General features: G+C 72.7%; 48 protein-coding genes (1 of these 48 only partly in view). 20 read left to right on the top strand and 28 right to left on the bottom strand.

Translation table 11 applies throughout. The annotated features are described in order from the left end of the window. Positions 1-2,624: the 5' portion of a hydrogen gas-evolving membrane-bound hydrogenase subunit E gene (mbhE, locus tag ACFHWY_RS10510; RefSeq protein WP_416579924.1), read on the bottom strand. It extends 121 nt beyond the left edge of the window; 2,624 of the gene's 2,745 nt are visible here — the first part of the coding sequence; its start codon is at positions 2,622-2,624; its stop codon lies off the left edge, out of view. A gap of 376 nt (positions 2,625-3,000) precedes the next feature. Between mbhE and ACFHWY_RS10505 the strand changes: the two genes are divergently transcribed. The 3 genes from ACFHWY_RS10505 to ACFHWY_RS10495 are packed head-to-tail and all read left to right on the top strand — an operon-like array spanning position 3,001 to position 7,838. Beyond that, positions 3,001-4,050 (top strand): AAA family ATPase, encoded by a 1,050-nt coding sequence (locus tag ACFHWY_RS10505; protein WP_416579923.1) that lies wholly within the window; start codon positions 3,001-3,003, stop codon positions 4,048-4,050. Between the two features lies 1 nt (position 4,051). Further along, on the top strand, positions 4,052-5,350 hold the full coding sequence (locus tag ACFHWY_RS10500) for a DUF58 domain-containing protein (protein WP_416579922.1): 1,299 nt from the start codon (positions 4,052-4,054) through the stop codon (positions 5,348-5,350). A 16-nt stretch (positions 5,351-5,366) separates the two neighbouring features. Beyond that, positions 5,367-7,838: a transglutaminase TgpA family protein gene (locus ACFHWY_RS10495; RefSeq protein WP_416579921.1), complete on the top strand. Its 2,472-nt coding sequence runs from the start codon at positions 5,367-5,369 to the stop codon at positions 7,836-7,838. Between the two features lie 224 nt (positions 7,839-8,062). On the opposite strand, the gene ACFHWY_RS10490 is transcribed toward ACFHWY_RS10495, so the two are convergent. From ACFHWY_RS10490 to ACFHWY_RS10455, 8 genes are all read right to left on the bottom strand, one after another. Beyond that, positions 8,063-8,458 carry a DUF3040 domain-containing protein gene (locus ACFHWY_RS10490; protein WP_092382364.1) on the bottom strand — a complete coding sequence of 132 codons (396 nt, stop codon included), beginning with the start codon at positions 8,456-8,458 and terminating at the stop codon, positions 8,063-8,065. A gap of 115 nt (positions 8,459-8,573) precedes the next feature. Then, positions 8,574-9,833 (bottom strand): DNA polymerase IV, encoded by a 1,260-nt coding sequence (gene dinB, locus ACFHWY_RS10485; RefSeq protein ID WP_416579920.1) that lies wholly within the window; start codon positions 9,831-9,833, stop codon positions 8,574-8,576. Between the two features lie 38 nt (positions 9,834-9,871). Continuing rightward, a complete protein-coding gene (locus ACFHWY_RS10480; RefSeq protein ID WP_416579919.1) occupies positions 9,872-11,032 on the bottom strand; it encodes an alkaline phosphatase family protein in 1,161 nt (386 codons plus the stop codon). Further along, a complete protein-coding gene (locus ACFHWY_RS10475) occupies positions 11,029-11,793 on the bottom strand; it encodes a methyltransferase domain-containing protein (RefSeq protein ID WP_416579954.1) in 765 nt (254 codons plus the stop codon). The genes ACFHWY_RS10480 and ACFHWY_RS10475 overlap by 4 nt, the downstream gene beginning before the upstream one ends. A 46-nt stretch (positions 11,794-11,839) precedes the next feature. After that, positions 11,840-15,235, bottom strand: coding sequence for an error-prone DNA polymerase (locus tag ACFHWY_RS10470; RefSeq protein WP_416579918.1), 3,396 nt, complete (start codon positions 15,233-15,235; stop codon positions 11,840-11,842). 27 nt (positions 15,236-15,262) lie between these two features. Beyond that, positions 15,263-17,014 (bottom strand): DNA polymerase Y family protein, encoded by a 1,752-nt coding sequence (locus tag ACFHWY_RS10465; RefSeq protein WP_416579917.1) that lies wholly within the window; start codon positions 17,012-17,014, stop codon positions 15,263-15,265. Beyond that, entirely contained in the window at positions 17,011-17,730 is a 720-nt protein-coding gene (locus tag ACFHWY_RS10460; protein ID WP_416579916.1) for a hypothetical protein, read from the bottom strand. Before ACFHWY_RS10460 ends, ACFHWY_RS10465 begins: the two co-directional genes overlap by 4 nt. A 132-nt stretch (positions 17,731-17,862) precedes the next feature. Then, positions 17,863-18,312: an SAV_6107 family HEPN domain-containing protein gene (locus tag ACFHWY_RS10455; RefSeq protein ID WP_416579953.1), complete on the bottom strand. Its 450-nt coding sequence runs from the start codon at positions 18,310-18,312 to the stop codon at positions 17,863-17,865. Positions 18,313-18,899: 587 nt separating this feature from the next. On the opposite strand from ACFHWY_RS10455, the gene ACFHWY_RS10450 reads away from it, so the two are divergent. The 6 genes from ACFHWY_RS10450 to ACFHWY_RS10425 are packed head-to-tail and all read left to right on the top strand — an operon-like array spanning position 18,900 to position 24,184. After that, a complete protein-coding gene (locus ACFHWY_RS10450) occupies positions 18,900-19,388 on the top strand; it encodes a YbaK/EbsC family protein (RefSeq protein WP_416579952.1) in 489 nt (162 codons plus the stop codon). Continuing rightward, positions 19,385-20,128 (top strand): monooxygenase, encoded by a 744-nt coding sequence (locus ACFHWY_RS10445; protein WP_416579915.1) that lies wholly within the window; start codon positions 19,385-19,387, stop codon positions 20,126-20,128. The genes ACFHWY_RS10450 and ACFHWY_RS10445 overlap by 4 nt, the downstream gene beginning before the upstream one ends. Then, positions 20,125-20,697 (top strand): GNAT family N-acetyltransferase, encoded by a 573-nt coding sequence (locus ACFHWY_RS10440; RefSeq protein WP_416579914.1) that lies wholly within the window; start codon positions 20,125-20,127, stop codon positions 20,695-20,697. Before ACFHWY_RS10445 ends, ACFHWY_RS10440 begins: the two co-directional genes overlap by 4 nt. Next, a complete protein-coding gene (locus ACFHWY_RS10435) occupies positions 20,694-21,554 on the top strand; it encodes a carotenoid biosynthesis protein (RefSeq protein WP_416579913.1) in 861 nt (286 codons plus the stop codon). Before ACFHWY_RS10440 ends, ACFHWY_RS10435 begins: the two co-directional genes overlap by 4 nt. Then, positions 21,551-22,678 (top strand): glycosyltransferase, encoded by a 1,128-nt coding sequence (locus ACFHWY_RS10430; RefSeq protein WP_416579912.1) that lies wholly within the window; start codon positions 21,551-21,553, stop codon positions 22,676-22,678. Before ACFHWY_RS10435 ends, ACFHWY_RS10430 begins: the two co-directional genes overlap by 4 nt. Positions 22,679-22,696: 18 nt before the next feature. Next, positions 22,697-24,184 carry a phytoene desaturase family protein gene (locus tag ACFHWY_RS10425; protein WP_416579911.1) on the top strand — a complete coding sequence of 496 codons (1,488 nt, stop codon included), beginning with the start codon at positions 22,697-22,699 and terminating at the stop codon, positions 24,182-24,184. A gap of 72 nt (positions 24,185-24,256) precedes the next feature. Here the strand turns inward: ACFHWY_RS10425 and ACFHWY_RS10420 are convergent, their stop codons facing one another. Both ACFHWY_RS10420 and metF read right to left on the bottom strand, forming a co-directional pair. After that, positions 24,257-24,946, bottom strand: a complete 690-nt coding sequence (locus ACFHWY_RS10420; protein ID WP_416579910.1) for a CDP-alcohol phosphatidyltransferase family protein — start codon at positions 24,944-24,946, stop codon at positions 24,257-24,259. Between the two features lie 43 nt (positions 24,947-24,989). After that, entirely contained in the window at positions 24,990-25,907 is a 918-nt protein-coding gene (gene metF / locus ACFHWY_RS10415; RefSeq protein WP_416579909.1) for a methylenetetrahydrofolate reductase [NAD(P)H], read from the bottom strand. A 272-nt stretch (positions 25,908-26,179) separates the two neighbouring features. On the opposite strand from metF, the gene ACFHWY_RS10410 reads away from it, so the two are divergent. Then, positions 26,180-26,554 (top strand): helix-turn-helix domain-containing protein, encoded by a 375-nt coding sequence (locus tag ACFHWY_RS10410; RefSeq protein ID WP_416579908.1) that lies wholly within the window; start codon positions 26,180-26,182, stop codon positions 26,552-26,554. Between the two features lie 9 nt (positions 26,555-26,563). Beyond that, complete coding sequence (locus ACFHWY_RS10405; RefSeq protein WP_416579907.1) at positions 26,564-27,646, top strand: polyprenyl synthetase family protein; 1,083 nt, start codon at positions 26,564-26,566, stop codon at positions 27,644-27,646. 33 nt (positions 27,647-27,679) lie between these two features. Here ACFHWY_RS10405 and ACFHWY_RS10400 read toward each other — a convergent pair whose 3' ends face one another. After that, entirely contained in the window at positions 27,680-28,060 is a 381-nt protein-coding gene (locus ACFHWY_RS10400; protein ID WP_416579906.1) for an Rv2175c family DNA-binding protein, read from the bottom strand. A gap of 164 nt (positions 28,061-28,224) precedes the next feature. On the opposite strand from ACFHWY_RS10400, the gene pknB reads away from it, so the two are divergent. Together pknB and ACFHWY_RS10390 are read left to right on the top strand one after the other, a co-directional pair. Then, a complete protein-coding gene (gene pknB, locus ACFHWY_RS10395) occupies positions 28,225-30,213 on the top strand; it encodes a Stk1 family PASTA domain-containing Ser/Thr kinase (protein WP_416579905.1) in 1,989 nt (662 codons plus the stop codon). Positions 30,214-30,215: 2 nt separating this feature from the next. Then, positions 30,216-31,082, top strand: coding sequence for a deoxyribonuclease IV (locus tag ACFHWY_RS10390; RefSeq protein ID WP_416579904.1), 867 nt, complete (start codon positions 30,216-30,218; stop codon positions 31,080-31,082). 58 nt (positions 31,083-31,140) lie between these two features. Here the strand turns inward: ACFHWY_RS10390 and ACFHWY_RS10385 are convergent, their stop codons facing one another. From ACFHWY_RS10385 to ACFHWY_RS10370, 4 genes are all read right to left on the bottom strand, one after another. Beyond that, positions 31,141-32,172 (bottom strand): threonine aldolase family protein, encoded by a 1,032-nt coding sequence (locus ACFHWY_RS10385; protein WP_416579951.1) that lies wholly within the window; start codon positions 32,170-32,172, stop codon positions 31,141-31,143. Positions 32,173-32,289: 117 nt separating this feature from the next. After that, positions 32,290-33,696: a class II 3-deoxy-7-phosphoheptulonate synthase gene (locus tag ACFHWY_RS10380; RefSeq protein WP_416579903.1), complete on the bottom strand. Its 1,407-nt coding sequence runs from the start codon at positions 33,694-33,696 to the stop codon at positions 32,290-32,292. A gap of 87 nt (positions 33,697-33,783) precedes the next feature. After that, a complete protein-coding gene (locus ACFHWY_RS10375) occupies positions 33,784-34,266 on the bottom strand; it encodes a hypothetical protein (RefSeq protein ID WP_416579902.1) in 483 nt (160 codons plus the stop codon). Positions 34,267-34,457: 191 nt separating this feature from the next. Then, positions 34,458-36,068 (bottom strand): glycosyl hydrolase family 18 protein, encoded by a 1,611-nt coding sequence (locus ACFHWY_RS10370; protein WP_416579901.1) that lies wholly within the window; start codon positions 36,066-36,068, stop codon positions 34,458-34,460. Between the two features lie 872 nt (positions 36,069-36,940). Here ACFHWY_RS10370 and ACFHWY_RS10365 point away from each other — a divergent pair. From ACFHWY_RS10365 to ACFHWY_RS10355, 3 genes are all read left to right on the top strand, one after another. Beyond that, entirely contained in the window at positions 36,941-38,350 is a 1,410-nt protein-coding gene (locus ACFHWY_RS10365) for a quaternary amine ABC transporter ATP-binding protein (protein ID WP_416579900.1), read from the top strand. Then, on the top strand, positions 38,347-39,234 hold the full coding sequence (locus tag ACFHWY_RS10360; RefSeq protein ID WP_416579899.1) for an ABC transporter permease: 888 nt from the start codon (positions 38,347-38,349) through the stop codon (positions 39,232-39,234). Before ACFHWY_RS10365 ends, ACFHWY_RS10360 begins: the two co-directional genes overlap by 4 nt. Positions 39,235-39,334: 100 nt before the next feature. Continuing rightward, entirely contained in the window at positions 39,335-40,243 is a 909-nt protein-coding gene (locus tag ACFHWY_RS10355) for a glycine betaine ABC transporter substrate-binding protein (protein WP_416579898.1), read from the top strand. A gap of 70 nt (positions 40,244-40,313) precedes the next feature. Here the strand turns inward: ACFHWY_RS10355 and ACFHWY_RS10350 are convergent, their stop codons facing one another. The 5 genes from ACFHWY_RS10350 to ACFHWY_RS10330 form a co-directional block, all read right to left on the bottom strand. After that, the gene (locus ACFHWY_RS10350; protein ID WP_416579897.1) at positions 40,314-40,904 is read right to left on the bottom strand and encodes a GNAT family N-acetyltransferase; all 591 of its coding nucleotides are present in this window, start codon (positions 40,902-40,904) and stop codon (positions 40,314-40,316) included. Between the two features lie 398 nt (positions 40,905-41,302). Then, positions 41,303-41,653, bottom strand: coding sequence for a DUF2203 domain-containing protein (locus tag ACFHWY_RS10345; RefSeq protein ID WP_416579896.1), 351 nt, complete (start codon positions 41,651-41,653; stop codon positions 41,303-41,305). A gap of 43 nt (positions 41,654-41,696) precedes the next feature. After that, positions 41,697-42,503 (bottom strand): pyrroline-5-carboxylate reductase, encoded by an 807-nt coding sequence (gene proC / locus ACFHWY_RS10340; RefSeq protein ID WP_416579895.1) that lies wholly within the window; start codon positions 42,501-42,503, stop codon positions 41,697-41,699. A gap of 171 nt (positions 42,504-42,674) precedes the next feature. Continuing rightward, positions 42,675-43,703: a 6-phosphofructokinase gene (locus ACFHWY_RS10335; protein WP_416579894.1), complete on the bottom strand. Its 1,029-nt coding sequence runs from the start codon at positions 43,701-43,703 to the stop codon at positions 42,675-42,677. 529 nt (positions 43,704-44,232) lie between these two features. Next, positions 44,233-44,730, bottom strand: a complete 498-nt coding sequence (locus tag ACFHWY_RS10330; protein WP_416579893.1) for a polyadenylate-specific 3'-exoribonuclease AS — start codon at positions 44,728-44,730, stop codon at positions 44,233-44,235. Positions 44,731-44,992: 262 nt separating this feature from the next. Here ACFHWY_RS10330 and ACFHWY_RS10325 point away from each other — a divergent pair, with 262 nt between their 5' ends. Continuing rightward, the gene (locus ACFHWY_RS10325) at positions 44,993-45,685 is read left to right on the top strand and encodes a Crp/Fnr family transcriptional regulator (RefSeq protein WP_092382331.1); all 693 of its coding nucleotides are present in this window, start codon (positions 44,993-44,995) and stop codon (positions 45,683-45,685) included. Between the two features lie 52 nt (positions 45,686-45,737). Here the strand turns inward: ACFHWY_RS10325 and ACFHWY_RS10320 are convergent, their stop codons facing one another. Next, on the bottom strand, positions 45,738-45,959 hold the full coding sequence (locus ACFHWY_RS10320) for a hypothetical protein (RefSeq protein WP_416579892.1): 222 nt from the start codon (positions 45,957-45,959) through the stop codon (positions 45,738-45,740). Positions 45,960-46,137: 178 nt separating this feature from the next. Here ACFHWY_RS10320 and ACFHWY_RS10315 point away from each other — a divergent pair, with 178 nt between their 5' ends. From ACFHWY_RS10315 to ACFHWY_RS10305, 3 genes are all read left to right on the top strand, one after another. Further along, positions 46,138-49,707 (top strand): ATP-binding protein, encoded by a 3,570-nt coding sequence (locus tag ACFHWY_RS10315; protein ID WP_416579891.1) that lies wholly within the window; start codon positions 46,138-46,140, stop codon positions 49,705-49,707. A 207-nt stretch (positions 49,708-49,914) separates the two neighbouring features. After that, positions 49,915-50,778, top strand: a complete 864-nt coding sequence (locus tag ACFHWY_RS10310) for a DUF308 domain-containing protein (RefSeq protein ID WP_416579890.1) — start codon at positions 49,915-49,917, stop codon at positions 50,776-50,778. Positions 50,779-50,951: 173 nt separating this feature from the next. Then, positions 50,952-52,370: an alpha,alpha-trehalose-phosphate synthase (UDP-forming) gene (locus ACFHWY_RS10305; RefSeq protein ID WP_416579950.1), complete on the top strand. Its 1,419-nt coding sequence runs from the start codon at positions 50,952-50,954 to the stop codon at positions 52,368-52,370. Here the strand turns inward: ACFHWY_RS10305 and ACFHWY_RS10300 are convergent. The 6 genes from ACFHWY_RS10300 to ACFHWY_RS10275 all read right to left on the bottom strand — a co-directional run bounded on the left by ACFHWY_RS10300 (position 52,345) and on the right by ACFHWY_RS10275 (position 57,567). Continuing rightward, positions 52,345-53,142 (bottom strand): alpha/beta hydrolase, encoded by a 798-nt coding sequence (locus ACFHWY_RS10300; RefSeq protein ID WP_416579949.1) that lies wholly within the window; start codon positions 53,140-53,142, stop codon positions 52,345-52,347. The genes ACFHWY_RS10305 and ACFHWY_RS10300 overlap by 26 nt on opposite strands. Before the next feature lie 17 nt (positions 53,143-53,159). Beyond that, complete coding sequence (locus ACFHWY_RS10295) at positions 53,160-54,566, bottom strand: flavin-containing monooxygenase (RefSeq protein ID WP_416579889.1); 1,407 nt, start codon at positions 54,564-54,566, stop codon at positions 53,160-53,162. Between the two features lie 92 nt (positions 54,567-54,658). After that, positions 54,659-55,348 carry an endonuclease/exonuclease/phosphatase family protein gene (locus ACFHWY_RS10290; protein WP_416579888.1) on the bottom strand — a complete coding sequence of 230 codons (690 nt, stop codon included), beginning with the start codon at positions 55,346-55,348 and terminating at the stop codon, positions 54,659-54,661. A 15-nt stretch (positions 55,349-55,363) separates the two neighbouring features. Then, complete coding sequence (locus tag ACFHWY_RS10285) at positions 55,364-56,311, bottom strand: ROK family glucokinase (protein WP_416579887.1); 948 nt, start codon at positions 56,309-56,311, stop codon at positions 55,364-55,366. A gap of 70 nt (positions 56,312-56,381) precedes the next feature. Beyond that, positions 56,382-57,071, bottom strand: a complete 690-nt coding sequence (locus tag ACFHWY_RS10280; RefSeq protein WP_416579886.1) for a hypothetical protein — start codon at positions 57,069-57,071, stop codon at positions 56,382-56,384. A gap of 40 nt (positions 57,072-57,111) precedes the next feature. After that, complete coding sequence (locus ACFHWY_RS10275; protein ID WP_416579885.1) at positions 57,112-57,567, bottom strand: SRPBCC family protein; 456 nt, start codon at positions 57,565-57,567, stop codon at positions 57,112-57,114. Positions 57,568-57,671 lie beyond the last annotated feature (104 nt).

Below are 57,671 nucleotides of genomic sequence, written 5' to 3'. Positions count from 1 at the left end.
GTGGACAGCGACGGCACCGGGCCGGGCGTGCCGAGGGCGAGCGGCGCGAACGGGGCCCGGCCGGCGGCAACCGGCACCAGGCCGGCGGCCATGGCGGCCAGCAGCCCGACGGCGGCCAGCGGCGCCGCCCGGAGCCGGCGCAGCAGCGGCGGCCCGCCGGGGTGGGCCAACTGCCCGAGCCCGACGGCGGTACCCGCGAGCAGCGCCCCGATGAAGCCGCCGCCGATCTCCTCGTGGCCCCGCAGGAACAGCACCGCCGAGGCGACCAGCATCACCGGAGCGAGCATCCGGTAGGCGAAGCCGAGCACGACGTCATCACCGGTCGGCTTTTTGCCGGCAGGTTCGACCTGGCGACCGGCGAGCCGGACCAGCCCGAGCGCCACCACCGCGAGCACCACCGCCTCGCCGACGGTGTCAAGCGCCCGGAAGTCCACCAGGATGGTGTTGACGACATTGGCGCCCCCGGTCGACTCCTCGGCCTGGTCGAGGTACCACCGGCCGGGCCCGGACAGCTGCGCGCGCCCGGTGAGCACGGCGGCGCCCGCCGCGGCGGCGGCCCCCGTCGCCACCGCCAGCAGCGCCGCACCGGCGACCGGCCAGCGGCGCCCGACGGTGGTGAGCCGGCTCGGCTGCTGCCGCAGCGCCAACATGACGACCACCGCGGTGAGCACCTCCACCAGCATCAGGGTCAACGCCACGTCCGGCGCTCCGATGGTCAGGAACCAGGCCGACAACAGCAGCCCCACCACTCCGGTCAGCCCGATCGCGGCCAGCGCGGAACGCGCCACCAGCATCCCGGTGAGGGCCGGCACGAGCAGACACAGCAGCAGCCAGTCGCCCGGTCGGCCCAGGTCGCCGCCGAGCGGGGCGGCGACGCCGGGCGCTGCCGCGGCGGCCACCGCGAGCACCACCACGGCCAGCAGCGGCCGGGCCAGGTAGGGGGCCGGACCCGGGGCGTGCGCGGGCCGGGCGACGACCGCTCCGGCACCCAGCAGCCCCTGCCGGCCGCGCTCCAGCAGCTCGGCAAAGGGTGGTGTGGTGGGTAGCGCCCGCAGCCACCGGTCCACCCGGACCCGGCTGAGGAACATCAACGTGCCGAGCAGCACGGTGAGGACGCTCAACCCCAGCGCAGGGGTGAGGCCATGCCAGAACGCCAGGTATGGCGGCGTGCCCTGCGGGCGGGCGTCGTCGGCCGCCCGTTGCACGAGCGGATTCAGCACGGCCACCGTCGGACCGAGCGCGGTCGCCGTCACCGCGGCGACCGCGGCCGGCGCGAGGAACGCCCAGGACGGCTCGTGCAGCTGACGTTGTCGGGTCGGTCCCTCCATCATCCCGTGCACGAGCCGGGCCGCGTACGCGAAGGTCAGCACCGAGGCGAGCACGCCGAGCCCGGCCGCCAACCAGCCCAGCCACCACACCCCGCGCGCCTCGCCGAGGGACTCGAAGATCGCCTCCTTGCCGACGAAGCCGATGGTGGGCGGCAGGCCCGCCAACGACATCGCGGCCAACGCGGTGAGCCAGACCGTCACCGGCATCACCCGGTGCAGTCCGGAGAGCTGGCGCATGTCCCGGCTGCCCGCCTGATGGTCGATGATGCCGACCAGCATGAACAGCGTCGCCTTGAACAGCGCGTGGGCGAGGGTGTAGAGGATCGCTGCCGCGTCGGCGGCCGGGGTGCCGACGCCGATCACCCCGACCAGCAGGCCGAGCTGGCTGACCGTGGAGTACGCCAGCAGCGCCTTGAGGTCGTACTGCCGCAGCGCCAGCAGCGCGCCGAGGATCGCGGTGAGCAGGCCGACGGCCATCAGCGTGACGTCCCACGCCCACGCCCCGGCGAACACGGCCGAGAAACGCATCAGCAGGTAGATGCCGGCCTTGACCATCGTCGCCGCGTGCAGGTACGCGCTCACCGGCGTGATCGCCACCATCGCGCCGGGCAGCCAGAAGTGGAATGGCAGCTGCGCGGACTTGGTGAACGCGGCAATGATGACCAGCGTCCCGACCGCCAAGGCCGGTCCGCCGGTGAGCCGCTCCGGCTCGGCCACGATGGTGTCCAGGCTGGTGGTGCCGAGGTACACCGCCAGCAGCACGAAGGCGGCCAGCAGGGCCAACCCGCCGGCGACGGTCACCAGCAGCGCCTGTACGGCGGAACGGGTGGCCGCCGGCCGGCCGCCCTGCCCGATCAGGACGAAGGATCCGATCGAGGTCAGCTCCCAGAAGACGAGGAGCACCAGCAGGTCGCCCGCGAGCACCAGGCCCAGCATCGCGGCTGCGAAGAGGGTCATGGTGACGTACACCCGCTCGTGCTCGGCCGAGTCGCCACTGAGGTACCGGGGGCAGTAGGCCATGATGAGCGCACCGACACCGAGCGCCAGCAATGCGAAGGTCAGCCCGAGCGCGTCCATCCGCAGCGCGGCGGTGACTTCCAGCGCGGGCAGCCACCGCCAGGCCACGGCGACTTCCCGGTCGTCCAGGATCACCGGCAGGCTGGTGAGCAGCAGCCCCGCCGCGATCAGATAGCCGGCGGCCAGCGGGTAGCCGGCGTCGCGGCCGAAGCGTCGGGTCAGCAGCGGCACGCCGGCGGCCAGACCGACCTGCCAGGCCAGTACGGCTGCGAGGATCACACCGCCTCCCGACACGCCTGGTCTATCGGGCGTGCCTCTGCCGCCGCCACCTCAGCGCCCGACGTCGCAACGGCCGGCGGGGAGACCGGGGCCCGACTCCGGCAGGCAGAAGGGCGCGTCGGTGCGGTCGGGCATGTCGCTCCTCATCAGGTGCCTTCCGGCCGCTTACCCCGCACAACCACTGACATGCGCTCCGTGATGACAAATCACTGCCTAACCACTCAAACACCTGCGACGGTCGGCGTAGACCAGAAACATGGTTAGCCTGAGAGGCCAGTGAGATTGCTGCGGCAGACGAGGCTCGCACGTCGCGAACCTAACGGCGGGTCCAGGTGCTCTATTCAGAGCTGCCGTGACGGCGACGAGGAGGAGGCCCGTGACACAACAGACCTGGGACGAAGTTGGCGGTCTGCTGCCGCACGACGAGTTCCGCGCCGCGAGTGACGTGATCGTGGCCAACATCGAACAGGTCATCGAGGGCAAGACCGCTACCGTGCGGCTTGCCCTGGCCGTCCTGCTCGCCGAAGGTCACCTGCTCATCGAGGACGTGCCCGGCGTCGGCAAGACCAAGCTGGCCAAGGCCCTCGCGCGGTCGATCGACTGTTCGGTCCGCCGCATCCAGTTCACGCCCGACCTGCTGCCCAGCGACGTCACCGGGGTCAGCGTCTACAACCAGGAGACACACGACTTCGAGTTCCGCCCCGGCGCCGTCTTCGCCAACCTGGTCGTCGGCGACGAGATCAACCGCGCCTCCCCGAAGACCCAGTCGGCACTGCTGGAGTGCATGGAGGAGCGGCAGGTCACCGTCGACGGGGTGACCTACCAGCTGCAGACCCCGTTCATGGTGATCGCCACCCAGAACCCGATCGAGATGGAGGGCACGTACCCCCTGCCGGAGGCCCAGCGCGACCGGTTCACCGCCCGCATCGCGATGGGGTACCCGGATCCGACCGCCGAGCTGGCCATGCTCGACGGTCACGGCGCGGTCGATCCGCTCTCCGCGCTGCGGCCGGTCTCCGACGCCGAGACCGTGCGTCGGCTGATCGGCCACGTCCGGCAGGTGCACGTCGCCGACGTGGTCAAGCAGTACGCCATCGACCTGGTGACCGCCACCCGCGAGTCGCCCGACCTGCGCCTGGGTGCGTCCCCCCGATGCACCCTGCAGATGCTGCGCACCGCCCGCGCGGTGGCCGCCCTCGACGGGCGCGACTACGTTCTCCCCGACGACCTTCAGGTGCTCGCCGTGCCGGTGCTCGCGCACCGGATCATCCCCACCGCCGACGCCCAGCTCGCCCGACGCACCACCGACGCGATCGTCGCCGACCTGGTGCACCGCCTGCCACTGCCACACGACCGCAAGCGTTCGCCGTACGACCCGCCGCCGACCGGTGGCGTCCGGCCCCCGTTCGAGCCGCGGAGGCCGTGACGTGCGTGACGGGCTGCGCGGGCTGACCACCCGCGGCCGTTCCTTCCTGGCCGCGGCGGTGGCGGCAGCTGCCTCCGCCGGCATCCTCGGCGAGAAGGATCTGCTGCGGGTGGCGGTGCTGCTGGCCGTCCTGCCGCTGCTCGCCGCGCTCTACGTCGGTCGCAGCCGCTACAAGCTCGCCTGCCACCGGTCGCTTGAACCGCACCGGGTGCCGGTCGGGGCCAGCGCCCGGGTGGTGTTGCGGTTGCAGAACATGTCCCGGCTACCCACCGGCACCCTGCTGCTGGAGGACCGGCTCCCGTACGCCCTCGGCAGCCGACCCCGGGTGGTGCTGGAGCGCCTCGGCGCGCACCAGGCCAGCTCGGTGGCGTACACCGTGCGCGCCGACGTGCGCGGCCGGTACGAGGTGGGGCCGCTGGTGGTCCGGATGACCGATCCGTTCGGTCTCTGCGAACTCAGTCGCGCCTTCCCCGGCACCGAGCGCCTCACGGTCGTCCCCCAGGTGGCCCCGCTGCCGTCGGTGCGGCTGCCCGGCGAGTACGCCGGCAGCGGCGACAGCCGGGCCCGCTCGGTGGCGGTGCACGGCGAGGACGACGCGGCGACCCGCGAGTACCGGCGCGGCGACGACCTGCGCCGGGTGCACTGGAAGTCGACAGCGCGCACCGGCGAGCTGATGGTGCGGCGGGAGGAACAGCCGTGGGAGAGCCGGGCCACTGTCCTCCTGGACACCCGCGTCTACGGTCACCAGGGCGACGGCCCGACGGCCAGCTTCGAGTGGGCGGTCTCGGCCGCCGCCAGCATCGCCGTGCACCTGCGGCAGGCCGGCTACAAGCTGCGGCTGGTCACCGGCGCGGGCGCGGACGTCGATGCGAACGAAGGCGCCGGCGACGGTCTGCTGCTCGACCAGCTCGCCGAGGTTCGGCTGGACCAGCGGGTCGAGATCACCACGCTGGTGCAGCACGTCCGGCAACGGGCCGACGGTGGCCTGATCATCGGCCTGTTCGGTGCGTTGAGCACCGCCGAGGCGGAGCTGCTGGCGGGGCTTCGGGCCAACGGCGCCACCTGCGTGTGCTTTCTGTTGGACAGCTCCGCCTGGCTGAACCTGCCCGCGTCCGCCCGGGCCGAGGCAGACCAGGCCCACGACACCGCCGCGCTGGCGCTACTCCAGTCCGGCTGGCGGGTGATCGGCGTCGACCACGGCGGCCGGCTGCCGGCGCTCTGGCCACAAGCCGGTCGCGGATCCCAGGGGTTCGCCCTTCGTGCGGCGATGGCCGAGACGGTGGCGGGCGGCGTGCGATGAACGGAAGGTCCCCCTCATGATCGCCCATCGGAACCTGGGCCTGGTGGCCGCCGCCGCGACGCTGCTGGCCGCGGCTCCACTCTCGGCCATCTTCGAGAGCTGGACCTGGCTGGTCCAGGCGGTCATCGCGGTGGCCGCGGTGGCCGCCGCGGCGGCACTCGCCCGTCTCGGCCGGGCACCGCTGTGGCTCCAGATCCTGGCCATGGTGGGCAGCCTCACGGTCGCCCTGACCTGGCTGTTCCCCAGCGGCGGCGAGCTGCTGGCGGTGCTGCCCACCCCGGCCACCTTCGGGCACTTCGCCGAACTGTTGGGCAACTCCGTCGGGGACATGCGCTCACACGGCGTGAAGGTGCCGGACACCGATCCGCTGCTGTTCATCACGGTGCTCGGTGTCGGCGGAGTGGCGGTGCTGGTGGACGTGCTCTGCGTCGGGCTGCACCGGCCCGCCCTTGCCGGGCTGCCGATGCTGGCCATCTACTCGGTGCCGGTGGCGGTCTACGTGGACAGCGTCCCGCCGGTGCCGTTCGCGATCGGCGCCGCCGGCTTCCTGTGGCTGCTGGTCACCGACAACGTGGACCGGGTCCGCCGCTTCGGCCGGCGGTTCACCGGCGACGGTCGCGACGTGGACGTCTTTGAGGCGTCTCCGCTGGCCGCCGCTGGCCGGCGGCTGGCGGTGGTGGGCCTCGCCCTGGCCGTGCTGGTGCCGTTGGCCGTCCCAGGCATGACCGCCGGGCTGATCACCAGCCTGAACGCCGGCGCTGGCGCCGGAATCGGGCCTGGGCTGGGTGGCTCCCCCGGCCGGGTCGACCTGTTCGCCGCGCTCAGCGGGCAGCTCAACCAGTCGCAGGTGACCGACCTGGTGAAGGTCACCACCACCGAGGAGGAGCCGTTCTACCTACGCTTCGGCGTGGCCGACGACCTGCGCACCGACGGCTTCCGGATCCGCGGCCCCAACGGCGGGCGGGTCACCGGCGAGCTGCCCGATCCGTCGGCGCGGTCGCTGCCAGGCGTCGAGCGGACCCAGCACCGGGCCACCGTGGAGGTGAGCCGGGACCTGAACATGCCGTTCGTGCCGGTCTACGCCGAGCCGGTCCGATTCGGCGAACTCGGCAACAACTGGTTCTACGACCCGAACCTCCAAGTCGTCTTCTCGAACCGGGAGAGCTCCCGGGGCCGGCAGTACGAGTTCGACTACGTGCGTTCGTCGTACAGCCCGCAGGCGCTGCGCCGGGCCCAGCCGTTGCCGGCGGACGTGCCGCTGCGCCGGCAGCAGACCGTGACACCCGACGTGCCCGAGGTGCGGGCCCTGGTCGAGGATCTGATCCGCGGCGCACGCACCGAGTACGACAAGGTGCGCGCCCTCTACGACTACTTCTCCGAGGACAACGGCTTCAGTTACCGGCTTAGCACTGAAGAGGGCACCAGCGGTCAGGCGATCCTCGACTTTCTCGACAACAAGGTCGGCTACTGCCAGCAGTACGCGGCGGCGCTGGCGTGGATGGTCCGCGAAGCGGGCATCCCGGCCCGGGTCGCCTTCGGGTTCACCAACGGCAGCCGGCGCAGCGATGACACCCTCACGCTGACCAACCGCAACCTGCACGCCTGGACCGAGGTCTACTTCGACCAGATCGGTTGGGTTTCCTTCGACGCCACGCCGGCCTACGGCGTGCCGGGCTCGACCCGCTCGGCGTGGGCACCGGACACCGACGCCCCCGAGCAGAGCACTCCGGCGCCCGGCGCGTCGGGCGCACCTGACGCTGCCGACCCGTCGAACGCACCGGACCAGGGGCCGGACCAGTTCGAGGAAGGCGTCGACCCGGGCGCCGTCGTGGGCGACGGCGCGCCGGGCCAGCAGACGCCGCTCTGGCCCTGGCTGCTCACCATCGGGGTGCTGGCGCTGCTCGTCCTGCTGGCCGTGCCCGCACTGCGCCGGCTCACCTTGCGCCGCCGCCGTGCACGGCCGGCGCCGGTGGCCCGGGCGGTCGACGTCCCGGGCTCGGACAGCCCGGCCGCCGGCCAACCGGTCGTGCTGGTCGGCGGCGACCATGACCGGGCCCGAGCCGACGCGCACGCCGCCTGGGACGAACTGGTCGACACGCTGGTCGACTACCGGGTCCGGGTGGAACGGACGGAGACCCCGAGGGCGACCGCCGACCGGCTGGCCCGGGAGGCGCTCACCACCGACACCGGGGCCTCCTCGGCGGTCCGCCTGCTCGGTCGGGCGGAGGAGCGGGCCCGCTACGCCCGGGACCCGTTGGCCGGTGAACCCCTGTCGGCGGCCCTGCGGGCGGTGCGCGGCGCGCTTGTCGGGCAGGCGGACCGCCGCACGCGGCTGGTGGCGACAGTGTTGCCGCCGTCGGTGCTGCACCGATGGCGTACCAGCATCGCCGACACCTCGTCACGGCTGGTCGCCTCCGGTGGGCAGCTACGTCACCGGTTGCTGCGCTTCAGTCCGCGCCGGCTGATCGCCACTCGCCCGAGCCGCTGACCCCGCCGCCTTACCCACCGGCTCGTCGATCATGCAGCTGTGGTTGCTTGTCTGCGCCTCTGACGGCTTTCGTGGCCACAACTGCATGACCGACACGCGGTTGCAGGGTGAGGGTGCTGGGGACAGCGAAGGGCGCTCGAACGGCGCTGGGCCGGTCGAGCGCTGACCACCCCGCGGTCAAGCCGGGGTGGCACGTACTCCGCCTCAGGGACGGCGGAACAGCTTCAGCGGTGCCCCTCCGGGCGCTGCCGCCACCGATCCTCCATCCGGTCAAGGAAACCCGGCCGCCTACCGGCACGGCTTCGGGACCGGCGACGACTCGCCGTGCCACCGACGACGTGCAGGTCGGGTGACTGCGCCCGACGGTGCGACTGCACCGCGAACGCGGCCGAGGCCAGCATGACGACGAATCCCGCCACCGCCAGCGGCGGAGTTGCAATCACCGCGCCATAGACCAACAACGCCAGGCCGGCGATGATCACGCCGGCGGCGACGAGCAGGCGACGCCGCGCATGGAAGCGCGGATCGCTGGCGCGCACGGCCGAGGCGAACTTGGGGTCCTCGGCAAGCGACCGCTCGATCTGCTCGAACAGCCGCTGCTCGTGCTCCGAGAGCGGCACGGCACTCCTCCCCGGTCACGTTGGTCGGTCCGGTCGGACCGACAGACCGTGGCAGCCAACCGGCTGCTTACCCGCAAGTCTACGAGGGCCCCCGCGCGTCGGAAAGCGGGACGACCTACGGTCGGGTCGGATTTTCGTTCCGTCGAGGATCGCGCCCGCCGAGCAGACTAGCCGGTCCTATGACGGACCGCCCGAAACGGGCAGCCGCAGCGTCGGCCACGACCTCCGCCTCCCGCCAGCCATGCTCCCGATCCCCCAGGGCGAGTTGCCGCGGCGTCTCGACCGCCACCGTCAGACCCTCCGCCCGGACGCCGAGCAGCCGGACCCGCTCACCCAACTCCAGAACGGTGTAGAGCGCCCACACGATGTCGAACATCTCCCTGGCCACATCGGTGGGCACGTCGAGGGTGCGTGCCCGGGTGACAGTGCGAAAATCGGCGGTACGCACCTTGAGCGACACCGTCCGCCCGACCTGCCCGGCGCCCCGCAACCGGGCACCGACCTTCTCGGCCAGGGCGAGTAGCGTGCGGCGGACCGCGACCGGATCGTCGACGTCCACGTCGAAGGTGACCTCCGCGCCGATGGACTTCTCCGACTGCTCCGGACTGACCCGGCGCGGGTCACGCCCGGCGGCCAACTCGTGCAGGTGCCCGGCGGCAGCCTCGCCGAGCGCGGCACGCAGCATGCCGACCGGCGCCTGCGAGACATCACCGACGGTACGCAGGCCGAGCCGGTGCAGAGCCTGCTCGGCGCGCTCTCCCACCCCCCAGAGCCCGGCGACCGGCAGTGGGTGGAGAAAGTCGAGCACCTGGCCGGCCGGGACGACGAGCAGACCGTCGGGTTTGGCCCGGGTCGAACCGAGCTTCGCCACGAACTTGCTCGGCGCGACCCCCACCGAACAGGTCAGCCCCTGCTCTGCGGCAACCCGCTCACGGATGCGGCGGGCGATCGCCGCCGGCGAGCCGAACAGCCGGCGGGCACCGGCGACGTCCAGGAATGCCTCGTCCAGCGACAGCGGCTCGACCAGCGGAGTGACGTCACGGAAGATCTGCATGATCGACCGCGAGGCGGCCGTGTAACGGGCGGAGTCCGGGGCGAGGAAGACCGCGTGCGGGCAGAGGGCGCGGGCCCGCATGGTGGGCATGGCGCTGCGGACGCCGTACCGCCGGGCCTCATAGCTGGCCGAGCTGACCACCCCTCGCGGGCCGACCCCGCCGACCACGACGGCCCGACCCCGCAGCTCTGGCCGGTGACGCACCTCCACCGCGGCGTAGAAGGCGTCCATGTCGACATGCAGGATCGGGCAGCCGGCGTCATCGGCGTCGGACCCGAACCGGGGGTCGCCACCCCGGGGTATCGACTGACTGCGGCCCACCCGCGAAGGTTAGCCGCCAGATGTGACATCGCCGCCGGTCAGCCCCGCACGACGAGCAGCGGAACGGTCATCTCCGTCGCCGTGTCCGCGCCGTGGAACGCCACCAGCCGGGACACCGCCGGCGGATCCGACCGACCGGCCATCACCGCGTACGTGTCGTTGCAGACCACCACCACGTCGCCGATCCGACCCAGGTGTTCGGGGGTCACCGGCCCATACCAGCCGGCGGCCACCATCTCCGCCCTGGTCCACACCCGCGCGGCAGCGCCGAGCACACCCGACCAGGTGGCCACCACGTCGACGGCGGCACCCGGGGCGACGTGCAGGTAGCGCACCCGGGGTTCACCCGCGACCACCCGCACCCCGTCGATCAGGCGAGGGTCGCCGTCCAGGTCGAACCGGTGCCCGTCGGGTACGTCGAGCTGCCCGTGGTCGGCCGTGACCAGCAGCGCCGAGTCCGGCGGCAAGCCGTCCACCAGCCGTGCCAGCAGCCCGTCCACCTCGGTCACCGCCACCCGCCAGGGCAGCGAGTCCACGCCGCTGAGGTGGCCGTGACGGTCGACGTCCGGGTGGTAGCCGGAAACCAGGGTCGGGCCGGACCCGGCGGCCAGCGCGGTCAGCATGGCCACGGCCAGTGCGTCGACGCCGGCCGCGCCTCGGTAGTCGCCACCCCGGTTCGCGGCCAAGGTCAGGCCGGTGCCACCGAACTCCGGTCGGCTCACCACGGTCACCGCGACACCCGCGGCCCGGGCCCGCTCCAACGCCGTGGCGACCGGCTGCCAGCGCAGCGGTGACGGGTCGTCGGCCCATTCGGTGTGGTTGAGCACCCGATCGGTGTCCGGAACCCGCAGGGTGAAACCGAGCACCCCGTGCGCGCCGGGCGGCACACCGGTGCCCAGGGTGACCAGGCTGGTCGGGGTCGTGGACGGAAAACCGCAGGTGAGCGGCCGGCCGGCCGCGGCGGCCAGCCCCGTCAGGGTCGGCGCGTACGGTGCGGCGGTCGGGATCTGGTACCAGCCGAGACCGTCGACCAGCAGCACCGCGATCCGGCGCACCCCGGCCAGTTCGGCGGTGAGTCCGAGCAGGTCCGAGGCGCCGGGCACACCGAGCACGGCCAGCGCGCTGGGCAGCACGTCGGCGAGGCTGCCGCCGCCGTAGCCGGGCGCGACGACCTCCAACGGCCTGGCTCGGCCAGTCATGCCGGGCGGCGGGCGAACAGATGCAGCTGAGCGGCGACATCCCGCCACGGTGAACGCGCGGCCAGCGTCCGCTCCAACTCGACCAGGGCACCGAGTTGGCCGTCCGCCACCGCCGCCGGAAGCAGGTCGGCGAGGACGCGTACGCCGTGGACCTCCTCGACGGCGAGCCCGGCGGTGGCCAGCAGCGCGGCGGCGGCCTCGGCGTCGAAACGCCGGCGCAGCGTGTCCCGGGGACCGGCGCTACCCGCGGCATCGGCGGCCAGCGCAGCGGCCACGTCGAGGTGGCCGTTCATCGCCCGGCCGAGGACCGCCGCCGCCCGCCCGGCGACCAGCACACTGGCCGCACCACCGGGTCGCAGCGCGCCGGCCAGCGCCGACACCACCGGCACCGGATCATCGACGACCTCCAGTACGGCGTGGCACAGCACCAGGTCGACGCTTGCCGGCTCGACCAACCCGGCGAGCGCGTCCCCGTCACCCTGCACCGCACGGACCCGCTCGGGCACCCCGGCCTCGGCCGCCCGGCGGCTGAGCGCGGCGAGCGCGTCGGGGCTGGCGTCGACCACGGTGACCCGGTGCCCGGCCAAAGCCAGCGGCACCGCGAAGCCACCGGTGCCCCCGCCCACGTCCAGCACGGTCAGCTCGGCGGCGGCCCGGCGGTCCAGCTCGGCGCGCAGCACCGACCAGACCACAGCGGTACGGGGGGTGAGCGGCGGCCCGGCCGGGCCTGAGGTCTGTTCCACCCGGTCGAGCCTAGTCAGACTGACCCAGATCGCTAGGGCAGGTGGCCGCCCGACCGGTCGCCGGTCAGCGAAAGTCGCGGGAGGCGGGGCTGACCGGAAGCTCGATCGCCTCCAACCGGTCGGCCACCAGGTTGACCACCCCCTCGTGCCGCTGCAACCGCCCCCGCACCACCAGCGCCGCGCTGGTGCGGGCCACCCGCCGGTGCCGCTGCCACAGCCCCGGTGAGCAGGTGACGTTGAGCATGCCGGTCTCGTCCTCCAGGTTGAGGAAGGTCACCCCGCCCGCGGTCGCCGGCCGCTGCCGGTGGGTGACGATCCCGCCGACCCGGATCCGCCGACCCGGCTCCACCCGACCCAACCGGTCGATCGGCACCGCGCCCACGGCGTCCAACTGTGGGCGGATGAACCGGGCCGGGTGGCTCTCCGGCGACAACCCGGTGGCCCACACGTCGGCGACCAGCCGGTCCACCGCCTCCATTCCGGGCAGGGTGGGCGCGGCCGTGCCGGTCACCGTGCCAGGCAGCCGGCCGGGCCGTTCCTGGGCGGCCGCGCCGGCCGCCCAGAGCGCCTGCCGCCGGGTCAGTCCGAAACAGGCGAAGGCGTCCGCCGTGGCCAGCGCCTCCAACTGCGCGGCGGTCAGACCCACCCGCCGGGCCAGGTCCGGCAGGGCGCGGTACGGACCGTCCGCCGCCCGCTCGGCCTCGATCCGCTCGGCCACACCGTCGCCGAGGGTACGCACGCTGGCCAGCCCGAGCCGAACGGCCGGCCCGCCCAGCCCCCAGGCGTGCGGCGGCTCCCCCGGCTGACTGCCCCAGCGGCTCTGCGGGGTGGACTCCAGCACCGGCTTCGCGCCGCTGGCGTTGACGTCCGGGCGGCGTACCTCCACCCCGTGCCGGCGGGCGTCGTCCACCAGGGTCTGCGGCGAGTAGAAGCCCATCGGCTGGGCGCTCAGCAGCGCGGCCAGGAACGGCCCCGGGTGGTAGCGCTTGAGCCAGGAACTGGCGTAGACCAGGTAGGCGAAGCTCATCGCGTGGCTCTCCGGGAAGCCGTAGCTGGCGAACGCGGTCAGCTTGCGGTAGACGTCGTCGGCCAGCTCGCCGCTGATACCCCGCTGCGCCATGCCGGCGTAGAGCCGGTCGGCGATCCGGGCCATCCGTTCCACGGACCGCTTGGCTCCCATCGCCCGGCGCAGCTGGTCGGCCTCGGCCGCGTCGAAGCCGGCCAGGTCGATGGCGAGCTGCATCAACTGCTCCTGGAACAGCGGCACACCGAGAGTCTTCTCCAGCGCGTTGCGCATCAGCGGGTGCGGGTAGGCCACCGGCTCCTGGCCGTTCTTGCGCCGGATGTACGGATGCACCGAGCCGCCCTGGATCGGGCCGGGCCGGATCAGCGCCACCTCGACCACCAGGTCGTAGAACTCGCGGGGCCGCAGGCGGGGCAGGGTGGCCATCTGGGCCCGGCTCTCCACCTGGAACACCCCGACCGAGTCGGCCCGGCAGAGCATGTCGTAGACCTCGGGGTCGTCCAGTGCCATGTCGCCCAGGTCCAGGCTCATCCCGATCATGTCGTAGCCGTAGTGCAGCGCCGAGAGCATGCCCAGACCGAGCAGGTCGAACTTGACCAGGCCGACGGCGGCGCAGTCGTCCTTGTCCCACTGGAGCACGCTGCGCCCGGGCATCCGCCCCCACTCCACCGGGCAGACCTCGATCACCGGCCGGTCGCAGATCACCATCCCGCCGGAATGGATGCCCAGGTGCCGGGGAAAAGTCTGCAACTCGTTGGCGTACGCGATCACCTGCTCGGGGATCTCCGGCACGTCGACCGTGGCCACGTCGCCCCACCGGTCGATCTGTTTGCTCCACGCGTCCTGCTGGCCGGGCGAGAAACCGAACGCCTTGGCCACGTCCCGCACCGCCGAGCGGGGCCGGTAGGAGATCACGTTGGCCACCTGGGCGGTGTGCTCCCGGCCGTAGCGGGCGTAGACGTGCTGGATGACCTCCTCCCGGCGGTCGGACTCGATGTCCACATCGATGTCGGGCGGGCCGTCGCGTTCGGGGGCCAGGAAGCGCTCGAACAGCAGCCGGTGCCGGACCGCGTCCACGTTGGTGATCCGCAGCGCGTAGCAGACCGCCGAGTTCGCCGCCGAACCCCGGCCCTGGCAGTAGATGTTCTCCCGCCGGCAGAAGTCGACGATGTCGTAGACGACCAGGAAGTAGCCGGGGAAGTCCAACTCCTCGATCATGTTCAGCTCGTGGTCGAGCTGCGCGTACGCCTGAGGGTGCGCCTCGCGCGGGCCGTAGCGTTCCCGCGCGCCCCGCTCGGTGAGCTGCCGCAGCCAGCTCATCTCGCAGTGTCCCGGCGGCACCGGGTACGCGGGCAGCTGCGGCGCGACGAGCTGAAGGTCGAAGGCGAGCTCCGCGCCGAACTCGGCGGCCCGGGCCACCGCACCCGGGTAGGCGGCGAACCGGGCCGCCATCTCCGCGCCGTCGCGCAGGTGGGCGGTGCCCGCGGCGGGCAGCCAACCGTCGATCTCGTCGAGGCTGCGCCGGGCCCGGACGGCGGCCAGCGTGGTGGCCAGCCGACGCCGCCCCGGGGTGGCGTAGTGCACGTTGTTGGTGGCCACTGTGGGCAGCCCGGCACCGGCCGCCAACTCGGCCAGGGCGTCGTTGCGGTCGCCGTCGACCGGATGCCCGTGGTCGGTCAGCTCCACCGCCACCGTCTCCGCGCCGAACAGCGCGGTGAGCCGGTCCAGCTCGCGGGCTGCCGCGTCGACCCCCTCGGTGAGCAGGGCGGCCGGCACGTGCCCCTTGCGGCAGCCGGTGAGCACCAGAACGTGGTCGCGCAGGTCGGCGGCGATCTCCTCCAGCTCGCCGTAGACCGGGCGGCCCTTCTCGCCGCCCCGCAACTGGGCGCGGGCGATGGTCGCGGCCAGCCGGGCGTACCCCTCGTGGCCGTGGGCCAGGACCAGCAGGTGGCTGCCGTGCGGGTCGGGTACGCCGTTCTGCGGGCCGGGCATGCCGAGGGACAGCTCCGCCCCGAAGATCGTCGGCAGGCCCAGCGTGCGGGCCGCCTCGGCGAACCGCACCACCCCGTAGAGGCCGTCGTGGTCGGTGACGGCGAGTGCGGTGAGCCCCAGCCGCACGGCCTCCTCGGCCAGTTCCTCGGGGTGACTGGCGCCGTCGAGGAAGCTGAAGTTGGTGTGCGCGTGCAGTTCGGCGTACGGCACCACGCCGTCGGGGCGGGTCAGCTCCGGCGGCTGGTAGTGCTCCCGACGCCGACTCCAGGCGGGCGAGTCTCCCCCGTCGGCGTCGACCGTGAGGGGATCCACCACATGCAGGTGCCGCCCCCCACCGTCACCTCCGTCCCCCCACCCCCCGCCGCGCTCGCCCTTGCCACCCGGCTTCCCGGAGAGCACCCGCTCCAGCTCCGACCAGGGCAACTGCGGATTGTGGAAACTCATCGGCCCCAACCATGATCCAGAGTCGCCTCAGTCATAGATCGCCTCCACCAGCCAGCGGCCGGACTCGACGGCGAGCAGCAGTGCGCCGCCGTCGGCCAGGCGGACCTGGAATCGGGCCCGCCGACGCGCCTCGGCCGGGGCCCACCACCGCTCGTCGAGCGGCCACGGGCCGACCCAGCCGACGATCTCGGCCGCCGCGGCCGTGCCACCAGGCACCGCGGTGCCCGAAGCGGCGAAGGTGGAAACAGCGGGAACCGGGGCGTAAGTGGAGCCGCCGGACTGCGTCGTCGTACCGATGCTCAGCCGGGCCGGCGGGGCGCTCACCGCCAGCCGTGCGCTCACCACGACCGGCTCGCCGTTGGCGTCGAGCACACTCGCGGCGAGCGGGACGGGCAGCACCACGGCCGGCGAGGGCGGCGGCAGCCGACCCGGCCAGGTCGGCACGGCGTGCCCCGGGCCCGGCCGCCGGCGGCCGAGCCGAGCCGAGCCGCCGGAGCCGGCACCCGTCGACGCACCCCCGGGGGGACGCCCCACGGGCTCGCCCGGCGCGGCGCCGGAACGGGCCGGGAGCCGTTCGTCGCCCCAGGGCACCAGCCGCGCCTGGTCGTCCGGCGACCGTCCGCCGCCAAGCACCGCGGTGACCACCGCCTCGGGGCCGAGCAGACCCTGCACCCGGCTCAACGCGCGGTGCGCCCGCTCCCGTTCCGCGCCGGTCTCCCCCCACAGCCCCGGTTGCAGGCCGGCCTGGGCGAGCACCCCGTCCGGCACCAGCCGCAACCGGACTATTCCGGCGGTGGGGCGGGCCGGCCGGCCACCGCCGCGACCGCCGCCGGAGAGCCAACCGTCCAGTTGCCAGCGGACCCGTTCGGCGATGGCCGCCGCGCTGAGCAGGCCGTCGTGTCGCCAGACCCGGTGCAGTTCCTGGCCGTGCGCGGTGACCGCCTCGATGCCGAGCCGGGTGCAGGCCAGCCCGTGCCCGGCGAGCCGTTCGTGTAGCCGCTCGGCCAGCGTCCGGGCCGCGAACGCCGCCACGTCGACCCGGTCGATCGGCTCGTCGAGGTCGGCGGTGACCGTCAGGTCGGCGGGCGGGCGCCGTACCGCGAGCGGCCGGTCGTCCCGACCGGCGGCCAGCCGGTGGGCCAGCACCCCGTCGAATCCGAACCGGGCCAGCACGTCGCCGGCGGGCAGCGCGGCGAAGTCGCCGAGCGTACTCATCCCGAGCCGGCGCAGCAGGTCGGCCAGGGCTGGTCGGCCGAGCGCCGCGACCGGCTGACCGGCCAGGAACTCCGGCGTACCCCCGGGCGGCACGATCCGACCCCGCCGGGCGGCCAGCCCGGCGGCGAAGACGCCGGCGGCGATGCCGACCTGGCTCTCCACCGCACAGCTGTGGGCGACGTGCTCGATGATCCGCTCGGCGGCCGCTTCCTCGCCACCCAGATAGCGGCTCGGCCCACGGGCGGCCAGCGCGCAGGCCCCCGGCCGGATCACCTCGACCCCGACCGCCACCTCCTCGACCGCGGCCACCACCGGCTCGAACGCCCGGGCGTCCCGGCCGGGATCATGGTCGACGACGGTGAGCTGGGGGCAGCGTCCCTGCGCTTCCCGCCGACGCAGCCCGCGACGTACGCCCTCGGCGCGGGCCCGCTCGGAGCAGGCCACCACCCGGTTGGCGTGCAGTACCGCGACCGGGTCGGTGGCCGGCACCCCGTCGGCGATCTCGACGGCCAGCACCGGCCAGTCCGGGCACCACAGCAGCAGGGTCCGAACCGGTTCACTCACGATGCCACCACTCGTAGCCGCCCGATGCCCGGTCGGCCGGCGGCGGGCGGACCGGGGATGACCCGGGTCGGTTCGTCACCGGGCAGCCAGACCTTGACCTCCCTGGGGCGGGCGGCGGCACCGCGTCCGCGAGCCGAGATGGTCACCTCCCGGCGGCGTAGGCGCCCCCGTCCAGACCCGAGCCCGTCCCAGACCCCACGGACCACCTGGAGCGTCACGTCCGCGCCGTCCCACCGGCCGTACGGCACGAGTACGCTGCCGCGTTGCCGGACCCGCGCGGCCAACCGGTCGGCGACGGAGGCGGTGACGCCGGACGGCACAGCGGCGACCACCACGTCCACCCCGTCGATGAGCGCGGCGACGACGGTGGGCCATTCCGGCCCGGGCTGCGGCACCAGGGCCAGCCGATCCAGGACGATCCCGGCCTCGGCCGCCGCCCCGGCACCGAAGGTCGGCACCCCGACCACGGCGCACCACGAGCCGGCGCGCGAGGCCTCGGCCAGCAGCGCCAGGAGCAGCGACGCGGTGCCGCTGTGCCGGGCCTGCCCGACACCGACCGCGATGGTGCTGCCGCGCCGCAGCCCCCGGCCGGGCAGCAGCCCGGTCAGTTCCGGCCGCACCGGCAGCACCCGATGCCCACCCGCCGGGTCGGGTGCGCTGGCCGGGCGCACCAACCCGGCCAGCGCGGCGGAACCGACCACCATCCGGCCCGCCATCGGACCTACCCCCCGTCGTGTCACCACAGGCCGTCGGCCCGTGGATGGTGCTGTCATGAGTCAGTGAGGACGTACGGCGGGGCGGCGTCCGGCCCACCCTGGGTCCCGCCGGTGGCGGCCGGGCGCCGCGGCTCAGGCGACCAGACCCTCGATCGCCGGCTGGTGCGCCAGACCGAGCGTCAACTCCACCACCGTCACGAACTCCTCGGCGGCGCGATGCAGGTCGTCGGCCTCCCGGGCGGTGACCACCCGGGGTATGCCGGCCTCGGCGGCGGCCCGCTTGCCGGCGCCGAGGGCGAAGTAGTTGGCCCACTCGTCGAGTTCGGGGGCGACACCGGCGAGCAGGACCCAGACACTGGTGATCCGATGGCGTCGGGTGGGTGCGGGACGGGCCCGGGCGGCGAGCACCGCGGCGGCGGCACGCAGGGCCGCGAGGTGGGCGGCGGCGTACCGGAGGCCGTCGGGGCCGGTCCGGGCGGCCTCGGCGAGCCCGTGCCGGGCCACCGCGATCAACTGGACGGGAGTGCGGTGCGGCAGCACGTGCGCGGGCACCGTCGGCGCCTGAGCCGGACTGTTCGGCATGGTCTCCTCCAGGTGGACCGGGGCGGGCAGGCCACGCGACGGAGTCAGCTCCGTCGGCGCGGGACGCCCGCGACGGGCGGTGCGGAGGAAGACGCACCAGGTGGGTGGCCGGCCGGGTGCGGAGCTTCCCCACACCACACCCGGCCGGCTGTACCGGCGGGTCCGTCGTCCGCCGCCCGGGGGTCGTGGGCGGCGGACGACGGTCCTGCCTGATGGGTCCGGACTCGCGACTGCCCGGAGCCCGGTGCGGTCCGCGGCACCGCACCTGTCGGGAGCCGATGCCGCGAAACACCGCCCCCGAGGGGTTGGAACGAACGTTCGAGTGAATCGAACACTCGTTCTAACTGCTGCTGACAGTACACCCTCCCCCCGACAAAAACGCAACGTGTGGCATGCCGGGCTGTCTGCACGTCGCGCCGCCGCCGGAGTGTCCGTGATCTCCCGGCACACCCACGGTGACCGGCATGACCGTCCGATCCGACGAGATGCTCGACCTGCCGCGTCAGGCCCACGAGGCCCGCGGCCTGGCCGCCCCAGGGGGCGTGGTCGGCTGCGCCGGTCGTCCCCGTACCGGCAAGAATGGCGGCATGCAGTCACACCCGAACGTCCGAGCGGTGCAGGATGCCCTCGACGCCGCCCAGGCACGCGACGGCTCCGGCACGCCCGCCACGGTCCGCCTGCTGCCCGACGCCGTGCACACCGCTGTGGCCGCCGCCGAGGCGCTCGGTGTCGATGCCGGCGCCATCGCCAACTCGCTCGTCTTCGACGCCGACGGGACGCCGCTGCTGGTGCTCACCTCCGGCGCGCACCGGGTGGACACCGCCGGCCTGGCCACCCGGCTGACCGTCACCCGGCTGCGCCGGGCCACCCCGCAGTTCGTCAAGGAGCACACCGGGCAGGTGATCGGCGGTGTCGCCCCGGTGGGTCACCCGCGGCCGCTGCGCACACTGGTCGACACCGCCCTCGACAAGTACGACGAGATCTGGGCCGCCGGCGGCGTACCGCAGGCGGTCTTCCCCACCACGTACGCCGAGCTGCTGCGGGTCACCGGCGGTGTCCCGACCATCGTGGCGTGAGCACCCCGGAGACCGTCCCGGAACTGGTCACCCTGCACGTGTGGCGGGTACCCCGGAGCACCCTGCCCCGGGCACTGACCCGGATGGCGCTCGACCCGCGCCGGCTACGCGCCCTGCCCGGCGTACGGTTCGGCAAGCTGCTCGGCACCGGGACCGGCACCGGCTTCGGGCCGGGCGACGCCGACCTGACCCGCTGGGCGGCGTTGACGGTGTGGGACTCCGCCGCCGCGGCCACCCGGTTCGCCGACTCAACCGTGGGGCGGGCCTGGTCCGGCATCGCCCGGGCGGATGTCCGCCTCGACCTGCGCCCGCTGACCAGCCGGGGCGCATGGTCCGGCCGGCGGCCGTTCGGCGACCCCAGCGGCGGTCGGGTCGCCGGTCCGGTGCTGGCCCTGACCCGGGCCCGGCTGCGCCCGGCACGGGCGCTCACCTTCTGGCGGGCGGTTCCACCGGTCGCCGCCGCCCTGCGCACTGCCCCCGGGCTGCTGGCCCGCTTCGGCGTCGGTGAGGCGCCACTGGGCTGGCAGGGCACGGTGAGCGTGTGGCGTGATCCGGCGGATCTCGTGGCGTTCGCGTACCGTCACCCGGAGCACCGGGCCGCGATCACCCGCACACCCACCGAACGGTGGTACGCGGAGGAACTCTTCTCACGGTTCGAGGTGCGCGACGTGGTCGGTGACCGGACGGTACTGGGGTGGGTCACCGACGGCGGTGCCCCGGCGAAGGGTGGACGGGCATGAGGTTGGTTCGGTGGACACCGGACGATCTCCTCCGGCGGCTGGGCGACGTGGTGGACGTGTACGGCGAGGCGATGGGCTACCGTGCCGACCTGCTGGAGGCCCGTCGCGGCTACATCGCCACCCACGTACGACGGCCCGGCTTTCGCGCCGTCGCCAGCCTCACCGACGAGGGCCACCTGGCCGGCTTCGGCTACGGCTACGTCGGCGGCTCCGGCCAATGGTGGCACGACCAGGTCTGGCGGGCGCTGGATCCGGCCACCCGGCGGCGTTGGCTCGCCGACTGCTTCGAGGTGGTCGAGCTGCACGTCCGGCCACTGGCCCAGGGGCACGGCCTGGGCGCCGGGCAACTGCGGGCCCTGCTGAGCCTGGCCGAGGGCGCGACCACGCTGCTGTCCACCCCGGAGGCCGACGAGCACACCTCGCGTGCCTGGCGGCTGTACCGGCGGTTCGGCTTCGTCGACGTGCTACGCGACTTCCGTTTTCCCGGCGACGAGCGTCCGTTCGGGGTGCTCGGCCGGGACCTTCCCCTGCCGGCGCCGAGGCCGACCCGGCCATCCGTCCGGCCATGAACGGACGGTCACCGCTCCGGCTGGCCCACAGCTACGGGTGGACGCTGCTGGCCCTGCTGGTGCTGGCGCAGATCTGCTACCCGCTGACCGGCGGGACGACCCGGGCCCGGCTGACCGTGGCCACCGTCGTGCTCGGCTACCTGTTGTCGGTCGGTCACGCGCTGGCCAGCCGGGGGCCGCGGGCGGCGGTGACGCTGGTGGTGGTGGCCACCGGGGGCGGTTTCGCCATCGAGGCGCTCGGCGTGGCCACCGGCTTCCCGTTCGGCAGCTACGACTACTCCGGTCAACTTGGCCCGAGGCTGGCCGGGGTGCCGCTGATCATTCCGCTGGCCTGGACCTGGATGGCCTGGCCGGCCTGGCTGGTGGCGACCCGGCTCACCGCCGGACCGGCAGGTCACACGGCGGGCCGGTGGCGGTGGCCGGGGCGGGTCGCGCTGGCCACGGTCGGGCTGGCCGCCTGGGACCTCTTCCTCGACCCGCAGATGGTGGCCGAAGGTCACTGGGTGTGGCGGGATCCCACCCCGGCGCTGCCCGGCCTGCCCGCCATCCCGGTCAGCAACTACCTCGGTTGGCTACTGTTCGCGGTGCTGATGATGACCGCGCTGCGCCCGCTCGCCGGACCCGCCGTGGCCACCACCGACGCCCGCGACCACCCGATGTACGCGCTCTACCTCTGGACGTACGGCTCCAGCGTGCTGGCCCACGCCGTCTTCCTCGACCTGCCCGCCTCGGCGCTGTGGGGTGCGGCCGGCATGGCGGTGGTCGCGGTGCCGCTGGCGGTCACGCTGCTACGGACCCGCCGGGCCCACCACCGCGACGCCGGTTCGCCGCGATCCCCGGTCGACGTCGCGGCATGACCGCCGCGCTCGTCCTGCTGCTCGGCGTCGCCGCGCTGACCGCGCACACCGTGGTCAACGCCGGCCGGTGGCTGCGCCGCCCGACCGACCGGCCGGTGGCGGTCACCGAGGCGGTGACGGTGCTGTTGCCACTGCGCGACGAGGCCACCCGGGTCACCCCGTGCCTGCGCGCCCTGCTCGACCAGCGGGGCGTGCCCGGCCTACGGGTCGTGGTGCTCGACGACGGCTCGGGCGACGGCACCGCGGACGTGGTCCGTGCGGTGGCCGCCGACGACCCCCGGGTCACCCTGCTCACCGGTGCCGCCCCGCCGCCGGGCTGGCTGGGCAAGCCACACGCCTGCTGGCAGCTGGCCACCCGCGCCGAGGCGTCGGCCACCGCACTGGTCTTCGTGGACGCCGACGTGGTGCTCGGCCGGTACGCCGTGGCGGCGGCGGTCACAGAGTTGCGCGCCGCCGGTGCGACGCTACTGTCGCCGTACCCTCGGATCGTGGTACGGACGGCCGCCGACCGGCTGGTGCAGCCGCTGCTGCAGTGGCTGTGGCTGACCTTCCTGCCGCTGCGGGCGATGGAGCGCTCGCAGCGGCCGTCGCTGGCCGCGGCCGGCGGGCAGTTCCTTGCCGTGGACCGGGCCGGCTACCTGCGGGCCGGTGGGCACGCGGCCGTCGCCGACCGGGTGCTGGAGGACATCGAACTGGCCCGGGCGGTGAAGCGTGCCGGCGGCCGGATCGCCCTCGCCGACGGCTCGCGGCTGGCCACCTGCCGGATGTACGAGGACTGGCCGCAGTTGCGTGACGGCTACACCAAGTCGCTCTGGGCCTCGTTCGGGCACCCGGTCGCCGCCGCCGTGGTGCTGACCCTGCTGCTGCTGCTCTACACCGCGCCGCCGGTGGTCGCCGCCGGCGCGCTGCTCGCCGGCGCGCCGGCGGTCGCCGGGGTCGCCCTGCTGGCGTACCTGACGGGGGTGGCCGGGCGGATGGTCAGCGCCCGGGCCACCGGAGGGCGGGCGTGGCCCGACGCGCTGGGCCACCCCGTTTCGGTCGCGGTCCTCGGCTGGCTGACCCTGCGGTCGTACCATCTGCGCAAGCGGCGGCGCCTGTCCTGGCGCGGCCGTCCGGTCGGTTAGAGCCTGGGAGGGCGCGGCATGGCGCGGATCGTGGTCCTCGGCGCCGGCGTGGGTGGGCTGGCCGCCGCCGCCCGGTTGGCCGTCACCGGACACCAGGTGACCATCCTGGAACGCGCCGAGGTTGTCGGCGGCAAGCTGGGGCGGCACACCCGGGACTCCCCGGCGGGCACGTTCCACTTCGACACCGGCCCCAGCCTGCTCACGCTGCCCGAGATCTGCCACGATCTGTTCGAGGCGACCGGCGCCAAGCTCGACGAGTATCTCGACCTGGTACCGCTGGACCCGATCGTGCGGCACGTCCTGGCCGGCGGCGGCCCGGTGCTCGACTCCTGCGCCGACCCCGCCGAGTTCACCACCCGCGTCGGCGTGGCCCTCGGTGACCGGGCCGCCGCCGACTGGCAGCGACTGTGGCGGCGCGCCGCCCGGGTGTGGCGGGCCTCCGAACGCGACATCCTGCGCCGCCGCGTCGACTCCCCCCGAGACCTGGCCCGGCTGGCCTGGCGGCTGGGCGACCTGGCCGCGATCCGGCCCGGGCAGAGCCTCCGTGGGCTGGGTCGCACCCTGATCTCCGACCCGCGACTGCGGATGCTGCTGGAGCGGTACGCCACCTACACCGGCGCCGACCCGCGCCGCGCGCCGGCCGCGTTGGTCGCGGTCCCCTACGCCGAGATGACCTTCGGTGGCTGGTACCTGCGCGGTGGGCTGGGCACCCTCGCCGACGCGTTGCTGTCACGCTGCCTGGACCTCGGCGTGCTCGTGCGTACCGGCGCCGAGGCCACCCGGATCGACGCGGTGGGCGGCCGGGTGCACGGGGTACGTGTCGCCGGGCAGCACGCGCCCGTGCCGGCCGACGTGGTGGTGGCCAACGTGGACGCGCTCACCGTCTACCGGGACCTGCTACCCGACCCGCGCCGGCTGGCCGGGCTGACCGACCGCAGCCTGGCCGGCTTCGTGCTGCTGCTCGGCGTACGCGGCGACTCCGGGCTGGCCCACCACAACGTCTTCTTCCCGCGCGACAACGACCCCGAGTTCGACGCGGTCTTCGGCGATCCCGGGCGGGGGGTACGGGCCCGCCCGGCCACCGACCCGACGGTCTTCGTCACCGTCGCGGACGACCCGGCGGTCCGCCCGGCCGGGCACGAGGCGTGGTTCGTGCTGGTCAACGCCGCCCGGCAGGGCACCGCGCCGGGGGCGGTCGACTGGAGCCGACCAGGTTTGGCGCAGGCGTACGCCGACCGGATCCTGGACGTGCTGGCCGAACGCGGCGTGGACGTACGGGACCGGCTGGTGTTCCGCGACGTCCGTACCCCGGCCGACCTGGCCGCCGCGACCGGCGCGCCGGGCGGCAGCATCTACGGCACCGCCGGTGGCCTGCTCCGCCCGGCCAACCGTAGCCCGGCCCACGGCCTGTGGCTGGTCGGCGGGTCCAGCCACCCGGGTGGCGGCCTGCCGATGGTGACCCTGTCCGCGCAGATCGTCGCCGACGCGATCGGTCCCGCCTGGTAGGTGTAAGGAGGGGCCCTTGCCGACGCCTGCGGTATGGGAGGGCCCCCTGTTGACGCGCTGTGGGCGGGCGGTTCAGCCGGCGTCGATCAGTGCCCGGCGCACCGCGGAGATCAGCTGCCCCAGCCCGAAGGCGGCGAGCAGCACCCAGACCGCGGTCGCCATGGTGATGGTGCCGGCGGCCAGGTCCACCTGGATCAGGCCGGTCAGGCCGGCCAGCAGCAGCCCGGCCACGGCCACGCAGACCCGGGTGGGACGCTCCCCCACGGTGACCGCACCGATCTCCCGCATGCCGGCGGCGACCGCGCGGGCCCGGACGTACTCGTGCAGCCAGGACAGCGCACCACCCGCCACCACCAGCGCACCCGGCGCACCGACCAGCCAGAACGCCACCAGCCAGGCGACCTCGCCGAGCCGGTCGGCCAGCGAGTCGTAGACGTAGCCGAGCCGGGTGGTACGGCCGGTGGTCACCGCCACCGCACCGTCGACGCTGTCGGCGACCGAGGCGAGCAGCACGAACAACGCGCCCAGGAACGGGCCGTCGCCCGGCCGGACCGCGAGCAGCGGTACGCACAGGCAGAGCAGCACCCCGGCCACGGTCACCGCGGTCGGACCAACCCGCAGCCGGCCCAGCAGGAACCCGACGTGGTAGGAGAAGCGCAGCCAACCGCGGACCACCGGGGTGGCTGCCCGGGGGTCGAACCCGCCGTGCAGCCGCGCCCACGCGGTGGCGTACTCGTGCCAGTTCAGCTGTCTGCCCACCACGGTTCAACCGTCACGACGGCGCTGAGGTGTCGCGCGCCGACTGTCACGTCGCGACGTTGACCCGCAGGTTCTGCCAGATCTCCCGGGTCGCGGTGGACCGGTTGAAGGTGATGAAGTGGATTCCGGGGACACCTTCGTCGAGCAGTCGCCGGCACATTTCGCTGGTCTGCTCGATGCCGAGCCGGCGGACCGCCTCCGGATCGTCGGCGACCCGGTCGAAGCGCGCGGCCAGCGCCGCCGGAAAGGGGGCGCCGGACAGCTGCACCGACCGCTCGATGGTGCCGAGCCTGGTCACCGGCATCACCCCGGCCAGGATCGGGGTGTCACAACCGGCGGCGGCCACCCGGTCACGCAGGCGGAGGTACTCGTCGGCGTCGAAGAACATCTGGGTGACCGCGAAATCCGCGCCGGCCCGGCACTTACGGATGAAGTACTCGGTGTCGGTGGCGACGTCCGGCGAGCGCGGATGCCGGTACGGGAAGGCGGCGACGCCGACACTGAAGTCACCGGAGCGGCGGACCAGGCGGACGAGATCCTCGGCGTAGTGCACGCCATCGGGGTGCGGGATCCACTCCCCGGTGGGGTCGCCCGGCGGGTCACCGCGTACCACGAGGACGTTGCGCACTCCGACGCCGGCGAGCCGGCCGACAACGTGCCGCAGCTCGGCTACGGAGTGGTTGACGGCGGTCAGGTGGGCCATCGGCAGCAGGGTGGTCTCGGTGGCGATCCGCTCGGTGACCGCGACCGTGGTGTCCCGGGTCGAGCCACCGGCACCGTAGGTGATCGAGACGAACGAGGGCCGCAACGGCTCCAACTCGCGGATGGCCTGCCAGAGCTGCCGCTCACCCTGCTCGGTCTTGGGCGGCATGAACTCGAAGGAGAAGGTCGGCTGGCAGTCGCGCACCAGATCCCCGATCGCCGGTTGCGAATTCGGGAGTATCGAGGGAAGACCGAGCGCCACACGTGGACTCTAGCGGGCCGAGCCGAAGACCCCTACCGGCTTCCCATCGGTGGGGACGGCAGGCGGCACGGCGAAACCGTCGTACCTCTGGGGTAGTTCTGTGTTCAGCGTGGGTGCGGCCGACGTCGCACCGGGGCCGCGCGGGGGTCAGTTGTCCGACCAGTTGTCCGACCAGTTGTCCGACCGGTGGCGCACCGGCACCGTCCCGGGTGGGCGCTCCGTCCCCCGGGGGGACGTGCCGGGCCACCCCCACCGACCCGCCCGGAGGACCCATGTCTCCTTGTCCGCCCGAGGCAATGCTGACCGGATCGATGGTGGCCCGGCTCCGGCTCGCCCGGGGCTGGAGCCAGTCCCGGCTCGCCGCCGAACTCTGCGCCGCGGCCGGTGTGAGCACGCTGAGTAGGCACGAGATCTCCCGATGGGAGCGCCAGGTACGCGCGCCCGGCCGCTTCTGGCGCGACTGGCTCACTGAGGTTCTCGCGGTCAGCAGTGATCGGCGACCACACACCACACCCGGCGGCTCCGGCCGGCGCGTCGCCCGGCCGACCCGACCGGGCACCGTCGGCACGCCGACCCGACCCATGAGCAGCCGTGCCGCGACGCGCCGGGAGCCGGGTGCGTCGGCGCGTCGCGGCCCGACCCACTAGCGTCGGGACGTGACCCACGCTGCTCCTGTCTCCCCCGTCGACCGTGCCAGCCTGCGCCAGCGGGTCGACCGGTCACTGTCGGACTTCCTAGCCCGCCGTCGAGCCTGGATGACCGACGTCGACGACGCCCTGGTGCCCGTCGCCGAGGCGATCGAGGCGTTCGTGCTGGGCGGCGGCAAGCGACTACGGCCGGCGTTCGCCTACTGGGGGTATCGGGGAGCTGGTGGGGTGGACACCGACCCCGTGGTCACCGCTCTCGCCGCGCTGGAGTTCGTCCAGGCCAGCGCCCTGATCCACGACGACCTGATGGATCGATCGGACACTCGCCGGGGCGAACCGGCCGTCCACCGTCAGTTCGCCGCCCGACACCGGTCCGCCGGCTGGGGTGGCAACCCGGACGGCTTCGGCGACGCCGCAGCGATCCTGTTGGGCGACCTTTGCCTCGTCTGGTCCGACGAGCTGCTGCACTCCGCCGGGCTCGACCCGCGGTCGGTGGCCCGCGTCCGGCCCGACTTCGACGAGATGCGCACCGAGGTCACCGTCGGGCAGTACCTCGACGTGTTGACCCAGGCCACCGGCGACACCTCGGTGGAGCGGGCCAGCAAGGTCGCCCGGTACAAGTCGGCGAAGTACACCGTGGAACGGCCGCTGCTGGTCGGCGCGGCGCTGGCCGACGCGCCAGCCGACGTCCGCATCGCCTACTCGGCGTACGGGCTGCCGCTGGGTGAGGCGTTCCAGCTGCGCGACGACGTGCTCGGTGTGTTCGGCGACCCGGCCCAGACCGGCAAGCCGGCCGGCGACGACCTGCGCGAGGGCAAGCGGACGTACCTGGTGGCCGCCGCGCTGGAAGCGACCGACGAGGCCGCTCGTGCGCTACTGCTTGGCGGGCTCGGCGATGCGGAACTGGACGCCGCCGGGGTGGCCCGGCTACGCGAGCTGATCGTCGCCACCGGCGCGTTGGCCCGTACCGAGCAACGCATCGTCACACTGACCGACGCGGCGCTCGCCGCGCTGACCGCCGTCGATCTGGAGACCGAGGCCCGCCAGGCCCTGGTCGACCTGGCCATCGCCGCCACCCGCCGCGCCGACTGACAGCCGGGCGAGCGGGCGGACCGACGGCGGGGGCTAGAACCCGAGGGCCTGGGCTCGTCGTTTGACCTCCCGGGCGTGGTCGCCGGCGAGGGCCGCGGCGGGGGTACCGCCGGACAGCGTGTCGTCGGGCTCGTAGAGCCAGCGCAGCACCGCCTCGTCGTCGTAGCCGGCATCGGCCAGCAGGTTGAGCACGCCGGGCAGATGCTTGAGCACGGTGCTGTTGGCCACCAGGTCGGCCGGGATCCGGCGGACACCGTCGCGGCGTACCGCGATCAGCTCCCGATCCCGGATCAGCTGATGGACCTTGCTGATCGGCAGATCGAGCCGCTCGGCGACGTCCGGCAGGGTCAGCCAGCCGGACGCGGCAGGGCCAGGGCCGGGCACGGCGGTATCGGCGGGTACGGAGTCGGTCACGCGCAACACCCTGCCACGCCGCCCCCACCCGCGGCCAATGACCTCCCAACACCCGTGTTGAGCAGGGCAGATCGTCCCACTGTCCGCGCGGCGGACCCACGAATCTCCGTCCAGCTGTAGCATCCTGTTCAACCTTCATCCCCCGACACATAGACTGCCTGCCGATGGACACACAGGTCGCCGACACGTTGCTTGGCTCGCTGATCGACGGGCGCTACCGCATTCGCGGTCGCGTGGCCCGTGGCGGCATGGCGACCGTGTACACCGCCATGGACGAGCGGCTCGAGCGCCCCGTGGCGCTCAAGATCATTCACTCGACCCAGGGTCCGCCGGGCCGGGCCGGCGCGGGGAACTTCGTCGACCGGTTCACCGACGAGGCCAAGACGATCGCCCGGCTGACCCACCCGAACGTCGTCGCGGTCTACGACCAGGGCACCCACGCCGGGCGGCCCTACCTGGTGATGGAGTTCGTCCGCGGGCGCACCCTGCGCGAGCTGCTGACCGAACGGCGTCGACTCAACCCAGACGAGGCGTTGGCGATCGCCGAGCAGATGCTCGCCGCGATCGCCGCCGCCCACCGTGCCGGGCTGGTGCACCGCGACATCAAACCAGAGAACGTGCTGGTGGCCGAGGCGCCCAGCGGCGGTCCCGCCAACCTCGTCGACAGCGTGGTCAAGGTCACCGACTTCGGGCTGGCCCGAGCGGTCGAGGCCAGCACCGACCACGACAGCGGCAACCAGCTGATGGCCACCGTGGCGTACGTCGCCCCCGAGCTGGTCACCGACGGCCGGGCCGACGCGCGCACGGACGTCTATTCGACGGGGATCGTGCTGTTCGAGATGCTCACCGGTCGCGTGCCGTACGAGGGCGACCGGCCGATCGACATCGCCTGGCAGCACGTCGACCGGGACGTTCCCGCACCGTCGACACTGGTGCCCGGCCTGCCGAGGTTGCTCGACGACCTGGTCGCCCGGGCCACCCGACGCGACCCGACGGCACGCCCCGCCGACGCCGGCACGCTGCTGGCCGAGGTACAGGTGGCCCGGGACGGTCTCGGCACCGCGAACAGCCAGACCACCATGCTGCCGCCGGTGACCGGCGACCCCGCGGTGTCCCAGCCCACGATGATGGTGGCGGCGGTCCGCCCGCCCGAGCGGCCGACCTGGGCGCGGCTGCCGGAGGGCGGCGAGCCGACCCGCGGCAGGCGCCGGGCCGCCCCGAGCGCAGCGGGCGACCTGCGATCCTGGCTGCCCGCGCTGGGTAGCCGACTGACCGGCGAGGGGAGCGGACGCCTCGGCGTCGCCGCCGTCGTGGTGGTGCTCGGTCTGGTCGCCGCACTCGGCGGCTGGTGGTTCGGGGTGGGCCGCTACACCACCACGCCGGAGCTGGTGAGTATGAGCAAGGCCGAGGCGGCGGCACAGGCATCCCAGTCGGGCTTCACGCTGCGCTACGCAGACCCGCGCCACGACGACCAGGTCCCGCGCGACGGTGTGGTGGGGCAGGAGCCCGCCTCGTCCGCCCGGATCCTCAAGGGCGGCACCATCACCCTCACCCTGTCGCTGGGCCCCGAACGCTTCGAACTGCCGGACGTGGTCGGCAAGGACTTCGACCTGGCCGAGGCGGACCTGGTGAACGCCCAACTGAAGGTCGTCAAGGGCACCGCCCGCTACGACGACGGCCTGCCGGAGGGCGTGGTGGTGGCCACCAACCCGGAGGCGGGCAAGGAGGTCGGGCCGGGCGACGAGATCACCCTGGTCCTCAGCAAGGGCCGCGCCCCGATCACGGTGCCCAACCTGGTCGGAAAGAAGCTCAACGAGGCCCGCACCGAGATCGCCCGGCTCGGCCTGGTGCTGGTGGAGCCGACCTACAAGGAGTCCGACAAACCGCGCGACGAGGTGATCGGGCAGAGCCCGGCCAACGGCAGCGGCGTGGAGAAGGACGCCCAGGTCCGGCTGGAGGTCAGCGAAGGGCCGCCGCAGGTGACCGTGCCCCGGGTGATCGACCTGCCCTGTCAGCAGGCGAAGCAGGTGCTGGAGAGCCAGGGCTTCCAGGTGGCGGTGCAGTTCAACCCGAACGCCGTGACCCGGTTCCAGAACCCGAACGAGAACGCCCAGGTCCCCCCGGGTACCCGGATCACCATCGGCTGTTTCTGACCGTGAATCCTGATCCTGGCCGCCGGCCGATCGGCTCGCACACGCCCACCTCGGGCGGGCTGGCGAAGGCGGCGCTGCCGTACATCGACGCCGCCGGTTCCGAGGTGGCGCAGGTCTACGTCGGCAACTCCCGGGGATGGGCGATGCCGGCCGGAGACCGAACACAGGACACGCTGTTCCACGACGGCTGCGCCGAACGGGGCGTCGCGACCTACATTCACGCCTCGCTGCTGGTCAACCTGGGTTCGCCGACCGAGGCCACGGTCGAGCGGTCGAGCCTGACCCTGGCCCACGCGCTGCACCGGGGCTCGGCCATCGGGGCCCGCGCGGTGATCTTCCACGCCGGCAGCGCGGTGGACGCCGGGCACACCGAGACCGCCATGCGGCAGGTACGCGAGTCGTTGCTGCCACTGCTGGACTCCGCCGCGGAGACCGGCGGCCCCATGCTCCTGGTCGAGCCGAGCGCCGGCGGCGGCCGGTCGCTGGCCTGCCGGGTCGAGCACCTCGGGCCGTACCTCGACGCGGTGGACCGACACCCGTGGCTCGGCGTCTGCTTCGACACCTGCCACGCCTGGGCCGCCGGGCACGACCTGGCCGCCCAGGGCGGGATGACCGCGACGCTGGACAGCCTGGTCGACGCCGTCGGAGCGGAGCGACTGCGGCTGGTGCACGCCAACGACTCGAAGGACCTGTGCGGCTCCACCCGCGACCGGCACGAGAACATCGGCAAGGGCACGATCGGCGAGCCCGCCTTCGCGGAGTTGATGCGACACCCCGCCACCGCTGGCGTACCGATCCTGGTCGAGACCCCCAGCGAGGGCCACGCCGTCGACATCGGCACCCTGCGCCGCCTCGCACCGACAGTTTGATCAGAAAGTTCGCGTCACCCGGGCGCCGAATCCTGACGCAAACCACTCGATCGGCGGGTCAGCGGCGGAGGATCCGGGTGAGGACGACGGCGGCATGGTCCACGGCGGCATCGGTGAGATCCATGTGAGTGACCAGGCGGGCCGTCTTCGGCCCGAGCACCGAGATCAGTACGCCCTCGGCGCGCGCGGCGGCGGCAAGCCCGAGGGCGTCCAGCGGCGACTTGGACAGGTCCAGCGGCACCAGGTTGCTCCGCACCGCGGTGGCCAACACCCCAAACGGGGCGATCGACTCGGCCAGCCTCGCGGCCTTCGCGTGGTCGGCGGCGAGCCGGTCGACGTGGTGGGCCAGCGCATACCGACCGGCGGCGGCCAGGATGCCCGCCTGACGCAACCCGCCGCCCATCCGCTTACGGATCACCCGGGCCCGCTCGATCCGATCCGCGGCACCGACGACCAACGACCCGACCGGCGCGCCGAGCCCCTTGGACAGGCAGACCGACAGGGTGTCGAACAGCCCGCCGTAGGTGGCCAGCGGCACCCCGTCGGCGACGGAGGCGTGCCAGATCCGGGCACCGTCGCAGTGCAGCGCCACCTGCGCGGCGTCGGCGACCCGGCGTAGCTCACGCAGCGTGGCCAGCGGGATCACCCCACCACCGCCACGGTTGTGGGTCTGCTCCACGGCGATCGCCCTGGTCGGCACCGCCCAGAAACCGTCGGGACGGATCAAGCCGGCGACCACATCGAGGTCGATCTGCGCGCCCACGGCAGGCCAGGTCCGCGAGGTGATTCCGCCGTACGCGGCAGCGGCCCCCATCTCGTACGTCACCACGTGCGCGTCGGCGTCGCAGAGCAGCTCAGCGCCCGGCGGCACCAGCAGTTGCAGGGCGATCTGGTTGGCCATCGACCCACTCGGGCAGAACAACGCCGCCTCATGCCCGAACAACGCGGCGACCTCGGCCTCCAGGGCGTTGACCGTCGGGTCCTCACCGTAGACGTCGTCACCGACCTCGGCGGTGGCCATCGCCTCCCGCATCCCCGGGGTGGGCCGGGTCACCGTGTCCGAGCGCAGATCGATCGGCGCGTCATGCAGGTCAGCCACGGTCACTCCTTTCGGCTGCGACTGCGGGGCTCGCAAGCTCACTCCTCGCATCAGCCACAGTCATCCCTCCCGGCTGCGACTGCGGGGCTCGCAAGCTCACTCCTCGCATCAGCCACGGAGCATCTCCGCCACCAGGAAGGCCAACTCCAGTGACTGCTGGGTGTTCAGCCGTGGGTCACAGGCGGTCTCGTACCGGTCGGGCAGGTCGAGGTCGGCGATTCCCTGGGCGCCGCCGAGACACTCGGTGACGTCCTCACCGGTCAGCTCCACGTGCAGCCCGCCCGGGTGGGTGTCCAGGCCCCGGTGGACCTCGAAGTAGCCCAGCACCTCGTCGACGATCCGGTCGAAGTGCCGCGTCTTGTAGCCGTTGGACGACTCGTGGGTGTTGCCGTGCATCGGGTCGCACTGCCACACCACCTTGGCGCCTGCGGCGGTCACCTTGGCCACGATCGGCGGCAGCGCGTCACGGACCTTGTGGTTGCCCATCCGGCTGATCAGCGTGAGCCGGCCGGGAACGTTGTCCGGGTTCAGCTTCTCGCACAGCTCGATCGCCTCGTCCGGCGTGGTGGTCGGGCCGAGCTTCACGCCGATCGGGTTGGCGATACGGGAGATGAAATCGACGTGCGCGCCGTCGATCTGCCGGGTGCGCTCGCCGATCCACAGGAAATGGCCGGAGAGCCCGTACGGCCGGCGGCCGGAGACCCGGGTCAGCGCCCGGTCGTACTCCAGGGCCAGGGCCTCGTGCGAGCAGTAGAGGGTGACGGTGCGCAGCGCCTCGTCGTCGGTCATCCCGCAGGCGCGGATGAAGGCCAACGCCCGGTCGATCTCCCGGGCGATGGCCTCGTACCGCTCGCCGGCCGGCGAGTTGCGCACGAAGCCCTTGTTCCAGTCGTGCACGGCGTGCAGGTCGGCCAGCCCACCGGCGAGGTAGGCGCGGAGCATGTTCATCGCCGCCGCCGAGTTCGCGTACGCCCGGATCATGCGCTGGGGGTCGGCGATCCGTGCCTCCGGCGCGGCCTCCAGCGAGTTGATCAGGTCGCCCCGGTAGGCCGGCAGCCCCCGGGCATCCGTCGGCAGCGACCGCGGCTTGGTGTACTGCCCGGCGACCCGGGCCACCTTGACCACCGGCAGCGACGCGCCGTAGGTGAGCACGATCGCCATCTGCAGCAGCGTGCGGGCGTTGGCCAGCAGATGGCTCTCGGTGTTGTCGGCGAACGTCTCCGCGCAGTCACCGCCCTGCAGCAGGAACGCCTTGCCCTCACAGACCAGCGCGAGGCGCTGGCGCAACTGATCGACCTCGTACGGAGCGACCACTGACGGCACCGTGTCGAGCACCTTGCAGACCTCGGCGACCTGCTCCTGGTCCGGCCAGGGCGGGGTCTGGGCACGCGGCAGAGCCCGCCAGCGGTCCAGGCCGAGGGCCTCGTCCTCGGCGGAGTCGACGGTCGGGCGGCTGGTCTGCAGCACCCGGCTGCCCACCGCCGGATGGCTCAGCTGATGCCACTCATGGCGCATGACATGCAGCGTACGGCGACCGGCGGACGGACCGTCCGGCGAGGGTGCGGGTTCCGGTAGATGGACGACCGTTGCTGGTGGCGCAGGTCAGGGCGTCGGTGCCGGGTCGGGGCTGTTGGCGCCGGGCCGCTCGTCGGAGATGCACCAGTCGAGCCCGTCGCGGGTGACCGTGAACAGCAGTGGGCGGGTGGCCTTGCGGCTGCCGACGGTCACCGTGACCGAGGTACTGACCTCCTGCCCGGCCGGGCCCGGCCGGATGTCGGCAATCTCGGCCCGGGACACTTTGAAGTGGTCCCCGAAGTCACCGTTGGCTTCCGTCGCGGCGGCGTCGAACGCCTCGTGCAGCACCGCGCAGAGCTGGCTGCGGCCCGCCGCCACGTCCTTGGCCGTCATCGCGTCGAGGTACGCCTGGACCCGCTCGCGGGATTTCAGCAGCGCCTCCTCGGCGGGCGCCCGTCCCGGCTTCTCCGCCTCGTCCTCACCACCGACGAGCCCGCAACCGAACAGCGCGAACGGCACCGCCGCGAGCAGCACGGCGGCTGCGGCCGATCGCCGGTACGTGACCAGCATCGCTACCTCCCGACGGCGGACAACGAGACACAGTCGAGCGGCGAGTCTGTCACACCCACCGCCGACGCAAGGAGGGGGCCCTTGCTCTTACCGGAGGCGTCAACAAGGGGCCCCTCCTTGCGGGCAAGCCGGACGGGGAGGGGCCGGTGCGGGCCCCTCCCCGTCGTGTGGGTGGTGCGTCGGCCGTCGGCTCAGCCGAGGCCACCCTTGATGGCGCCGATCAGCTCACCGTTGCTGGTGTCACCGGAGAGCTCCCAGAAGAACGCGCCACCGAGGCCCTGGTTCTTCGCGTACGTCATCTTTCCGCCGATGGTCGACGGGGTGTCGTAGCTCCACCAGTTGCTGCCGCACTTGGCGTACGCGGTGCCGCCCACGGTGCCGGTGGCCGGGCAGGTGTTCTTGAGGACCTTGTAGTCCTCGATGCCCTGCTCGTAGGTGCCCGGGGCGGGGCCGGTCGCGGCGCCGCCGGCGGCGGTCTGGGTGACCCCGGTCCAGCCGCGGCCGTAGAAGCCGACGCCGAGCAGCAGCTTGTTGGCCGGGATGCCCTTGCTCTTGAGCTTCTGGATGGCCGCATCCGACCAGAAGCCCTGCTGCGGGATACCCGAGTAGGAGGTGAGCGGCGAGTGCGGGGCGGTGGGGCCCTGCGGGGCGAAGGCGCCGAAGTAGTCGTACGTCATCGGCATGATCCAGTTGAGGTGCGTGGCAGCACCGGCGTAGTCCGTCGCGTCGATCTTGCCGCCGTTGCTGCCGTCCGCGGTGATCGCGGCGGTGACCAGCGCCGACGAGCCGAACCGGGAACGCAACGCGCTGGACACGTTCCGGAACGCATTCGGGCCGCTGGCGTCACAGGTCAGTCCGCAGGCGTTCGGGTACTCCCAGTCGACGTCGATCCCGTCGAAGACGTCCGCCCAGCGCGGGTCCTCGACCAGGTTGTGGCAGCTCTCGGCGAAGGCGGCCGGGTTCTGCGCGGCCTGGGTGAAGCCGCCGGACCAGGTCCAGCCACCGAACGACCAGATCACCTTGAGGTGCGGGTACATCTTCTTGAGCTTGCGCAGTTGGTTGAAGCTGCCACGCAGCGGCTGGTCCCAGGTGTCGGCCACGCCGTCGACGCTCTCCGCCGCGGTGTACGCCTTCTCGTAGTCGGCGTAGCTGTCGCCGATGGCGCACCGGCCGCCAGTGGTGTTTCCGAAGGCGTACAGGATGTGGGTCAGCTTCGAGGCCGAGCCGCTGGTGTGGATGTTCTTGACGTGGTAGTTGCGGGCGTAGACGCCCCACTGGGCGAAGTATCCGACCACCTTCTGCGCGCCCGGGTTCGGGGGCGTGGTGGTCGGGGGCGTGGTGGTGGGCGGAGTGGTGGTGGGCGGAGTCGTCGTCGGCGGGGCGGTGGTCGGCGGTGGGGTCCCGCCGCCGCAGGGCGCGCCGTTGACGGTGCAGTTCAGCGGCGCCCGGTACGCGCCGGTGCCGTTGTAGCCCCAACTGAAGGAGGCACCCGGGGCGAGCGCACCGGCCCAACTCTTCTTGACCGCCACGTAGCGGTTGCCGTTGCGGGTGACATCGGCGTCCCAGAAACTGCCGATGCTGGTGCCTGATGGCAGCTCGAACTCGACACGCCAGGTGCTCACGCTGGCGTCGGAACCGTTGGTGATGGTGACCCGGGCCTCGTGACCGGTCCCCCAGTCCGACACCCGGGTGAACGAGGTGGTCACGCTTCCGGCGCCGAACGCCGAGGCCATCGGGACCGTGGCGACGGTCACCGCGACCACGGCGCCGACCCAGAGGGTCCGGCGGAGCGATCTCTTCATGTGGCGTCTCCAAACAGTTAGGAAACTTTCCAAAAGGATGAGGAGACGCTACTCACGCGTCACCCCTTCGTCAAGATGCGCATGTTTCGATTCCAGGAACCGGGGCCCCGCGCCGGCTGCGGGCGCGGGGCCGACGCCGCAGCCATGCGCGGGCCGCCGGCCAGGCACCTCGTCGGGCACCCGGAGACGACGGTCGGATCGACGGCGGCATCGCCCCACCGCCCCACCGCCGCGGCGCCCATCCGGCACCGGTAGGCATTCGCCGAATTCCCGTTTCGCCGCTCGCCAGAATTCAGGCACCGCCGGACCATGTAGTTGTCATGGAGATTCCGTCTCAGTTACATGAAGGTTCCATGTAGATCCTATGAAAATCCACGCGAGTCGGATTCGAAGGGCGAGTGACCGCCGCCGGACGGACGCGTGGACCGCACCGAAAAATGGTGTGACGCCAGTGAAGAATTCGACGCCACCGGCGAAGGTTGACGCCCGAAGCCATGCGGGCGGGAAGAACGCTTCCCGACGGCCAAGGCGGCAGACCGTGATCGCCTCACCGTCGATATCTACCAGCTCGCCCGGAGATGTTCCGCGTCGGAGGTCTCGCCGGTCACCCGATCGTCAATACCAGAATTACGCGTCGGCTACCAATGTGCGGCCATCATCACAACGAGCTTCCATCCCTGCGCCCGCTACCACGCGGCCGCAACGAGGGCGAGCAACGGGGTTGCCGTTCACCGAAAACTCTCGGGTAGGGTCGAGGCTCGCTCACCTGCGTTGTCTGACTTCGGCAGGCCCACGGCAACGACACATCGTCGATAGATTCGCGCCTGCGTACGTCGCCCGACAAAGGTTGACGTACCGCATGTCCCCTTGGAATGGAGACCGTGTCCGCACTCAGAGTGAAATCCCTGTACAAGGTCTACGGGAACCGCGCCGACAAGGCAATGGAGATTCTCCGGAACAGCCCGGGCCGTGACGAGAAGCTGGCAGGGCTATCGGTCACGACCGCGGTCGTCGACGCGAACTTCGAGGTCAAGCGCGGCGAGATCTTCGTGGTCATGGGCCTGTCCGGCTCGGGGAAGTCCACCCTGATCCGGATGCTCAACGGGCTGCTGTCCCCCACGCACGGCACGGTGGAGGTCGACGGGGTCGACATCACCAAGCTCAAGCCGGCCGCGCTACGCCGGCTGCGCCGCGAGAAGATCAGCATGGTCTTCCAGCACTTCGCGCTCCAGCCACATAGGTCGGTGTTGGAGAACGCCGGCTACGCGCTGGAGGTGGCGGGCCTGCCCCGCGCCGAGCGCCGGGAGAAGGCCTTGCAGGCGCTGCGGATGGTCGGCCTCGACGGCTGGGCGGACAAGCTGCCACAGGAACTCTCCGGCGGCATGCGCCAGCGCGTCGGCCTGGCCCGCGCCCTCGCCGCCGGCACCGACATCATGCTCATGGACGAGGCGTTCTCCGCGCTCGACCCGCTGATCCGCCGCGAGGTACAGGACCAACTGATCGAGCTACAGGCCGAACTCGGCAAGACGATCGTGTTCATCACGCACGACCTCAACGAGGCGATGCGCCTCGGCGACCGAATCGCGGTCATGCGGGCCGGCCGGATCGTCCAGATCGGCACTGCCGAGGAGATCCTCACCGACCCGTCCAACGACTACGTCGCCCAGTTCGTCGCCGATGTCGACCGGACCAGGATCCTCACCGCGTCCGCGGTCATGGAGCGCCCGCTCGGCGTCGTGGACGTCGACTCCGGTCCGCGGGTGGCCGCCCGGGTGCTGCGCGAGACCCAGACGTCGGCCGTCTACGTCACCGGCCGCGACAAGCGCTACCTGGGCACCGTGACCGCCGACGCGGCCACCCAGGCGGTCCGGGACGGACGAAAGAACCTCCAGGAGATCGTGTCGACCGATCACGTCCGCACGGTCGAGGACACGACGCCGGTGGCCGACATCTTCGCGGCCTGTGCCCAGAGCCCGGCGCCGGTCGCCGTGGTCGACACCGCCGGGCGGCTCGCCGGCGTGATTCCGCGGGTCACCCTGCTGAGCGCCCTCGGCAGCCTCAGCACCGACACCGGCGAGACCACCGCCACACCCGAGCCTGCCGAGGAGGCCGGCACGACGCCGGCCACCGCCATGGCCCGGGCCGTCGAGCCGGCCGACCCGACCCGGGCCGTCGGAGCGGCCGGCACGGCACCGACCGGAAGCGGCAACGCGACAGCGGAGGTGCCGGCCCAGGTGGTTGCCGAACCATCGGTCCGCCTGACGGGGGGAGGGCACGCATGAACAGCGCCGACAGTATCGACGACCTACTGCCGTACGTCCGGTTCGGCGACGGGTTCCAGGCTGGCGTCGACTGGTCGCGGGATCACCTGTCCGCCGTCTTCGACGGCATCGCCTCCGCCGTCGAGTCGCTGGTCGAGCCGCTGGTGGACCTACTGACCGCGCCTCCGGCGATCGTCATGGTGCTGATCTTCGCCGGCCTCGGCTGGTGGCTGCGGGGCTGGAAGTTCGGCCTGGGTACCGCGCTCGGGCTCGGTCTGGTCGCCGGGATGCCGATCTGGGACCAGACCATGAGCACACTGGCGCTGGTCCTGGTCGCCAGCGGACTCGCCCTGCTGCTCGCCGTACCCGTGGGCATCTTCATCTCGGAGAGCCGCCAGGCCTCGGCAGTCGTCCGGCCGGTGCTCGACCTGATGCAGACGATGCCCGCGTTCGTCTACCTGATCCCGGCCATCTTCTTCTTCGGCGTCGGCGTCGTGCCCGGCGCGCTGGCCACCGTGGTGTTCAGCATGCCGCCCGGGGTACGCCTGACCGAGTTGGGCCTGCGCCAGGTCGACCGCGAGGTCGTCGAGGCCGGCGAGGCGTTCGGCGCCTCGCCGTGGAAGATCCTGCTGCGGACCAAACTGCCCCTGGCCCTGCCCACCATCATGACCGGCGTCAACCAGGTCATCATGCTGGCGCTGTCGATGGTGGTCATCGCCGGGATGGTCGGTGCCGGAGGTCTCGGTGAGGTGATCACGACGGCACTCTTCCGGGCCCAGGTCGGCGCGGGCTTCGAGGGCGGCATCGCCGTGGTGATCCTGGCGGTGGTGCTCGACCGCCTCACCGACTCGATCGGCGCGCGTACCGCCTCGGCGAAGGCGCAACGCGCCATGCAACAGGCCTGACCCTCCGTCCTGACCCACGCGGGGAAGTCACCGTTGCCGGCGCCCTGCCTCGCTACCGCGAGTTCCGCCGGTATACCGCAACAAGGGAAGGAAACTCCACATGTGGAGCAGTAAATTGGTGCGCCGGGTCGCGCTGGCGGCCACCGCAGCCCTGGCGCTGACCGGCGTCGCCGCCTGCGGCGACGACAGCGACTCCGGCAACTCCGCCGGCGACAACAAGCAGATCACCATCGGCTACATGGCCTGGGACGAAGCCATCGCCGCCTCCTACCTCTGGAAGAACCTGCTGGAGGAGAAGGGCTACGACGTCGAAGTCCAGAACGTCGAGGCAGGGGTCGTCTACCAGGGCCTGTCGACCGGAGACATCGACCTCTTCCTCGACAGCTGGCTGCCGCAGACACACGCCGACTACATGGAGCGGTACGGCGACAAGATCGAGAAGATCGGCGTCTGGTACGACAACGCCAGCCTGAGCATCGCCGTCCCGGAGTACGTCAGCGATGTCAACTCACTGGAGGACCTGGCCGGCAACGCCGACAAGTTCAACGGCGAGATGATCGGCATCGAGGCTGGCGCCGGCCTGACCGCCGCCACCCAGGACAAGGTCATCCCGGAGTACGACCTGACCGGCAAGCTCACCCTGAGGACGTCGTCGACGCCGGCGATGCTGGCCGCGCTGGACGGCGCGATCAAGGACCAGAAGCCGATCGTGGTCACTCTCTGGCACCCGCACTGGGCCTACGCGAACTACCCGCTGAAAGACCTGGCGGACCCGAAGGGCACGCTCGGCGGGGCCGAGGAGATCACCACGCTGGCTCGTCAGGGCTTCGGCGCGGACTTCCCCGAGGTCACCGAGATGCTGAAGAAGTTCAAGATGGACGACCAGCAGCTCGGCACGCTCGAGGACCTGATGTTCAACGTGCACAAGGACGACGAGGAGAAGGCCGTCGAGGAGTGGCTGAAGGCCAACCCGGACTACGCCGGGACTGTGGACGCAGCCACATCCTGATCCGGTCCTGAGCAGTCAGCCGCCGGTGGCGGGGCCGACGTGCCCCCGCCACCGGCGGCTGACCTAACTCTCAGGAGCAACGCCGCCGGAGCCCCGAACCGCCCGGCACGCCGCCGCGCCGGGCCCGCCACTCGGCGGCCAGCACCGACCAGACCTCCAGGTCGATCCGACCGTCCGGACCGGACAACACCTCACGGAGTACGCCGTCGCGCCGCATGCCGAGCCGGCGGGCCACCGCGATGCTTCTCGCGTTGCCGGCGTTGGTACGCCACTCGACCCGGTGCAGGCCACGCTCGTCCACCGCCCAGTCGACGAGCCGGCCGACCGCGCGGGTGACCAGGCCCCGCCCTTCGGCGGCCGGCTCCAACCAGCAACCCGCCTCGCAGACCCCGGACGCGGCGTTGAGCGACACCAGCAGCACCCCGCCGACCAGCGTGCCGCCGGACCAGATGCCCCAGATGCCGCCGTCGTCGCGGGCCCACCGGTCGGCGTACCGCTGGAGCACCTGCCGCGCACCGTCGAGGTCGGCGGCCACGAAGGACGGCGACACCCAGGGCGAGACGTGCTCGCGGGCCCGGTCCAGGTTGGCCAGGAACTCCTCGGCGTGCCAGGGGTTCAGCGGACGCAGCTGCGCGTCGCCGGTCAGGGGCACGGCGAACATCAGACCTGACCGCCTGGCGCGATACACCGCGGCGCCTGCGTCACGGTGTGCTGCCATCCGCCCGGCTCAAGGGTCGCGCCGTCCACCGCACTCACATGACCACCCACACTGAACCCGTCCCCACGCGTCCACAAACGCCCGCCGGACCCAGCCCATCCGGGGCCAGGACGAGCCGGGCTCGCACCTTACCTTCGGCCGGCAGGGGCGCGCAGGACTCCCCACCGACACCGCCGTGGAGTACAGGCGAAGCTTCTGCAACCACGCCCGGCGGTCGTGTCCGGCGGCTGTCGGTACAGCTGATCATCACTACTGCACCAGGCAGGAGTCCCACCCCGCCGTGCCTGCCTGGCCGGCACGCATTCGCACGCACCAGTTCGACCATATTTCCACCCACATGGTCAGAGGGGGCGGCGGCCGGCGAAGCCGCAGTCGGCGCGGTGATACCAACGCACGTCGGTGTCGCCCTCCAGCCAGCACCAGAGCACCTGCCGGCCGTCGCGTTCGCCGGGAAAGTCGAGCAGCACCGGCGCCACACTCTTGACCTCCATACCGTGCTGCTGGATCTCGTCGAGGACCGCGTGCAGCCGGGCTTCCAGAGCTTTGACCTCGGCCCGACCGCCGAGTGCGCTGATCCCGTGGGCGGCCAGGTCGGCCTGCAACTCGGCCAGGTCGGCGCGCACCCGGATCAGCTCGTCGATGCGGGGGTGCAGGGTGGCCACCAGGTGCCGGGCCTGGGCGAGTGTGAACACCGCGCCAGTATGCGTCACCGGGCGACGCGCCGGGAGGCCGACGTCACTCGGCCTGGGCGGCCAGCTCGCGGGCCCGGTCGCGGGCCGCCTCCAGAGCGGCCAGCAGTGCCGCGCGTACGCCGTGGTTCTCAAGCTCGCGGATGGCGGAGATGGTGGTGCCGGCGGGCGAGGTGACCGCCTCGCGCAGCTTTACCGGGTGTTCGCCGGAGTCGCGCAGCATCACCGCCGACCCGATGGCGGTCTGCACGATCAGGTCGTGCGCCACCTGCCGGGGCAGCCCGAGCAGGATGCCCGCGTCCGTCATCGCCTCCACGAGCAGGTAAAAGTACGCCGGACCGGAGCCGGAGAGGGCGGTCACCGCGTCCTGCTGGCTCTCGGGCACCCGGATCGTCGCGCCCAGCGGCTTGAACATCTCCTCGGCCAGCGTCAGGTGCTCGCCGGTGGCGTGCGCTCCGGCAGAAATAGCGGTCATCGCCTGGTCCACCAGGGCCGGGGTGTTGGTCATCACCCGCACCACCGGTGTGCCGGTGGGCAGGCGGCGGCTGAAGAAGCTGCTCGGCAGGCCGGCGCAGAGCGAGATGACCAGTTTGTCGGCGGGCACCTTGGGCCCGATCTCGTCCAGCAGGGCCGCGGCGTCCTGCGGCTTGACCGAGACGGCCAGCACCTCGGCCTCGTCGACCGCGGTCAGGTTGTCCACCACCCGTATGCCGTACCGGGCAGTCAACTCCTCGGCCCGGCCTGGGCGGCGCGCCGTGGCCAGCAGCCGCTCCACCGGCCAGCCCGAGCGCAGCAGCCCGGAGAGCATCAGCTCACCGATCTTGCCGGCGCCGATCACCGCGACCGTGTTCACTCACCCACTCCTTCCCTTCCTCCCCACCCCGCAGTCCCCCCACCCCGCCGCGCCGCCCCCCGCCGCGCCGATCTAGGGAGTATCGCTGTGGTCGGAGATCCAACAGCGACGATCAGCCCTAGATCGGCGGAGTCAGGGGTGGGGTGGGGGCGAGGGGCGGTGAGGTGTGTGTCAGCTGCCGAAGAAGACCTCGGCCTCGGCGTAGCGCTCCAGCGGCACCGTCTTCAGCTCCCGGGTGGCCTCGGCGAGCGGGACGCGGACGATGTCCGTGCTCTGCATCGCGACCATCTTGCCCCAGTCGCCCTCGTGCGCCGCGTCGATCGCGTGCAGGCCGAGCCGGGTGGCTAGCACCCGGTCGAACGCGGTCGGGGTTCCGCCCCGCTGGATGTGCCCGAGCACGACCGTGCGGGCCTCCTTGCCGGTCCTGGCCTCCATCTGCTCGGCCAGCCACTGGCCGATGCCGCCGAGCCGGACGTGGCCGAACGCGTCCAGCTCCTGGTTCTGCAGGACCATCTGGCCCTCCAGCGGCTGGGCACCCTCGGCGACCACGACGATCGGGGCGTACTGGTGCTGGAATCGCTTCTCGACGTAGCCGGCGACCTGGTCGACGTCGAACTTGCGCTCCGGCAGCAGGATCACGTTGGCGCCGCCGGCCAGACCGGCGTGCAGGGCGATCCAGCCGGCGTGCCGGCCCATCACCTCGACCACCAGGGTGCGGTGGTGGCTCTCGGCGGTGGTGTGCAGCCGGTCGATCGCCTCCATCGCGATGTTGACCGCGGTGTCGAAGCCGAACGTGTAGTCGGTGGCGCCGAGGTCGTTGTCGATGGTCTTCGGCACGCCGACAACGTTGACACCCAGCTCGTGCAGCTTCGTGGCGACGCCGAGAGTGTCCTCACCACCGATGGCGATGAGCGCGTCCACGCCCTGCGCGGCCAGGTTGTCCTTGATCCGCTCGACGCCGTTCTCAATCTTGAACGGGTTGGTCCGGGACGAGCCGAGGATGGTGCCTCCACGGGGCAGGATCCCGCGGACCTCCGCGATACCCAGCGGGCGGGAAAGACCCTCCAGCGGGCCCTTCCAGCCGTCCCGGAAACCCACGAACTCGTGGCCGTAGCTGGCGACGCCCTTACGGACCGCCGCCCGGATGACCGCGTTGAGACCCGGGCAGTCGCCGCCGCCGGTGAGCACGCCGATACGCATGATCCGCTCATCCTCCTGGGGAGCTCTGGTCAAGCCCGATCAAGCCCCAGGATTTGTGTCAGGTCAGACCTCGGCACCGTTGCCGGCCCGGGGCGGGCCGTCCCTACGAACTGTAGTCGCCGACCTGGCAGGGTCCGACACCGCGCCCCGCTACCGGCCAGTAGCCGACCCCTGGGGACCCTCCGGTGCCGGAGATCCGCCGTCGCCGTCCGCCCCGCTGGCACGGCCGAGCGGGCCGACCTACCGGCCGCCGCGAGCGTCCCATCCCCCGTCGAACTCCGCCTGCCACAGGACCATCGGCCGTCGCCAGGCGACCGTCCAGGGAGATGGTGGCGAGTACGCAGGTCCGCGCGAGGAGGATCAAGCTCGGCGATCCGGGCCCGGGTGTCCCGGACGCTCATCGACTCGTCGCTCATGCCGGCACCCCGCCACGCTCCTCGCCTCAACCTCTTCGGCCGCAGACGCCTTGGCCCCTTCGGCCGAACCGATGCCGAGGACACGACGGGCCAGCCCGCCGGACGACCCACAACTACGAACCGTTTATCGCCCGCCACCGGGCCAGGTTGTGCCGGGCGTCGACAAGCGCGTCGTGGCGCGCCGCGTCGGCGTTGGGCAGCCGGGGCCGACCCCGCTCGTCCCACAACTGCCGCAGCTCCTTGGTGTACCGGGGAATCGCCCGGGGCAGCGCCGGCATCGCACCCCACAGTTGCGCCAACACCACGTGGTCGTACGCGGCGTACCAGGCCCACAGCTCCAACTCCTCCCCGGGCCGCTCCCGGATCGGCTCGACGAGGAAGTCGTACAACTCGTCGCGGATGCGCTCGCGGGAGCGCCACGCCGGATCGGCCGGTGAGGGCAGCTTGTCCAGCACGTGCCGGCGTACCCAGGGCACCGCCCGGGCGCCGTCGAACTCGGTGGAGACCGCGTAGAACTCGCGGTCGTGCTCATCGACGACGCCGATCGAGACCAGTTCCACGGTCCGGCCGTCCTCGATGAACTCGCAGTCGTAGAAGTAGCGGTAAGCCATCTCCGCCATCCTCGCCGACGCCGGGCGAAGCCCGACGGGCGGGGCCACGACGCCGGGAGCGCTTCCATGCGGCCCGGGCGAGCCCGGCCCAGCTCGAAGCTGTCACGGAAGTGATTTCAGGGGTGTACAGCAAGCGACCGGACCGTCATGATCTGATGTGTACCGCTGCCGGACGCCGAGCAGGTGTCAGATCACCTCATCAGGGGCCGCCAGGCTCACCCGGTGAGCGAGTTGGGGTCCTTGACCGGGGAGGGGTGGGGCCGTGGAGATGCGCCTGCCGGAGCCGGGCGACGCGCTCACGGGTGTCGACATGTTCGCCGGGCTGGAGCCGGAGGTACGCCAGCGGGTGGTGGCCGCCGCGGTTCCGCGGACGTACCGCAAGGGTCAGCTGCTGTTCGTGGAGAACGACCCGGGCGAGTCGCTGATCATCCTTCGGCGGGGCGCGGTTGCCGTGTTCCGCACGGCGCCCACCGGCGAACGCGCCATCCTGACCGTGATGCGACCGCCGGACGTGCTCGGCGAGGTGTCCCTTCTGGACGCCTCGACCAGGTCGACCTCCGCCGAGGCGATCGAGGACACGGCCGCGCTGGCGTTGTCCCGTCCGGCCTTCATGGAACTGGTCCACTCGAACGCGCGGATCCTCGACGCGGTGATGCGGTCCCTCGGCGCGCTCATCCGCCGGCTGACCGAGCAGAACGCCGACCACGTCTTCCTCGACCTGCCCGGCCGGGTGGCCAAGACGCTGGTCCGGCTCGCCGGCGAGAGCCAGGCCCCGATGATCACCATTGAGCTGAACCAGAGCCAGCTCGCCGAGATGGCCGGCGGCTCCCGGCAGAGCGTCAACCAGGCGATCGGGTCGTTCGCCAACCGGGGGTGGCTGCGCACCGAGGGCAGACGGATCGTCGTCACCGACGTGCCCGCGCTGCGCCGCCGGGCGGGCATGAGCGAGCGCTGAGACGAGCCGGCCGGGGCCGGGACTCAGGTCCCGGCCCCGGCCGCTTACCAGGTCAGGGCTTGGTACTGCCCGGACCGGCCCAGTCCGTGCCGCCCGGACCGGCCCAGTCCGTGCCGCCCGGACCGGCCCAGTCCGTGCCGTCCTTGCCGCCGCCGGGCACCTCGCCGACGATGCCCTGCGCCTGCAGCAGCGCGAGGGTGGCGGCGTCCACGTCCACCGAGTCTCCAGCGGGGTGGCTGACCCCGTTGCCGTCGGTCCAGTCACTCTTCAGCATCACGTACACCATGGAACTGTCCCCCTGATCAGCGGTTGACGAATCAGCTGCCTGAATCTAGCCGTTCGGCATGCGGTGAGCTGCCCGGCCGAGTGTCCTCAAGCCAACAGCCTGGTACCCGACACTGCTTCGTGCGGCGATACTTGACACCGCGCTCCCGGGCGTCGGGGGCCTGCCAGTGGAGGGTGACATCGCCGCGCAGTGTGACCGCTGTGGACGTACCGCGGCCGAGGGCGACCGCTTCTGCGGTGGCTGCGGCACGGAGTTCGGTGCTGTCTGCCCACACTGCCTGCGCCCACTCGCCCCCGACGTGGCCTTCTGCACCTCCTGCGGCTCACCCCGGGCCGGCACCGACCGCCCGGCGAGCATCAACCAGGAGGACCGCCGCCGGGTCAGCGTGCTCTTCGTCGATTTGATCGACTTCACCCCTTACGTCGAACGGGCCGATCCGGAGCTGGTGCGCGGCATGCAGACCGGATTCTTCTCGGCGGCGCGCCGGGTGGTCGGCCAGTACGGCGGGGTGGTGGAGAAGTACATCGGCGACGCGGTGATGGCGCTGTTCGGTGCGCCGGTGGCCACCGAGACCGACGCGCTGCGCTGTGTGCGGGCCGGGCTGGAGCTGCAACGGGTGCTCACCAGGTTCACTCCCGCCGGCACCGACGGGCTGCGGTTCCGGGTCGGCGTGGCGACCGGAGAGGCGCTGGTCGACGTGGCCGCCGCCCGTGACGGCGGCCAGGCGATCGTCGCCGGTGACGTGGTCAACACGGCGTCCCGGTTGCAGTCCGCGGCGCCACCCGGCGGGGTGCTGGTCGACGGTGCCACGCACGCGTTGACCCGGGACACGGTCCGGTACGACGAACAGCCACCGGTCACCCTGCGCGGCCGGTCGGCGCCGACGGAGGTGTGGCTGGGCCTGTCCGCGGTACGCCGGCAGCCGACCGACCGGGAGCCGGACACCACACCGCTGATCGACCGCGAGCACGAACTGGGCATGCTGGTCAACGCCCTGCACCGCAGCCTGCGGGACCGACGGCCCCAGGTGGTCACCGTCTTCGGTCGGGCCGGCATCGGCAAGAGCCGGCTGGTCCGCGAGCTGCACCGGCACACCGGCCGGCTGGTGGACGAGCCGCTCACCTGGCGGGTCGGGCGGTGTCCACCGTTCGGTGAGAACGTCACATACGCCGCGCTTGCCGACATTGTGAAGTCCGAGGCGGGCATCCTCGACACCGATCCGGCCGCCAGCGCCGCGCAGCGACTCACCGCGGCCGTCGGCGATCTGGTCAGTGCCGGCGAGGGTGCCCGCCTGGTCAACGCGCTGCGCCCGCTGGTGGGTCTGGCCGGCACGCCGCTGCCGGCGGAGGAGGCAGAGTCGGCGTGGCGACGCTTCCTGCTGGCGCTGGCCGCCCGCCGACCCACCGTGCTGGTCTTCGAGGATCTGCACTGGGCCGACGACGCGATGCTGCGTTTCGTGGAGCTGCTCGGCGCGGCGGCCCGGGACGTACCGCTCCTGCTGCTCTGCACCGCCCGTCCCGAGCTGGTTGACCGGGATCCGAGCTGGGCGGGGACCATCACCGGCTCGGTGACCATCACCCTGCCGCCGCTGCGGGACACCGGCATCGCCGCGTTGTACGCGCACATGTTCGGCCAGGCCGCGTTCTCCGCCGACCTGTTGACCCCGCTGATCGAGGTCGCCGGCGGGAACCCGCTCTACGCCCACGAGTACGTCCGGATGCTGATCGAGCAGGGTGCGTTGCGGCACTCCGGGCGCGGCTGGTCGCTGGAGAAGCACCTGGACCTGCCGATGCCGGAGAGCGTGCACGCGGTCATCGCCAACCGGGTCGACCTGCTCGACGCCAAGGACCGGACGGTGCTGCTGGCCGCGGCGGTCGTCGGGGTGCAGTTCTGGCCCGGCGCGGTGGCCGCCGCGGTCGGTCAGTCGGTCGAGTCCGTCGAGCGGGCCCTGCGTCGGCTGGAGCAGCGGGACTTCGTCCACGAACAGGGCGCCTCCACGATGGCCGGCCAGCCGGAGTACCGGTTCCGGCACGTGCTCGTCCGCGACGTGTGCTACCAGCGGCTGCCTCGTACCGAGCGGGTGGCCCGGCACGAACGGGCGGCCGACTGGCTGGACACGCTCTCGCAGAGCCGGGACACCGACCTGGCCGAGGTGCTGGCCCACCACCGCTGGGCGGCGCACGAGATCGCTCGCTCGCTGGGCATGGAAACCCGCCGCCACGCCGGGCCGGCCCGTGCCGCGCTGCACCGGGCGGCCCGCCGGGCGTACGCGCTGCACGGGCTGGAGGCCGCCGCCGGTCACGCCGGTCGGGCGCTCGGCCTGGCCGACGACTCCGACCCGGTGGGCCGACTGCAACTTGAGCTGCTCAGTACTGAAATCTCGTTCTACCGCGACGGCAACGCCTTCCTCTCCGGCGGCGGGCCGGAGCAGGTGCAGGCGCTGGCCGACCGGCTGCTGGCGGGCGGCGACGAGGCATGCGCGGCCCGCGCCTGGACGCTGCTCGGCCAGGCGGCGTGGCTACGGGCCGACCGGCGGGCCGCGCTGGCCTGCCTGGATAGGGCGGTCCGGCTGTTCGACCCGCTGCCGGACAGCGCGCAGAAGGCCGACGCCTTCGCCGAGCTGGGCCGGCTGCACATGCTGAACTACGAACGGGACCCGGCGGTCGCGGCAGCCGACACGGCGGCGGCGATCGGCGAGCGGCTGGGACTGACCGAGACCCACACCAACGCCCGGATCACCGCGGCCACCGCCCGCTTCCAGGCCGGCGACCGGGCCGGGTTGGACGAGCTGTACGCCATTGTCGAGTTCACCCGGGCCGGTCAACTGCTCGCCCTGCCCCGAGCCACCCAGAACCTCGCCTACGCGGTACGGGAGGAGGGCGACTGGCTGCGCTCCGACGCCCTGCTGTCGGCCGCGCCGGCACGCACCGCGAGTGGACAGACTTTGACCACCAGCTACTCCGTTGAGGCGATGCGGGCCTGGTTCGAGGGGGACTTCGGCCGGCTGCTCGCCGCCGCCGAGGCGTTCGTGGCCACCCCGACCGGCAGCTGGGACATGCAGGTGCGCGGTCTGCGATCCTGCCTGCTCGTGTTGTGTGGCCAGCCGGTGCCGCCGGCCGCCGGGGCACCGGACGCCGACCCGACCACCGGCGATCCCCCGCGCGACGACGTGGCCGCCGCGTTGGACACGTCGCGACGCAGCGACTTCCATCGACTGCACTGGACGATGCTGGCCATGGGCGCGCTGTGCCGGGCGGTGCAGGGGCGTACCGAGGAGGCTGCCGCGTTGGTCGACGAGCTGGCCGAGGCGTGGATGGCGGTGCCGGCCCTGGCCAGTGGCGAGTGGATCGCCGCGGCCGGCTGGGCGGCCACCCTCGCCGGGCGTAGAACCGCCGCCCGGGTACGCACCATGCTCGACCAGGTCGGTCACCGTACGCCCTGGTCGGAGGCGGCGCTACGGTCGGTGACCGGCGCGCTGGCCGGTGCCGACGGCGACCACCGGCGCGCCGCCGAGTTGTACCTGGCCGCCGCCGAGATCTACGCCGGAATACCCGACGTCACCGACCGGATGTTGGCGCTGACCTTCGCGGCCCGGGAACTGGATGCGGCCGGCGACCGGGCGGCGGCCGACCCGATGCTCGTCGAGCTGCGCGCCTTCGCCCACCGCAACGGCGCGCCCGGCCTGCTCGCCCTGGCCCACCCGCCCGCTGGCGAGGCACGGACGCTGGCCTCTTGACCCCACGGGCCCCGTCGCCTTCCGAGCGACAAGTGGGGACAAAGGGCCGACCGCGACCGGGTGGTTCCACCGACCGCCGTACGCCGCGCCACAAGGCACTCCCCGAACCCGCCCTGGACGTGTCACGATTCAGGGTACGGCGTGCGAGGCGACGCCGACGGGCTGGACGCGAGGCGCGCCCGGCGGCGCGATGAGGAGGATGGTCCGGTGTCAGCGGGTGGGGCCCGCCGGGGACGGCGGGACAACGGGCTCGACGCGAGCGAGTACGCCATCGCTGGCGATGTCGACCCGCGCGTCGGGGAGCACCTGCTCGATGTGCTGGCTGCCGGCGGGATCGCCGCCTACCTGCAGCCCTCGGCGGACCTGAATCCGGTCACCCGCACCACCACCGTGCCGGCCCGGCCGGTCGACCGGCTCTACGTGGACCGCTCGCATCTGGGTACCGCTCGGGACTACCTCAGCCAGCTGGCCGACGAGGGGGGCGGCGGGCGTGGCGGGGAGGAACCGGACATCGACGCCGAGTGGGAGCGGATCGTCGCCGGCTTCCACACCTCGCCCGGCACCGGCGACCATCCGTGGCCGACCGCCGAGGACGTGGACGACCAGGCCGGCCGTGGCGGCGGCACGGCCACTGCCACCCGCCCGGGCAGCACCGACGAGCCGGCCGGACCGGCCGGACCGGCCGCCACCGATTTTCGCCGGCTGCCGTACGCGGCCGACGTCTCGGGCGTTTCGGTCAGGGGTGGTCCACGTGACGGCGACGGGCCGTCACTGCTGGACGGCCTGGACACCTTTGGCGCGGACCTGCCCGACGATCCGGACGACAACGAACGCTACGTCCCGCCGCCACCTCCGCCGCTGCCCCGGATGTCGAAGTACGCGGTGTCCGGCGTGCTCGCCCTGGTGCTCGGCTTCGTGCTGTTCCTCTTTCCCGACCTGCTCCCCGCCGACCAGGGCGTGGTGACGCTGCTCGGCTTCACCGGCATCCTCGCCGGCTTCGTCACGCTGGTCTGGCGGCTGCGTCCCGGTGACACCGACGACCGCGACCCCGACGACGGCGCCGTCGTCTGACCCGCCACACAGGGAGCTGCCCGGATACCGGGACGGCGACCGACCGCGCCGGCGGGCGTAACAGTGGTGTAACTTACTGTCAGTAGGAATACCGCAGTACGTCACTTCACCCGCCGACTGCCCAGATGTTCCTTCTCGTGGCGGTCACTCCCCTGCTGATCGGAATGCCCGAGATGCGACAGAGTTCCCTCGTGGTGGTGGCCAACCGCCTACCCATCGACGACAGTGTGGCGCCCGACGGCGCCTGCGAATGGCGCCGCAGCCCAGGAGGGCTGGTCAGCGCGCTGCATCCGCTCCTGCGGCAGGCCCCCGCGACCTGGGTCGGCTGGGCCGGCGGGACCGGTCCCGCGCCCGCCCTGCCCGACATCGACGGCGTGCGGATGCACAGCGTGTCGCTGACCAGCGACGACCTGCGCGACCACTACGAGGGCTTCGCGAACGCGACCCTCTGGCCGATCTACCACGACGCGGTCGAGCAGCCCGAACACCATCGGCGCTGGTGGGACGCCTACCAGCGGGTCAACAGGCGGTTCGCCGAGGCAACCGCCCAGGTCGCCGAGGCCGGCGCGGTGGTCTGGGTGCAGGACTACCACCTGCAGCTGGTGCCGGAGCTGCTCCGTACCCTGCGACCCGATCTGCGCATCGGGTTCTTCCTGCACGTGCCGTTCCCGCCGCCGGAGCTGTTCATGCAGCTGCCCCGGCGCGCCGAGCTGCTGCGCGGGATGCTCGGCGCCGACCTGGTCGGCTTCCAACGGGCCCAGGCCGCGCACAATTTCGCCCAGCTCGTGACGAAGGTGCTGGGGCTGCCGGCGACCGACCGGCGAATCGCGGTCGACGACCGGATGGTCCGCATCGGGGCGTTCCCGGTCTCGATCGACACCACCGAGATGGCCGCACTCGCCGGCCAGGCGGACGTGGTCGAGCGCGCCCGCCGGCTGCGCCGCGATCTGGGCGGCCCCGACCAGGTGATCCTCAGCGTCGACCGGATGGACTACACCAAGGGCATCGAGCAGCGACTCAAGGCATACAGCGAACTACTCGCCCACGGGCACGTCAAGGTCCGCGACACGGTGCTGGTGCAGGTGGCGGTGCCCAGCCGGGAACGGGTCGGTCAGTACCAGATACTCAGGGACCGGGTCGAGCGGGAGGTCGGGCGGATCAACGGCGAGTTCGGCCGGGTCGGCGAGCCGGCGATCCACTACCTCACCCAGCCGTTCGACCGCGCCGAGTTGGCGGCCCTCTACCGGGTCGCCGACGTGATGGCGGTGACCCCGCTGCGGGACGGGATGAACCTGGTGGCGAAGGAGTACGTCGCCGCCCGGGTGGACGACACCGGGGCGTTGCTGCTCAGCGAGTTCGCCGGGTCCGCCGCCGAGCTGCAACAGGCTTACCTGGTCAACCCGCACGACCTGGAAGGGCTCAAGCAGGCCCTGCTCGCGGCGTTGCGGGCCGACCCGATTGACGTGCGTACCCGGATGCGGGCCATGCGCGAGTACCTGCACCAGCACGACATCCGCGCCTGGGCCCGCTCCTACCTGTCCGCCCTGGACCAGAGCGACTCGCTGCTCACCCGCCTCGGCTCGGATTCTTGACCAGCCAGTCGAGGATCGCGTCGATCGGCTCTCGCCACCGGGCGTCGAGCATCAGGTCGTGCCCCATGCCGGGAAAGAGCAGCGGAGCGGATCCGTACCGCTGGGCCGCACGGGTCAGCACCGAAGCGGGCACCACCCGGTCGTCCGGGCTGCCCAGCACCAGCACCGGCGGACTGCCCACCGCCGGCTCCGGATCGGCGCCGGTGAGCAGCTGCCACTGGGCGCGCCGGGCGGCCCGGCCCAGCCGGGCGGCATGACGCCGGGCGTCCGCGTCGGGCAACTCGGGGCTGAACATCTGCCTTCGACTCAGCCGCAGGCCGCCGCCGAACACCGCCGGTAGGGTGCCGAACGGATTGCGGCGCAACGCGGCGCCGAACGTCGCCCAGCCACCGAGCACCGGGGCCACCAGCACCGCCGCGCGGGCCGGATAGCGGGCCAGGGCGTGCGCGACCACCAGGGCCCCAGCGCCGTGCCCCACCAGCACCGCCCGGCTGGGCAGCCCCGCCGCCACCTGGACCACGTCGTGGGCGTACGCCCGCAGGGTCGCCTCCGGCGCCGGATCGCTGCCGCCGTGCCCGCGCAGACTCACCGCGTACGCGCTGAAACCACGAGCGGCGGTGTGTCCGAGCCAGTTCTCGGCGTACGCCCATGCGCCGTGGCCGAAGCCCGGCACGAACAGCAGCGGCGGCCGGCCCTCCTCCAGTTCAGGGACGACGCTGAGCACCTCGCGGCGGACCGGGCGGACCGGCCGCGCCCACTCCCAGCCCCGCATGACCTGCACCCGTTGACTCACTTGCCCTCCAGGTCGTGCAGGGCGCGCTCCAGCGCGCGCAGGTAGTCGGCGTGGCCGACCTCGAACCAGTGCCGGGTGGAGTCCTTGACCTGCCCCGCGTAGCGTTCGCCGGCTCCGGAGCGGACCTGGGCGGCGAAGGCCGCGGCCCGCTGCGGCGCGGTGGCACGCGAGCGCAGCAGCCGGGCGAACAGCACCGCCTGCCAGTGCGCCAGCGTGAACAGGCCACTGTCCGGCTGGACCAGTCCGGCCACGGCCAGGGTGGGATGGTCCGGCACGAAGGCGTTGAGCCACAACCGGGGCCGGCCCACTCCCTCGTCGTCGCCGAGGACCTTGGCGTCGAGGAACTCGAAGCGCGGCAGGTAGCCGGTGGCGAAGACGACCACGTCCGGGTCGATCTGCCGGCCGTCGGCCAGCTCCACCGAGTGCGGGTGGAAACGCCCGACGTCCGGCGTCGGGGCGATCGCGCCGTGGCCGACGTAGTAGACAAGCTGGCTGTTGGCGATCGGGTGCGTCTCGTACACCCGGTGGTCCGGCTTCGGCAGGCCGAAGCGGGTCAGGTCACCGACGGTCAGCCGCAGCGTCCGGTGGTAGAGCCACTGCCGTACCCGCAGCGGCGCCCGAAGCGCCAGCAGGATGTCGTTGACCTGGTCGGCGGGGCGTCCGAAGACGTACTTGGGGGCGTACCAGTAACCCCGGCGGGTCGAGTGCCAGCAGCGCGACGCCTGCTGGGCGGCTTCCACCGCGATGTCGCAGCCGGTGTTGCCGGCACCCACCACGAGCACCCGCCTGCCGCGCAGCTGGGCCGGGTCCTTGTAGGACGAGGCGTGCATGACCTCGCCCCGGAACTGCTCCAGTCCTTCGTAGCGGGGCAGCTTGGGCGACCAGTTGTGCCCGTTGGCGATCATCACGGCGGCGTAGCGGGAGGTGCGCTCCGGGCCGTAACCACCGGTGCTGCGGGTGGTGACGTCCCAGCGCTCGTCGGGTGCCGGCTCGACGCGCACCACCTCGGTGCCGAACCACACGTGCCGGCGCAGGTCGAAGTGGTCGGCGTAGCGTTCGAAGTACGACAGCAGCTGACTGTGGTGCGGATAGTCCGGCCACTGGTCGGGCATCGGAAAGTCGGGGAACTGGGTGAACGGCCGCGACGAGATCAGGTGGGTGCTGGCGTACACCGGACTACGGTCGTGCCGCCAGTTCCAGGCACCGCCGATGCCGGTCTCGCGCTCGTAGCAGTCGACACCGAAGCCGTGTTCGGCGAGGTTCTTGACGGCGGTCAGGCCGCTGGCGCCGGCGCCGACGACGCAGACCGTGTCGCCCCGGTCGGAGACCGGGGCACCGTCGCGGCTACCGGCGAGCGTGATCGTCTCCGGATCAGACCGGCCGTGTTCGGTGGGGGTGGGCACCGGGGATCTCCTTCGTCTCGGCACAAGTGCCGGGTCGCGCGAAATCCTCCCCACAACGGAGCGGGATGTCCAGCCCGGCCGGCGGCCGGCGGTCAGCCGGTGGCGGGCACCAGTAAGTCGACCAGGACCGGAAAGTGGTCGCTGGCCCGGCGGGTGAGCGGTGTGTCCACCACGTCGTAGTCGATCACCGTGATCCGCGGGTCGACGAACAGGGCGTCGATGCGCCGCCGCGGATCCGCGCAGGAGTAGGTGAACCGCTCGTCCCGCTCCGCCGCCACCGCCGCGTCGGTCAGGCCGCGGGCGACGGTGGTCCACGCCGGCCCGCCCGGTTCCTCGTTGAGGTCGGCGGCGGCGATCGCCGGATGGGGCGCGGCGGCGACGTCCCGCCGGAACAGTTCCGCCTGTCCCGGCCGTTCGACCGCGTCGGTGGACAGGTGCGAGCCGGCCACGGTGAACCACCCGGAGGTGCCCACCCGGCAGTCGGCGTACGCGGCGCCGCGCAGATGGCGGCCGGGGGTGAGCGGGAAGCGCCGGCAGCGGGTGTCGACCACCCGAACCCGCAGGCTGGTCAACAGCAGGTTACCCAGCGAGGGCAGCCCTCCGGCGGCGACCACCAGACCGAACGAGGCGGCCAGCGTGGCCGACCTCTGCCGCCACCGGAACCTGCGCGGCCCCTCCTGCACGATCACCACGTCCGGTGCCGCCTCGCGGATCACCGCGGCCAGCGCGGCGGTGTCGTCGCGCTGGCCGTGGATGTTGTACGACACGACGCGCAGTGGCACGCCGGGGTGGGTCACCTAGACCCGCCGGGCCAGGTCGGCGGCGCCGATGACGCCGGCGGAGTTACCCAGCTCGGCCGGGCGGATCTCGGCCACCGGCAGCCGGCTGCGTTGCGCGAGGGCCTCGCTGAACGAGCGGCGGGTCGGCCCCATGAGCAGGTCGCCGGCGTCGATGACGCCGCCGCCGACGACCAGGACCTGCGGGTCGAGGATCTGCGCCATGTCCGCCAGGCTGGTGCCGAGCCACCGCCCGACCTGGGCGAACGACTCGGCGGAGACCGGGTCGCCGCCCTTGGCCGCGGCCGTCACCATCGGCCCGGTGATCGCCTCGGCCTCGCCGTCGGCCAACTCCAGCAGGGCGGTCGCCCGCTGCGGCTCCTGCCGCGCGGCGGCACGGGCGAAACGCACCAGCGCGCTGCCGCTGGCGTACTGCTCGATGCAGCCGAGCCGTCCGCAGCCGCACTGGTGCCCGTCGGGGACGGTCAGCATGTGGCCCAGTTCCGCGGCGATGCCGTGGGCGCCTCGAACCAGCTCACCGCCGAGCACGATGCCACCGCCGACGCCGGTGCCGATGGTGAACATGACCATCGAGTCGTCCGCGTGTCGTGCCGCGCCATAGCGGAACTCCGCCCAGGCGGCCACGTTACCGTCGTTCTCCACGATCACCGGCAGCCCGACCGCCGCGCTGACGTACGCCCGCAGGGGCTCGTCGCGCCAGGCCAGGTTGGGCGCGAATAGCACGGTGGAGCGACTGACGTCGATCCACCCCGCCGCACCGATGCCGACCGCCCGGATCTCGTGGTCGGCGGCCAACTCGGTGACCAGTTCGATGATGACGTCCCGGGTCTTGCCGACGTCGTCGGCGGGGGTGTCCCGTCGGGTCTGCAAGAGGACCGTGCCGGTATCGTCCACGACACCGCCGGCCACCTTGGTGCCACCGACGTCGACTCCGATGGTCAGCGTCACCGCTGCCACTCCCCTCTGCTGTGCCACCCCGCGCACACCTGCCTTCGCCGGTGGTCCGGGTCGTCCGTGGTCAGGCTCCGTCGCCTGGTGCGCCCTGCCGCTCGCCGCCGGGCCCGACCGGGCCGTCCGGCGTGGGCTCACTCTCGGGCAGCCGGGAGGCGGGCACCGTGCGCCGGTCGGTCGACGATCGCTGCCCGGCAGCGTCGTCCGGCCCGGCAGCGTCGACGGGCGCGGCGGCCGGGACGGCGACGTCGTCCGCCCGGGTCGCGGCGGACCAGACGTCCCGCTCCGGTGCCGGCTGAGAATCATGCCCGGTACGGGTCGCCTCGCGCCACACGTGGTCGCTGCCGGGGCCGGCTGCGGCGGGGCCGCCGGGGCCGGACGGGGGGCCGCCGGGCGGTTCGGCAGGCGGTTCGGCGGGGGCGAAGGCCCGCAGGAAGCTGGCCAGCCCGGCGGCCAGGTCGCCGGCACCGGTGGCCAGTCGCTCGGCGAATTCGGGACTGGGATCCCGCAACGCGGCGATTCCCCGGCAGACCGGGCAGACGCAACACTCGTCGGCACCGGTGGCGAAACCGCTCCCGGTGGAGCCAGGTGGGACGTCCGGGGTGCCGCTGTGACCGAGGACACCGGTCACGATCTCACCGATCGGTCCGAGCGACGTCGCGGAGGGGTCGGCGGCGGCCATCCGCACGGTGGCCAGCAGAGTGGCGACCAGCCGCTCCGCTTCCTCCCGGGCCGAACCCGGATCTGTCGCACCCATGTTGGGCTCCTCTACCGCGGCAACCGGATCGCCGGACGCGTCACTGCACCGCACCGAATGCTTCTACCCGGCGCTTGAGCTGCTTCAACGCGGCATCCATAATCATTTTCTCGGCCTTGCGACGGAACATCCCGAGCATTCCGACCGCGAGCTCCACCTCCAGGGTGTACGTCACCGTGGTGCCCCCGTCGGCGGTCGCGACCAGGTCGTACGAGCCGCGCTGAGCCTCCTGCATCCTCGACGGGGCCACCAGGTGCCACTCGACGCGGGACAGGTCCTCGGCGTAGGCGTACGCCAGCACGTACTCGTCGGCCATCACACCGGCGTCCAGGACGAACCGGACCTGGCTGGCGTAGCCGTCCTCGTACTCCTCGACGACCTCGGCCTCGCGGATCGCGTCGGTCCACTCCGGGTAACTCGGGAAGTCACAGATGACCGCCGCCACCCGGTCCGGTGACGCGCCGATCATGATCGACTGAGTGGAGGTGTCCGCCATGGGGGGAGGCTACCCGTCCCGCAGCACCCGCGGGACGCGCCGCCCACCTGCGATGTGCCCGCCGGCAGCCGGCCGGGTAGGTTTCGACAGAGCCGCCCGGGTCC

It is taken from the genome of Micromonospora sp. LOL_024 (assembly GCF_048060415.1).
Taxonomy (GTDB): domain Bacteria; phylum Actinomycetota; class Actinomycetes; order Mycobacteriales; family Micromonosporaceae; genus Micromonospora.
Note: the sequence above shows the minus strand (reverse complement) of the source record. Positions and strands in the feature narration are given on the sequence as shown.

Bases quoted from the DNA above. Each gene is read 5' to 3' on its own strand.
- ACFHWY_RS10495 (WP_416579921.1), top strand. From the start codon at position 5,367: ATGATCGCCCATCGGAACCTGGGCCTGGTGGCCGCCGCCGCGACGCTG.
- ACFHWY_RS10480 (WP_416579919.1), bottom strand. From the start codon at position 11,032: ATGACTGGCCGAGCCAGGCCGTTGGAGGTCGTCGCGCCCGGCTACGGC.
- ACFHWY_RS10470 (WP_416579918.1), bottom strand. From the start codon at position 15,235: ATGAGTTTCCACAATCCGCAGTTGCCCTGGTCGGAGCTGGAGCGGGTG.
- ACFHWY_RS10460 (WP_416579916.1), bottom strand. From the start codon at position 17,730: ATGGCGGGCCGGATGGTGGTCGGTTCCGCCGCGCTGGCCGGGTTGGTG.
- ACFHWY_RS10455 (WP_416579953.1), bottom strand. From the start codon at position 18,312: ATGCCGAACAGTCCGGCTCAGGCGCCGACGGTGCCCGCGCACGTGCTG.
- ACFHWY_RS10450 (WP_416579952.1), top strand. From the start codon at position 18,900: ATGCAGTCACACCCGAACGTCCGAGCGGTGCAGGATGCCCTCGACGCC.
- ACFHWY_RS10440 (WP_416579914.1), top strand. From the start codon at position 20,125: ATGAGGTTGGTTCGGTGGACACCGGACGATCTCCTCCGGCGGCTGGGC.
- ACFHWY_RS10435 (WP_416579913.1), top strand. From the start codon at position 20,694: ATGAACGGACGGTCACCGCTCCGGCTGGCCCACAGCTACGGGTGGACG.
- ACFHWY_RS10430 (WP_416579912.1), top strand. From the start codon at position 21,551: ATGACCGCCGCGCTCGTCCTGCTGCTCGGCGTCGCCGCGCTGACCGCG.
- ACFHWY_RS10425 (WP_416579911.1), top strand. From the start codon at position 22,697: ATGGCGCGGATCGTGGTCCTCGGCGCCGGCGTGGGTGGGCTGGCCGCC.
- ACFHWY_RS10410 (WP_416579908.1), top strand. From the start codon at position 26,180: ATGTCTCCTTGTCCGCCCGAGGCAATGCTGACCGGATCGATGGTGGCC.
- pknB (WP_416579905.1), top strand. From the start codon at position 28,225: ATGGACACACAGGTCGCCGACACGTTGCTTGGCTCGCTGATCGACGGG.
- ACFHWY_RS10380 (WP_416579903.1), bottom strand. From the start codon at position 33,696: ATGCGCCATGAGTGGCATCAGCTGAGCCATCCGGCGGTGGGCAGCCGG.
- ACFHWY_RS10375 (WP_416579902.1), bottom strand. From the start codon at position 34,266: ATGCTGGTCACGTACCGGCGATCGGCCGCAGCCGCCGTGCTGCTCGCG.
- ACFHWY_RS10370 (WP_416579901.1), bottom strand. From the start codon at position 36,068: ATGAAGAGATCGCTCCGCCGGACCCTCTGGGTCGGCGCCGTGGTCGCG.
- ACFHWY_RS10365 (WP_416579900.1), top strand. From the start codon at position 36,941: ATGGAGACCGTGTCCGCACTCAGAGTGAAATCCCTGTACAAGGTCTAC.
- ACFHWY_RS10360 (WP_416579899.1), top strand. From the start codon at position 38,347: ATGAACAGCGCCGACAGTATCGACGACCTACTGCCGTACGTCCGGTTC.
- ACFHWY_RS10355 (WP_416579898.1), top strand. From the start codon at position 39,335: ATGTGGAGCAGTAAATTGGTGCGCCGGGTCGCGCTGGCGGCCACCGCA.
- ACFHWY_RS10350 (WP_416579897.1), bottom strand. From the start codon at position 40,904: ATGTTCGCCGTGCCCCTGACCGGCGACGCGCAGCTGCGTCCGCTGAAC.
- ACFHWY_RS10335 (WP_416579894.1), bottom strand. From the start codon at position 43,703: ATGCGTATCGGCGTGCTCACCGGCGGCGGCGACTGCCCGGGTCTCAAC.
- ACFHWY_RS10330 (WP_416579893.1), bottom strand. From the start codon at position 44,730: ATGGCTTACCGCTACTTCTACGACTGCGAGTTCATCGAGGACGGCCGG.
- ACFHWY_RS10320 (WP_416579892.1), bottom strand. From the start codon at position 45,959: ATGCTGAAGAGTGACTGGACCGACGGCAACGGGGTCAGCCACCCCGCT.
- ACFHWY_RS10305 (WP_416579950.1), top strand. From the start codon at position 50,952: ATGCGACAGAGTTCCCTCGTGGTGGTGGCCAACCGCCTACCCATCGAC.
- ACFHWY_RS10300 (WP_416579949.1), bottom strand. From the start codon at position 53,142: ATGCGGGGCTGGGAGTGGGCGCGGCCGGTCCGCCCGGTCCGCCGCGAG.
- ACFHWY_RS10280 (WP_416579886.1), bottom strand. From the start codon at position 57,071: ATGGGTGCGACAGATCCGGGTTCGGCCCGGGAGGAAGCGGAGCGGCTG.
- ACFHWY_RS10275 (WP_416579885.1), bottom strand. From the start codon at position 57,567: ATGGCGGACACCTCCACTCAGTCGATCATGATCGGCGCGTCACCGGAC.